Source organism: Streptomyces sp. NPDC002785 (assembly GCF_040295565.1).
Classification (GTDB): domain Bacteria; phylum Actinomycetota; class Actinomycetes; order Streptomycetales; family Streptomycetaceae; genus Streptomyces.
Map to the genome: position 1 here is coordinate 1 of NZ_JBEOVN010000009.1, position 55574 is coordinate 55574.

Annotated in this window: 52 protein-coding genes and 3 pseudogenes (1 of these 55 running past the window's edge); 30 read left to right on the forward strand and 25 right to left on the reverse strand. The window is 70.4% G+C overall.

Features of this window, described 5'->3' with window-relative positions:
• Positions 1-119 precede the first annotated feature (119 nt).
• Positions 120-431: a hypothetical protein gene (locus ABTZ94_RS04265; RefSeq protein WP_351197318.1), complete on the reverse strand. Its 312-nt coding sequence runs from the start codon at positions 429-431 to the stop codon at positions 120-122.
• Positions 428-757, reverse strand: a complete 330-nt coding sequence (locus ABTZ94_RS04270) for a hypothetical protein (RefSeq protein ID WP_351197320.1) — start codon at positions 755-757, stop codon at positions 428-430. The genes ABTZ94_RS04265 and ABTZ94_RS04270 overlap by 4 nt, the downstream gene beginning before the upstream one ends.
• Before the next feature lie 139 nt (positions 758-896).
• On the opposite strand from ABTZ94_RS04270, the gene ABTZ94_RS04275 reads away from it, so the two are divergent.
• Both ABTZ94_RS04275 and ABTZ94_RS04280 read left to right on the forward strand, forming a co-directional pair.
• Complete coding sequence (locus tag ABTZ94_RS04275; protein WP_351197322.1) at positions 897-1721, forward strand: helix-turn-helix domain-containing protein; 825 nt, start codon at positions 897-899, stop codon at positions 1719-1721.
• Complete coding sequence (locus ABTZ94_RS04280) at positions 1708-1932, forward strand: DUF397 domain-containing protein (RefSeq protein WP_351197449.1); 225 nt, start codon at positions 1708-1710, stop codon at positions 1930-1932. The genes ABTZ94_RS04275 and ABTZ94_RS04280 overlap by 14 nt, the downstream gene beginning before the upstream one ends.
• Positions 1933-1985: 53 nt before the next feature.
• Here ABTZ94_RS04280 and ABTZ94_RS04285 read toward each other — a convergent pair whose 3' ends face one another.
• The 6 genes from ABTZ94_RS04285 to ABTZ94_RS04310 all read right to left on the reverse strand — a co-directional run bounded on the left by ABTZ94_RS04285 (position 1986) and on the right by ABTZ94_RS04310 (position 8473).
• The gene (locus tag ABTZ94_RS04285; protein WP_351197324.1) at positions 1986-2684 is read right to left on the reverse strand and encodes an HNH endonuclease; all 699 of its coding nucleotides are present in this window, start codon (positions 2682-2684) and stop codon (positions 1986-1988) included.
• A gap of 44 nt (positions 2685-2728) precedes the next feature.
• Entirely contained in the window at positions 2729-4111 is a 1383-nt protein-coding gene (locus ABTZ94_RS04290; protein ID WP_351197326.1) for an AAA family ATPase, read from the reverse strand.
• Positions 4112-4346: 235 nt separating this feature from the next.
• Entirely contained in the window at positions 4347-4769 is a 423-nt protein-coding gene (locus ABTZ94_RS04295; protein ID WP_351197328.1) for a hypothetical protein, read from the reverse strand.
• Positions 4770-5313: 544 nt separating this feature from the next.
• Positions 5314-6141 carry a sugar phosphate isomerase/epimerase family protein gene (locus ABTZ94_RS04300; protein ID WP_351197330.1) on the reverse strand — a complete coding sequence of 276 codons (828 nt, stop codon included), beginning with the start codon at positions 6139-6141 and terminating at the stop codon, positions 5314-5316.
• Positions 6138-7283: a dihydrodipicolinate synthase family protein gene (locus tag ABTZ94_RS04305; protein ID WP_351197332.1), complete on the reverse strand. Its 1146-nt coding sequence runs from the start codon at positions 7281-7283 to the stop codon at positions 6138-6140. Before ABTZ94_RS04305 ends, ABTZ94_RS04300 begins: the two co-directional genes overlap by 4 nt.
• Positions 7284-7321: 38 nt before the next feature.
• Positions 7322-8473, reverse strand: coding sequence for a Gfo/Idh/MocA family protein (locus ABTZ94_RS04310; protein ID WP_351197334.1), 1152 nt, complete (start codon positions 8471-8473; stop codon positions 7322-7324).
• Positions 8474-8610: 137 nt separating this feature from the next.
• Here ABTZ94_RS04310 and ABTZ94_RS04315 point away from each other — a divergent pair, with 137 nt between their 5' ends.
• From ABTZ94_RS04315 to ABTZ94_RS04340, 6 genes are all read left to right on the forward strand, one after another.
• Positions 8611-9678, forward strand: a complete 1068-nt coding sequence (locus ABTZ94_RS04315; RefSeq protein ID WP_351197336.1) for a LacI family DNA-binding transcriptional regulator — start codon at positions 8611-8613, stop codon at positions 9676-9678.
• A gap of 236 nt (positions 9679-9914) precedes the next feature.
• Positions 9915-12953, forward strand: coding sequence for a type 2 lanthipeptide synthetase LanM family protein (locus ABTZ94_RS04320; protein WP_351197338.1), 3039 nt, complete (start codon positions 9915-9917; stop codon positions 12951-12953).
• A 261-nt stretch (positions 12954-13214) separates the two neighbouring features.
• Complete coding sequence (locus tag ABTZ94_RS04325) at positions 13215-13403, forward strand: hypothetical protein (RefSeq protein ID WP_351197340.1); 189 nt, start codon at positions 13215-13217, stop codon at positions 13401-13403.
• A 70-nt stretch (positions 13404-13473) separates the two neighbouring features.
• Positions 13474-16392, forward strand: coding sequence for an ATP-binding protein (locus tag ABTZ94_RS04330; protein WP_351197342.1), 2919 nt, complete (start codon positions 13474-13476; stop codon positions 16390-16392).
• A gap of 37 nt (positions 16393-16429) precedes the next feature.
• Positions 16430-16648 carry a hypothetical protein gene (locus tag ABTZ94_RS04335; protein WP_351197344.1) on the forward strand — a complete coding sequence of 73 codons (219 nt, stop codon included), beginning with the start codon at positions 16430-16432 and terminating at the stop codon, positions 16646-16648.
• Complete coding sequence (locus ABTZ94_RS04340; RefSeq protein WP_351197346.1) at positions 16645-17433, forward strand: sugar phosphate isomerase/epimerase family protein; 789 nt, start codon at positions 16645-16647, stop codon at positions 17431-17433. The genes ABTZ94_RS04335 and ABTZ94_RS04340 overlap by 4 nt, the downstream gene beginning before the upstream one ends.
• 39 nt (positions 17434-17472) lie before the next feature.
• Here the strand turns inward: ABTZ94_RS04340 and ABTZ94_RS04345 are convergent, their stop codons facing one another.
• Entirely contained in the window at positions 17473-18396 is a 924-nt protein-coding gene (locus tag ABTZ94_RS04345) for an EamA family transporter (protein ID WP_351197348.1), read from the reverse strand.
• Positions 18397-18497: 101 nt separating this feature from the next.
• Between ABTZ94_RS04345 and ABTZ94_RS04350 the strand changes: the two genes are divergently transcribed.
• Both ABTZ94_RS04350 and ABTZ94_RS04355 read left to right on the forward strand, forming a co-directional pair.
• Positions 18498-19406, forward strand: coding sequence for a LysR family transcriptional regulator (locus ABTZ94_RS04350; protein WP_351197350.1), 909 nt, complete (start codon positions 18498-18500; stop codon positions 19404-19406).
• A 157-nt stretch (positions 19407-19563) separates the two neighbouring features.
• Positions 19564-21429, forward strand: a complete 1866-nt coding sequence (locus ABTZ94_RS04355; RefSeq protein WP_351197352.1) for a glycoside hydrolase family 3 protein — start codon at positions 19564-19566, stop codon at positions 21427-21429.
• Positions 21430-21547: 118 nt separating this feature from the next.
• Here ABTZ94_RS04355 and ABTZ94_RS04360 read toward each other — a convergent pair whose 3' ends face one another.
• Positions 21548-23017, reverse strand: coding sequence for a S28 family serine protease (locus tag ABTZ94_RS04360; RefSeq protein WP_351197354.1), 1470 nt, complete (start codon positions 23015-23017; stop codon positions 21548-21550).
• 99 nt (positions 23018-23116) lie between these two features.
• Positions 23117-23584 (reverse strand): hypothetical protein, encoded by a 468-nt coding sequence (locus ABTZ94_RS04365; RefSeq protein ID WP_502967173.1) that lies wholly within the window; start codon positions 23582-23584, stop codon positions 23117-23119.
• Positions 23585-23732: 148 nt separating this feature from the next.
• Here ABTZ94_RS04365 and ABTZ94_RS04370 point away from each other — a divergent pair, with 148 nt between their 5' ends.
• Positions 23733-24230, forward strand: coding sequence for a hypothetical protein (locus ABTZ94_RS04370; RefSeq protein WP_351197356.1), 498 nt, complete (start codon positions 23733-23735; stop codon positions 24228-24230).
• Positions 24231-24251: 21 nt separating this feature from the next.
• Here ABTZ94_RS04370 and ABTZ94_RS04375 read toward each other — a convergent pair whose 3' ends face one another.
• On the reverse strand, positions 24252-28100 hold the full coding sequence (locus ABTZ94_RS04375; RefSeq protein ID WP_351197358.1) for an ABC transporter ATP-binding protein: 3849 nt from the start codon (positions 28098-28100) through the stop codon (positions 24252-24254).
• A 223-nt stretch (positions 28101-28323) separates the two neighbouring features.
• Positions 28324-29286: a serine hydrolase gene (locus ABTZ94_RS04380; RefSeq protein ID WP_351197360.1), complete on the reverse strand. Its 963-nt coding sequence runs from the start codon at positions 29284-29286 to the stop codon at positions 28324-28326.
• 176 nt (positions 29287-29462) lie between these two features.
• Here ABTZ94_RS04380 and ABTZ94_RS04385 point away from each other — a divergent pair, with 176 nt between their 5' ends.
• Positions 29463-29834 (forward strand): hypothetical protein, encoded by a 372-nt coding sequence (locus ABTZ94_RS04385; RefSeq protein ID WP_351197362.1) that lies wholly within the window; start codon positions 29463-29465, stop codon positions 29832-29834.
• On the forward strand, positions 29815-30081 hold the full coding sequence (locus ABTZ94_RS04390) for a hypothetical protein (protein WP_351197364.1): 267 nt from the start codon (positions 29815-29817) through the stop codon (positions 30079-30081). The genes ABTZ94_RS04385 and ABTZ94_RS04390 overlap by 20 nt, the downstream gene beginning before the upstream one ends.
• 50 nt (positions 30082-30131) lie before the next feature.
• On the opposite strand, the gene speB is transcribed toward ABTZ94_RS04390, so the two are convergent.
• Positions 30132-31097 carry an agmatinase gene (gene speB, locus ABTZ94_RS04395; RefSeq protein WP_351197366.1) on the reverse strand — a complete coding sequence of 322 codons (966 nt, stop codon included), beginning with the start codon at positions 31095-31097 and terminating at the stop codon, positions 30132-30134.
• Positions 31098-31357: 260 nt separating this feature from the next.
• Between speB and ABTZ94_RS04400 the strand changes: the two genes are divergently transcribed.
• Positions 31358-32833, forward strand: a complete 1476-nt coding sequence (locus ABTZ94_RS04400; protein WP_502967174.1) for a PucR family transcriptional regulator — start codon at positions 31358-31360, stop codon at positions 32831-32833.
• Here the strand turns inward: ABTZ94_RS04400 and ABTZ94_RS04405 are convergent, their stop codons facing one another.
• On the reverse strand, positions 32834-33229 hold the full coding sequence (locus tag ABTZ94_RS04405) for a YgjP-like metallopeptidase domain-containing protein (RefSeq protein WP_351197370.1): 396 nt from the start codon (positions 33227-33229) through the stop codon (positions 32834-32836).
• Positions 33226-34467: an AAA family ATPase gene (locus ABTZ94_RS04410; protein WP_351197372.1), complete on the reverse strand. Its 1242-nt coding sequence runs from the start codon at positions 34465-34467 to the stop codon at positions 33226-33228. The genes ABTZ94_RS04405 and ABTZ94_RS04410 overlap by 4 nt, the downstream gene beginning before the upstream one ends.
• A 267-nt stretch (positions 34468-34734) precedes the next feature.
• Between ABTZ94_RS04410 and ABTZ94_RS04415 the strand changes: the two are divergent.
• The 4 genes and pseudogenes from ABTZ94_RS04415 to ABTZ94_RS04430 all read left to right on the forward strand — a co-directional run.
• Positions 34735-34887, forward strand: a pseudogene (locus tag ABTZ94_RS04415) (PucR family transcriptional regulator); the annotation flags it as partial.
• Between the two features lie 90 nt (positions 34888-34977).
• Positions 34978-35313, forward strand: coding sequence for an ArsR/SmtB family transcription factor (locus tag ABTZ94_RS04420; protein ID WP_351197374.1), 336 nt, complete (start codon positions 34978-34980; stop codon positions 35311-35313).
• A complete protein-coding gene (locus tag ABTZ94_RS04425; protein WP_351197376.1) occupies positions 35314-36009 on the forward strand; it encodes a cation efflux transmembrane domain-containing protein in 696 nt (231 codons plus the stop codon).
• A gap of 18 nt (positions 36010-36027) precedes the next feature.
• Entirely contained in the window at positions 36028-36186 is a 159-nt protein-coding gene (locus tag ABTZ94_RS04430) for a hypothetical protein (protein ID WP_351197378.1), read from the forward strand.
• Positions 36187-36293: 107 nt separating this feature from the next.
• On the opposite strand, the gene ABTZ94_RS04435 is transcribed toward ABTZ94_RS04430, so the two are convergent.
• The 3 genes from ABTZ94_RS04435 to ABTZ94_RS04450 all read right to left on the reverse strand — a co-directional run bounded on the left by ABTZ94_RS04435 (position 36294) and on the right by ABTZ94_RS04450 (position 40473).
• A complete protein-coding gene (locus tag ABTZ94_RS04435; RefSeq protein WP_351197380.1) occupies positions 36294-37133 on the reverse strand; it encodes a serine hydrolase domain-containing protein in 840 nt (279 codons plus the stop codon).
• A 574-nt stretch (positions 37134-37707) separates the two neighbouring features.
• Positions 37708-38547 carry an SDR family oxidoreductase gene (locus ABTZ94_RS04445; RefSeq protein ID WP_502967175.1) on the reverse strand — a complete coding sequence of 280 codons (840 nt, stop codon included), beginning with the start codon at positions 38545-38547 and terminating at the stop codon, positions 37708-37710.
• 78 nt (positions 38548-38625) lie between these two features.
• Positions 38626-40473 (reverse strand): glycoside hydrolase family 15 protein, encoded by a 1848-nt coding sequence (locus ABTZ94_RS04450; RefSeq protein ID WP_351197382.1) that lies wholly within the window; start codon positions 40471-40473, stop codon positions 38626-38628.
• Between the two features lie 105 nt (positions 40474-40578).
• Here ABTZ94_RS04450 and ABTZ94_RS04455 point away from each other — a divergent pair.
• The 5 genes and pseudogenes from ABTZ94_RS04455 to ABTZ94_RS37745 all read left to right on the forward strand — a co-directional run.
• Positions 40579-40829: pseudogene (locus ABTZ94_RS04455) on the forward strand (glycoside hydrolase family 15 protein); the annotation flags it as partial.
• Between the two features lie 95 nt (positions 40830-40924).
• Positions 40925-41137 (forward strand): ferredoxin, encoded by a 213-nt coding sequence (locus ABTZ94_RS04460; protein WP_073781522.1) that lies wholly within the window; start codon positions 40925-40927, stop codon positions 41135-41137.
• Complete coding sequence (locus ABTZ94_RS04465) at positions 41124-42494, forward strand: NAD(P)/FAD-dependent oxidoreductase (protein ID WP_351197384.1); 1371 nt, start codon at positions 41124-41126, stop codon at positions 42492-42494. Before ABTZ94_RS04460 ends, ABTZ94_RS04465 begins: the two co-directional genes overlap by 14 nt.
• Before the next feature lie 31 nt (positions 42495-42525).
• Positions 42526-43710 (forward strand): cytochrome P450, encoded by a 1185-nt coding sequence (locus ABTZ94_RS04470; protein ID WP_351197386.1) that lies wholly within the window; start codon positions 42526-42528, stop codon positions 43708-43710.
• A gap of 139 nt (positions 43711-43849) precedes the next feature.
• The gene (locus ABTZ94_RS37745; RefSeq protein WP_502967176.1) at positions 43850-43960 is read left to right on the forward strand and encodes a putative DNA-mimic protein; all 111 of its coding nucleotides are present in this window, start codon (positions 43850-43852) and stop codon (positions 43958-43960) included.
• 61 nt (positions 43961-44021) lie between these two features.
• On the opposite strand, the gene ABTZ94_RS04475 is transcribed toward ABTZ94_RS37745, so the two are convergent.
• Positions 44022-44573, reverse strand: a complete 552-nt coding sequence (locus ABTZ94_RS04475) for a GNAT family N-acetyltransferase (RefSeq protein ID WP_351197388.1) — start codon at positions 44571-44573, stop codon at positions 44022-44024.
• Between the two features lie 50 nt (positions 44574-44623).
• On the opposite strand from ABTZ94_RS04475, the gene ABTZ94_RS04480 reads away from it, so the two are divergent.
• The 3 genes and pseudogenes from ABTZ94_RS04480 (at position 44624) to ABTZ94_RS04490 (ending at position 45795) form a co-directional block, all read left to right on the forward strand.
• Entirely contained in the window at positions 44624-45238 is a 615-nt protein-coding gene (locus ABTZ94_RS04480) for a TetR/AcrR family transcriptional regulator (RefSeq protein ID WP_351197390.1), read from the forward strand.
• Between the two features lie 151 nt (positions 45239-45389).
• Positions 45390-45581: pseudogene (locus tag ABTZ94_RS04485) on the forward strand (transcriptional regulator); the annotation flags it as partial.
• On the forward strand, positions 45574-45795 hold the full coding sequence (locus ABTZ94_RS04490) for a DUF397 domain-containing protein (protein ID WP_351197392.1): 222 nt from the start codon (positions 45574-45576) through the stop codon (positions 45793-45795). The pseudogene ABTZ94_RS04485 and the gene ABTZ94_RS04490, both read left to right, overlap by 8 nt.
• Before the next feature lie 416 nt (positions 45796-46211).
• On the opposite strand, the gene ABTZ94_RS04495 is transcribed toward ABTZ94_RS04490, so the two are convergent.
• The 3 genes from ABTZ94_RS04495 to ABTZ94_RS04505 all read right to left on the reverse strand — a co-directional run bounded on the left by ABTZ94_RS04495 (position 46212) and on the right by ABTZ94_RS04505 (position 48980).
• Positions 46212-46694: a hypothetical protein gene (locus ABTZ94_RS04495; protein ID WP_351197394.1), complete on the reverse strand. Its 483-nt coding sequence runs from the start codon at positions 46692-46694 to the stop codon at positions 46212-46214.
• A 523-nt stretch (positions 46695-47217) separates the two neighbouring features.
• A complete protein-coding gene (locus tag ABTZ94_RS04500; protein WP_351197396.1) occupies positions 47218-48312 on the reverse strand; it encodes a CU044_5270 family protein in 1095 nt (364 codons plus the stop codon).
• Positions 48309-48980: an RNA polymerase sigma factor gene (locus ABTZ94_RS04505; RefSeq protein ID WP_351197398.1), complete on the reverse strand. Its 672-nt coding sequence runs from the start codon at positions 48978-48980 to the stop codon at positions 48309-48311. The genes ABTZ94_RS04500 and ABTZ94_RS04505 overlap by 4 nt, the downstream gene beginning before the upstream one ends.
• Before the next feature lie 168 nt (positions 48981-49148).
• Here ABTZ94_RS04505 and ABTZ94_RS04510 point away from each other — a divergent pair, with 168 nt between their 5' ends.
• The 4 genes from ABTZ94_RS04510 to ABTZ94_RS04525 all read left to right on the forward strand — a co-directional run bounded on the left by ABTZ94_RS04510 (position 49149) and on the right by ABTZ94_RS04525 (position 53644).
• Positions 49149-50714: a molybdopterin-binding protein gene (locus ABTZ94_RS04510; protein WP_351197400.1), complete on the forward strand. Its 1566-nt coding sequence runs from the start codon at positions 49149-49151 to the stop codon at positions 50712-50714.
• A 206-nt stretch (positions 50715-50920) separates the two neighbouring features.
• On the forward strand, positions 50921-51340 hold the full coding sequence (locus ABTZ94_RS04515; RefSeq protein WP_351197402.1) for a peptidase inhibitor family I36 protein: 420 nt from the start codon (positions 50921-50923) through the stop codon (positions 51338-51340).
• 212 nt (positions 51341-51552) lie between these two features.
• Positions 51553-52710 (forward strand): acyl-CoA dehydrogenase family protein, encoded by a 1158-nt coding sequence (locus ABTZ94_RS04520; protein WP_351197404.1) that lies wholly within the window; start codon positions 51553-51555, stop codon positions 52708-52710.
• A gap of 19 nt (positions 52711-52729) precedes the next feature.
• Complete coding sequence (locus ABTZ94_RS04525) at positions 52730-53644, forward strand: acyl-CoA thioesterase (protein WP_351197405.1); 915 nt, start codon at positions 52730-52732, stop codon at positions 53642-53644.
• Between the two features lie 98 nt (positions 53645-53742).
• On the opposite strand, the gene ABTZ94_RS04530 is transcribed toward ABTZ94_RS04525, so the two are convergent.
• Complete coding sequence (locus ABTZ94_RS04530) at positions 53743-54522, reverse strand: phosphatase (RefSeq protein WP_351197407.1); 780 nt, start codon at positions 54520-54522, stop codon at positions 53743-53745.
• 85 nt (positions 54523-54607) lie between these two features.
• A protein-coding gene (locus ABTZ94_RS04535; RefSeq protein ID WP_351197409.1) for a DUF6056 family protein crosses the window boundary here: on the reverse strand, positions 54608-55574 show its 3' portion. Its footprint extends 548 nt past the window's final position; the window shows 967 of its 1515 coding nt (coding positions 549-1515); its start codon lies beyond the right edge, outside the window; its stop codon occupies positions 54608-54610.

The window sequence follows — 55574 nt, forward strand, 5'->3', positions numbered from 1 at the left end:
CTGGGCGCGTGCAGCTGCAAGGCGGAGGATTGAGCCAACGCGGAGCGTTGGTGATTGACGACAACGCGGCAGATGCGCGTGCCCAGCCCCGCGACGCTGCCCCCCATTTGCCGGTCGGTCTAAGGGTGCTCTCCACCCCTGTCGCCCAGTCGCATGGCCCGGCTGTCGGCGATCCGTTTCACATCCCGCAGGGACTCGGTCAGCCGACTGGCGAGGGAATGGAGTTCGACGTTCCCGGTCGTGCGGTCCGCCAGGAGTGCGGCGGCGTGGCCGAGCAGGTCCTCCGCCATGCCGAGCTGCACGACCTCGATGGTGTCCGCGACCCGCGACACATGGCCTGACCCGTCCGTCAGGACGTAGCAGGGCTTGCCCTGCTCCCCCGTCCATGGCAGAAGCCGGAAGTGTCCGGGCTCACGCTCCTCCACGCTCATGCCACTGCCCCCACTCGTCGCAGGAGCCGGGGGTCGATGTCCACCCCGTGCACGGCGATCCGCAGCTCGCCCTGCCGAACGCGTCGCCGCCGCACCTCGGTCACCCATCGCTCGTGCGCCTCGATGTACGGGCGGACCAGCGGACTGTCCTCCCCACGCGGCGGGCGCTCCCCGGTGCGGTGAACCGTGGGACCGGCCACGTACGCGCAGGAGTACGGATAGACGTGTACGGGAAGCGAGGTAGGCCGGCCCCGCATCCCAGGCCGGAGCCTAAGCCGTACCAACCGCATCAGCGGCTCGGCGAGTCGGTGGACCAGATGTCTCATGTCGGCGCGCTCTCCCTCTGCTACCCCCACGAACGGATGCGTTCTGTGGCGAACTCATCACAGAGTGGGGTCGCGCGTGGCTACGCTCCAGAGGTTCGGGCTTGACAGCCCGCCGGTCAGACAAGGGAGTTGGGGCTGCATGGCGATGAACCGGAAGCCGCGTACGCCGAGGGAGAAGTACGGGGAGGAGCTGAGGCTACGGCGGACGGCGGCGGGGCTGACCCAGGAGGCACTGGGCGATCAGGTGGTGTGCTCGCCGACGCTGATCAGTCATTACGAGGCGGGGCGGCGGCTGCCGAACCCTGATGACGCACAGCGGGTCGACCGCGCACTCCAGACGGACGGATTCTTCGCCCGGTGGCTGGAGGACCTGGAGACGAAGTATGCCGATCACTTCGCCGTGATGGCGGAGTTGGAGCGGCAGGCCACACTGATCCAGCAGTTCGCGCTCTCTCTGGTGCCCGGCCTGCTCCAGACGGACGGCTACGCGCGTGCGCTCTTCCGCGCGTACCGGCCGAACCACCGGCAGGAGGACCTTGACAGAGACGTCGTCATCCGGACCGAGCGTGCCCACATCCTCGACGGCCCGTTGAACCCTGTCCTGTGGACCATGCTGGACGAGGCCGTGCTCAGGCGTCAGGTCGGTGGGCCGCAGGTCATGGCGGAACAGCTGCGCAAGATCGCGGACATGGCCGAGGCCGGGCGACTGCGGCTGCATGTGCTGCCGTTCGGTGTGGGGGCGCACTCGCTTCAGGAGAGCCTGCTGTCGCTGATGGGCTTCGAGGACGCCGGACCTGTGGCTTATGTCGAGGGCTTCTTGACAGGGCATCTGATGGACGATCCGGCTCTGGTGAAGGCCAGCAGGACGGCCTACGATCTTGCCTTGAGCGATGCGATGTCGCACCAGGAATCAGTGGCCCTTGTGCGGGCAGCAGCGGAGGAACATGAACATGGTCAGCGGTAAGCACAGCGTCTCCGACTCGTCCACACTCACCGGATGGTTCAAGTCCAGCTACAGCGGTGGCGGTCAGGGCGAGTGCCTTGAGGTCGCCGACGGCTACGCCGAGGTCCCCGTCCGCGACAGCAAGACACCGAGCGGCCCCGCGCTCGTCTTCTCCGCCGACGGCTGGTCGTCGTTCGTCACGGCGGTCAAGGGCGACCACATCGCGGTCTGACGCGCTCCGTGCCTCGCAACCGATCGACCTGGGCGAACGGGTGCGAGGCATTGTCACGCTCCCCCGAGAAACCCTTCACGCACGGACGGATCGCATAGCAACTCCAACACATCGTCCTCGCCGTCGAAAAGGCTCTCGGCGACAGGGAGGGCGGACTGGTGGAACATCGCGGCCAGTACATCCGCCAACGGGCGGTCCCAGGCGATGCGGACCACGTCCCGCGCCTTGTTGTACTGCCTCTTGTGCGTGGCATTCCGCCACTGGGTGAGAAAAAGGCCCGCAGTCCGGTATGCATCAAGACGCCCCTTGAGCAGTGAGCCACGGTTGAGCCCGAACACATCGATGCTGGCGGTTCCTTGAGGACTCAGCGCCTCGTACCGCCCCACGCCCAGGATCAAGTGAAGGTGCTCCAGCGGGTCCTCGATCGTCGGATCCAGAAGCAGCGGGCGCCCGCCCTCATCGCGCGGAAAGATGTGCCGCTTGTAATGGCTGTTGCAGAGAGAACAGGCCAGCAGGTGGTTCGGCCACGCGAACGTGCGTAACGGAGCCAGGGTGAGCGGCTCGAAGTGGTCGATGTCCGTGCCCTGGTTGTCGCCGCAGTACATGCAGCGCTCATGTCCGGGCGCCATCTGTACCAGTACGGATATGAGGGCCGGGTGGACGTGTCGGCGCACGGTGGTGTGATTCCAGAGATAGCGGGCCTTGTCAGTCGGCCTCTCGGCCTCCCGGATGTCATCGGTGTGCGCGTCCATGCGAGTGACCGTGTCCGGCGACAGGCCGAGACGCTGAAGACGGATCACTCCTGCCCCTCACCCTCGTCGTCGGCGAGGTCCTTGAGACGGGCGGACATCTCGTCAAGGCGGGCTGTGGGAGAGCTGGTGAGCAGGCGCTTGAGTTCGCGGTGCCGGTCGAGTGCGTCGTCGTCCGCGCGCCCGCGCAGGATGTCCATCTCCAGGGCCACCAGTTCGCCGCGCTTCCGCTCCGCCTGCTCGGAGTACGGGGTGTCCAGCCCGAAGAGGTCGGAGAGGACCGCGTCGTCACCACTGCCGTAGACCACACGCTCATGCAAGTCCTCGGAAACGACCTCAGGCACGGCACACTCGTCCACGCCCGGCAGGCGGATCAGACCACCAGGGTCGGCGGCCTGGCAAATGTAGGGGCTGTGGGTCGTAACGATGAACTGGATGTGAGGAAAGTGCGAGGTCAGCCACGGCCCGATGCGCCGCTGCCAGGAAACGTGGAGGTGGGCGTCGATCTCGTCAATCATCACGACGCCCGGTACGTGGAGGGGACTCGGCCCGTCTCCATTCGCAGCGAACGCCTCGTCGCCGAAGGCGTCGTGGATCTGCTTCAACAGATCCACCACCAGCGCCGCCACGGTACGGAATCCGTCACTCATCTCCCGCAAAGGGAACCGGTGTCCGTCGCGTGTGACCCACAGCCCCTCGGAGTCCACCTCCTCGACGCGGTATCCGTCCGGGAGGAGCCCGTCTCCCAGGATGGAGAGCGCCGCCTCCTTGAGAGCCGCAGCGCCCTCCCGGCCTTCGAGCGCACGCAGATGCTGCTCGATCAGCCAGGCGACCCCTTCGGCCAGTGAGGCGTCCTCGTGGAATAGGCTCGCCTGCCGGGCCACCGGCCCCGAGGCCAGCATCAGCCGCTGCACCTCACCCGAGCCTCCCGCCATCCGTCGGAACGGCCCGTACGCGGCGCAGAACCAGCCCACCGGGTTGTCTGCCCACGGTCCGCGGTGGGCGGGGCTGGCACTCCTGAGCCCCGGAGCGTCCCTGATGTCGGTCAGCGTTGGCTGAGCGCTCCTGCGTCCCCCGACGCCTTCGGCAGGGGCGACCCATGTCAGTCCCATCTGGAATTTGTTCTGGGTGCGCCCGGGGGCCGTGAACTTGTCGAAGGTCGTATCGGCGACAACCTCCGCACTGGCAGTGCCAAAGTCCTCCCCGCGCGTGATCCAGTTCTCGAAGCTCTGGACCAGGCCACGGGTCGGCACCGGCCCGCTCAGCGCCAGAGCCAGCGCCCGCAACAGGGTCGTCTTGCCCGCGCCGTTACGGCCTGCAAGAACCGTCCAGCCGGCGTGCGAGCCGTCCGGGCGAGTCAGTGTCAGGTCGACAATGCGCGGAAAGTGGAACGACTTGATGTTCTCGACGTACACGCGGGAGACGTACATGAATGACGGTTCCGTCCGGTGCGGGAGAGGGGGACTATTCCTGTTCCGCGTCGGCCGGGACCTCGCCGCCCAGCGCCTCGGCGATCGCGGCGAATTCGCTGAGCGCGGCCTGCAGGTCCGGGACGATCTCGGCGGCGATCACCTCGGGCGGAAACGCCGACCATCAATGAAGACGCGCTGGGCGGATCACATCGGGAGCTTGATCCCAGGTCAAGATGACCGAGTTCACAGAACATCACGAGACGTTATGGCCAGGCTCTTCCGCCGCCGGAACCAAGGACATCTTCACCAGTTCTCCGGCCCTGCTGAGCAAGAGATCGGGGACGTCTTCCTCGTAGAAGCGGATCTGCCCGATCACCCCCTCGGTGCCGGAGTTCCAGGCGAGCCGCTCCACCAGCGAGTCAAGCTCCGGAATGAGTTCGGCGTGCACCTCCTGGCGTGCCGTCAGGGACCAGCCGTCAGCCGTCCCGGCCAACTCACCGACCTGAACGCCGCCGATGCGCGCAGCGGGCCCGCGCGCCGCCAGCAGGGGATACGTGCCGGTCGGGGCATCCTCTCCGTCCTCGATACCGAGGTGCCATCGCAGATCGGCGAGCACGGCGCCCGGTGCGGAGGCCCGGATGTCCAAGGCGAAGTCCACGACGTACACGTCACTCATATCGACAGCCTAACCCGGCATGACTGGGAGCCGATGGACCTGCACATGCCCTTGCCGCCCCGACGTCCCGCCCCTCAAGCCGAGCTGGGGCACGCTGTCGGAGTTTTCGGAGAGTGGCATCCGAACGGCGCACTCGCCGCTGAGCAGGTCTTCGCCGCGTACGGGTTCACCATGTTGGTGGTTCGCCGGTAAGCCGAGGCCGACAGGCCCACGCGGAATCGGCGCAAGGCCGAGGAATGAACTCTTCGGTGATCGAGTCACCGGACTCGCTCCGTCCTCGCTCAAGAAGACGTGCCCCTGCGCCGCCCCAAAGCGCCATGCTTTGGGGCGGCCGAGAAGCGGGGCGGGACTTCGCGAGACGGTCCCGACAGCACGAAACGGGGCCCGGTCAAAAGACCGGACCCCCCTCGCTTTCCCCCCGTCAGGGCTTCCCGATTCCCCCCGGATCCCTCCCCGGAAGCGCCCGACGAGAGATACGACTCGACAGAGTGCCGAACGGTTGCACGCCTTGACGATCTCTTTACCCTGGTGGCAAAAAGCCTTCTCAGCAGGCGTGTCCGGCGTACCGGGACGCGACCTCCGCCAGGACTTCCGCGCCGTCGCGGGCCCAGAGGTCCTCGTTGAAGATCTCCACCTCGATGGGGCCGTCGAAGCCGGTGGCCTCGACCATCGAACGGAACGCGCGGAAGTCCACAGCCCCGTCGCCGAGTTGGCCCCGGCCGACCAGGACGCCCGCCGGAAGCGGGGTGATCCAGTCCGCCAGCTGGAAGGAGTGGATACGGCCGCCCACCCCGGCCCTCGCGATCTGGGCGGGCGCCTGGTCGTCCCACCAGATGTGGTACGTGTCGACGACCACCCCGACCTGGTCGGCGGGGAAGTGTTCCGCGATGTCCAGGGCCTGGGACAGGGTGGAGACGACGCAGCGGTCCGAGGCGAACATCGGGTGCAGCGGTTCGATCGCGAGACGTACGCCGCGCTCGGCCGCGTACGGGGCCAACTCGGCCAGGGCGTCCGCGATGCGTTCCCTGGCGCCGTGCAGGTCCTTGCTGCCCGCCGGGAGCCCGCCGGAGACAAGGACCAGGGTGTCGGTGGACAGGGCCGCCGCCTCGTCGAGTGCGGCACGGTTGTCGTCCAGGGCGCGGGCCCGTTCCGCCGGGTCGAGGGCGGTGAAGAAGCCACCACGGCAGAGGCTGGTGACGGTCAGTCCGGAGTCGGCGAGCAGTCGGGCGGTGCGCTCGATGCCGTACTCCTGGACGGGGGCCCGCCACAGGCCGACCTTGTCGACGCCCGCCTTGACGCAGCCCTCCGCCAGCTCGGGCAGCGACCACTGCTTGATGGTCTCCTGGTTGATGGAGAGACGGCCGTCGCTCATCGGGTGCCTCCGTTGACCGTGAGCAGGGCGCGCATCCGGGACTCGGCCAGCTCCGGGTCGGGGAACAGGCCCAGTCGGTCCGCGAGTTCGTACGCCTTTGCCAGATGCGGCAGCGAGCGTGCGGACTGGAGGCCGCCGACCATGGTGAAGTGGTCCTGGTGGCCGGCCAGCCAGGCGAGGAGGACCACGCCCGTCTTGTAGAAGCGGGTGGGCGTCTGGAAGAGGTGACGGGACAACTCGACCGTGGGGTCGAGGAGGTCGCGGAAGCCCTGGACGTCACCGGTGTCCAGGACGCGTACCGCGTGCGCGGCCAGCGGGCCCAGCGGGTCGAAGATGCCGAGCAGGGCGTGGCTGAAGCCCCGGTCGTCGCCCGCGATCAGCTCGGGGTAGTTGAAGTCGTCGCCGGTGTAGCAGCGGACCCCGCCGGGGAGGCGGCGGCGGACGTCGATCTCGCGTTCGGCGTCCAGGAGCGAGATCTTGATGCCGTCGACCTTGTCCGGGTGCTCGGCGATGACCTTCAGGAAGGTGTCGGTGGCGGCGTCGAGATCCGAGGAGCCCCAGTAGCCCTCCAGCGCCGGGTCGAACATCGGGCCGAGCCAGTGCAGGACGACCGGCTCCGAGGCCTGGCGCAGGAGGTGCGCGTAGGTCTCCAGGTAGTCCTCGGGGCCCTTTGCCGCGGCGGCCAGCGCGCGGGAGGCCATCAGGATGGCCTGGGCGCCGCTCTCCTCGACGAGGGTGAGCTGTTCCTCGTACGCGGCCCGCACCTCCGCGAGCGAGGCGGGTTTGGCGGGGAGCTGGTCGGTGCCCACGCCGCAGGCGATGCTGCCGTCGACGGCCTTCGCCTCGGCGGCGGAGCGGCGGATCAGTTCGGCCGCGCCCGCCCAGTCCAGGCCCATGCCGCGCTGGGCGGTGTCCATGGCTTCGGCGACGCCGAGGCCGTGCGACCAGAGGTGGCGGCGGAAGGCCAGGGTGGCGTCCCAGTCGACGGCCGCGGGGTCGTCGGGGCTGATGTCGGCGTACGGGTCGGCGACGACATGGGCGGCGGAGAAGACCGTACGGGAAGCGAGCGGGGTACCGGCCGGCGCGAGGTCGAGCGGGGTGGTGCGGGGTTCGTACGGGCCCTGCGGGAGGTGGATGGTCACTCAGATCAGCTCCGATGCGCCGTACGCGAGGTGGACCGTCACAGCGTCAGCTCCGGTACGTCGAAGCGGCGGCCCTCGGCGGAGGACTTCAGGCCCAGCTCGGCGAGCTGCACGCCACGGGCACCGGCCATCAGGTCCCAGGTGTACGGCTCGTCGAGCACGATGTGGCGCAGGAAGAGCTCCCACTGGGCCTTGAAGCCGTTGTCGAAGACGGCATTGTCGGGGACTTCCTGCCACTGGTCGCGGAACGACTCGGTGACCGGGAGGTCGGGGTTCCAGACCGGCTTGGGGGTGGCCGAGCGGTGCTGGACACGGCAGTTACGGAGTCCGGCGACGGCGGAGCCGTGGGTTCCGTCGACCTGGAACTCGACGAGCTCGTCGCGGTTGACACGTACCGTCCAGGAGGAGTTGATCTGCGCGACGGCGCCGCCCTCCAGCTGGAAGATGCCGTACGCGGCGTCGTCGGCGGTGGCGGCGTACGGCTTGCCTCGCTCGTCCCAGCGCTGCGGGATGTGCGTCTGGACGTGCGCCTGGACGGTGGAGACCCGGCCGAACAGCTCGTGGAGCACGTACTCCCAGTGCGGGAACATGTCGACGACGATGCCGCCGCCGTCCTCGGCGCGGTAGTTCCAGGACGGGCGCTGGGCCTCCTGCCAGTCGCCCTCGAAGACCCAGTAGCCGAACTCGCCGCGTACGGAGAGGATCTCGCCGAAGAAGCCGCCGTCGATGAGGCGCTTCAGCTTCAGCAGACCCGGCAGGAAGATCTTGTCCTGGACGACGCCGTGCTTGATCCCGGCGTCGCGGGCCAGTCGGGCCAGCTCCAGGGCGCCCTCGACGTCCGTGGCGGTGGGCTTCTCGGTGTAGATGTGCTTGCCCGCGGCGATCGCCTTCTTGATCGCCTCGACGCGGGCAGAGGTGACCTGGGCGTCGAAGTAGATGTCGATGGTGTCGTCCGCGAGGACCGCGTCGAGGTCGGTCGACCACTCGGTCAGACCGTGCCGCGCGGCGAGCTCCTCCAGGGCGTGGGCGCGGCGGCCGACCAGAACGGGCTCGGGCCACAGCATGTCGCCGTCGCCGAGATCGAGGCCGCCCTGCTCGCGGATCGCGAGGATCGAGCGCACCAGGTGCTGCCGGTATCCCATGCGACCCGTGACGCCGTTCATGGCGATGCGCACTGTCCTGCGTGTCACGAAAGTTCCTCCGTACATCCGTAGCAAGCGCTTTCTATCGGTGATGACGCTAGCCTGCCGACAGCGGCCCGGACAAGAGGGGGCACGCGGTCGGTCATACTCCTCTCCCACTCCTCGTCACTCCTCGGAGGAAAGCGATGACAGTCACCCTGGCGGATGTGGCGGCCCGCGCCCGGGTGTCCTCGGCCACCGTCTCCCGCGTGCTGAACGGCAACTACCCGGTGGCCGCATCCACCCGGGAACGGGTCCTGCGCGCGGTGGACGACCTGGACTATGTGCTCAACGGGCCCGCGAGTTCACTCGCGGCGGCCACGTCCGACCTGATCGGCATCCTGGTCAACGACATCGCCGACCCGTTCTTCGGGATCATGGCGGGGGCGGCGCAGACCGAGATCGGCGGGCCCGGGGACGGTTCGGGCCGGGCGGGCGGCGAGAAGCTCGCCGTCGTCTGCAACACCGGCGGCTCCCCCGAGCGCGAACTCACCTATCTCACCCTGCTCCAGCGCCAGCGCGCCGCGGCCGTCGTGCTGACCGGTGGCGCCGTGGAGGACCCGGCGCACCAGGCGGCGACGTCCGCCAAGCTGGCGAAGCTCGCGGACGCGGGCACCCGGGTGGTGCTGTGCGGCCGGCCCCCGCTGCCGGACAGCGAGGCGATCGTGGCGGCGCTGGCCTTCGACAACCGGGGCGGGGGGCGTCGCCTCACCGAGCATCTGCTCTCGCTCGGCCACCGGCGGATCGGCTACGTCGCGGGCCCGCTGGAGCGGACGACGACCCGCCACCGCCTCGAGGGCCACCGCGACGCGATGAATGCGGCGGGCCTCGTCGGCGACGAGGAGCGCCTCACGGTCCACGGCCCCTACGACCGCCGTTCCGGCTACGACGCCACCCTCGAACTCCTGTGCCGCGAACCGGAGATGACGGCCGTCGTCGCCGCCAACGACACGGTGGCACTGGGCGCGAGTGCGGCGATCCGGGACCGTGGTCTTCGCATCCCCGAGGACATCTCGGTGGCGGGCTTCGACGATCTGCCGTTCTCGGTGGACGCGGTTCCGGCGCTGACGACCGTACGTCTGCCGCTCTTCGAGGCGGGCGCGCGGGCGGGCCGGCTGGCGATGGGCAAGGAGACACCGCCGCCGGGAGGCATCGCGACGATCGCGGCTGAGCTGATGGTGCGGGGGTCGACGGCGCCGCCGCGGGGGCAGTAGGCCGTGTCCGCAGGGCGCCCGGGTGGGTCCGGCGCGCTCCGCTCGCGGGTACGTCCGGGTGTGGCCGCTTCGGGCCCTGGCTCCGGCCTCCGACCGGGGGCGTGCGGGCCCGTGCCGGTTCCCGTTCGGGCCACGGGCAGAAAGATGGGGGCGTTGCCCCCATGTCCTCGGAAGGCGTCGCCGGAAGTATGGGGCGTGGCGGACCGGTGGTGCCGGCGCCGGACCGAGGAGGTGCGATGGCGGAGATTCATGCGGGCGGCGGCGAACGGCTGGGCGCCCCTTCCGCGTCACGTCCGGCCGCGGCAGCGGGTTCCTCCGCCGATGCGGTCGGCCTGCTGGAAGCCGAGCGGCCGGCGGCGGACGGGGCCTTTTGGGCCGACGGTCCCTGGTGGCGGCCGGCGCTGACCGGTGACGCGCTGCCCGAACGTGCTCCGGACTGGGCGGTGTTCGTCCAGGACGCGATTTCCGCCGCGCCCGAGCAGACGGTGATCGGCGACCGGGAGGGCCTGCCGGGGCTGAGCGGATTCGAAGGTGTCCTCGCCCCGTTCACCGCCTGCGCGACGCGGCGGATGCAGGACGGTCTGCCGCGGCGGCTGAGCCGGTTCGTCGACCTGGACGCCGTACACGACGACTTCGAGCGCCACCTGTCCCGGCGGCTCGCGCGGCTCGCCGCCCGGACCCTGGTCCTGGAGCTGCACATGGCGCGACGGGACGGGCGGCTGGCCGGGGACGGTCCCCAGGACCGGTTCACCGACTTCCTGCGGCTGACCGGCGCCCGATCCGGACTGACCGCGCTCTGCACCACGTACCCCGTACTGGCCCGGATCCTGGCACGTACCGCGCTCGACGCCGCCGCCGCGCTGACCGAGATGCTGGTCCGGTTCGCCGCGGACCGGCCGGTGCTGCCGGGCGTCCACGCGTCCCGGGGTGAAGAGGCCTGGGACGGCCGGCTGGTGGGGGTCGAGCCCGGTGCCGGGGACGGCCACCGGGGCGGGCGGACCGTGATGCTGCTCCGGTTCGAGGACGGCGCCCGGCTGGTCTACAAGCCGCGCCCGCTCGCCGCCCACGGGCACTTCAACGAACTGGTCCAGTGGTTCAACGCGCTGCCCGGCACTCCCGGACTCCGTACGCTCGCCCTGCTGGACCGGGGCCCGTACGGCTGGGTGGAGTTCGTCGCGGAACGGCCCTGCCGCTCGGCCCGTCAGGTCGAGACCTTCTACCGGCGCCAGGGCGCACTACTGGCCCTACTGCATGCGCTGGACGGCACCGACCTGCACCACGAGAACCTGATCGCGGACGGGGAGTACCCGGTACTCGTCGACGTCGAGACGCTGTTCCACCCGCCGCTGCCCACCGCGGGTTCGGACGATCCGGCGGCCCGCGCCCTGCACGACTCGGTGCACCGGGTGGGACTGCTGCCGCAGCTGCTCGTCGGGGACGAGACGGCGCTCGACATGTCCGGGATCGGCGGTGGACAGGCGGCCGACTCCCCGGTGCGCAGCGTCGACTGGGCCGACGCGGGGACCGACCGGATGCGGCTGGTGCGCCGGACGGCCCGGTTCGGCGGGTCGGCGAACCGGCCCCGGCTGACCAAAACGCCCGCCGACCCGTCCGCCTTCACCCGCGCACTGTGCGCCGGATTCCGCGCCGGATACACCGCGATCAAGGAGGCCCGCGCCGAACTCATCCGCACCGGCGGGCTGTTGGACCGGTTCGCGCACGACGAGGTGCGGGTGGTGGCGCGGCCCACCTGGATCTACGCATCGCTCCTGGACGAGTCCACGCACCCGGACCTGATGAAGGACGCCGCCGAACGGCACGAGGTGCTCGCGCTGCTGGGCACCGACACCCTGGGAGCCGCCGCGCTGCCCGGCCTCCTGGACGAGGAGATCGCCCAGCTCTGGTCGGGCGACGTGCCCCTGTTCACCGCCCTGCCCGAACGCACCGACCTGTGGAGCGGGACCGGCCGGCTGCTGCCCGGCACGCTCACTCGGACGGGGCTGTCCCTGGCCCGGGCGAAGCTGGCGGCCATGGACACGGTGGACCGCCAGGACCAGGAACGGATCATCCGCGCCGCGATGGTGACCACCTCGCGCGAGCCCGCCCACGAGTCCCGTCCCGGCCCGCGCCGGGTCCGTACGGCCGCGACCGCACCGGAGCCGGAGCAACTGCTCGCGGCGGCCCGGTCGGTCGGGGACGAGCTGGTGTCCCAGGCCTACTCCGGGCCCACCCGGCTGAACTGGATCGGCCTGGAGCTGCTCGACGAGCACTACTGGCGGCTGGGACCGATGGCCGCCGACCTGGCGGGCGGCTACACCGGCACAGCGTTCTTCCTCGCCCAGCTCGCCGCGCTCACCGGGGCGGACCGGTACGCCACGACTGCCCGGGACGCGCTGGCGCCCCTCGCCGGGCTGCTGGACGTGCTGCACTCACGCCCGGACGATCTGGGCCCGGTGGGCTCGGGTGCGTTCGCCGGGCTCGGCGGGATCGCGTACGCACTGGCCCAGGTCGCGGACACGCTGGACGACCCGCGCCTCGGTGAACTGGTGCTGCCCGCACTGCGGTTGACCGGTGCGGCAGCCGTCGCCGAGAGCGAGTACGGAGTGCGCGGGGGTACGGCCGGCGGGCTGGCGGGTCTGCTCGCCGGGTACCGGACCACCGGACGGGCCGACGTGTGGCGTGCGGCGGAACGCTGCGCCGGGCTGCTGCGCGCGGCACCGCTGCCGGACACACCGGGATTCGCCGACGGGTCCGCCGGGATCGGCTGGGCGCTGCTGCGCTTCGCCGAGGCGGGCGGCGGCGAGCCGTACCGTGCCTCGGGGCTCGCCGCACTGCGGGCCGCGACCGGCGCCGTGGACCGCGACATCTCCTGGTGCCGGGGCCGGACGGGCGTGGCGCTGGCCGTGCTGGACAGCCCGGCGGCGCAGGCCGACCCACTGCTGGCCGCCTGGGCGCGCGAGGTGGCGGCGGACATCGCACGGGCCGAACCGCCGCGGGACGACAGCCTGTGCCACGGCGAACTCGGCGTCCTCGAACTGCTGCGCCGCGGCGAACCGTCGAGTGCCCGCACCCGCTGGGTGGAGCGGGCCGGGGCGCTGCTCGCGGCGTCCGACCGGGCGAAGCCGCGCTGCGGAACACCCGGCCAGGTGCCGCATCCGGGGCTGCTGACCGGGCTCGCGGGGATCGGGCACGGGCTGCTGCGGGCCGGATTCCCCGACCGGGTGCCGTCGGTGCTGCTGCTCGCCGGACCCACCGTGCCGGTCGCGCCCGGCTGAGCGGTCGCGGGACGGGGAGAGGGCGGGAACGGGAACGGGAACGAGGGCAAAAGCGGGAGCCGGCGCCCACACGCCGCTCACCCATCACCGCCCGCCCCTACGCCTGCGCGCCTCGCACGCACCACCCGCGCCTCACCCCGTACGCCCGCACCGCTCACGCACCACCCGCACCTCACCCCGTACCGCTCAGGCACCACCGCGTCGTACACGTCCCATCGCACCGCTCACGCAATGACAACCTCCCACGAGAAGAGGCAGACCATGCAGACCACCGAAGCTTCCTCCTTCTGCGCCAACGAGTTCGACAACGCAGCCGACGAGCACCCCGTCGGCGGGATCGCCCTGGGTGCGGGCGGCAGACTCGGATTGCGCAGCAGAATCCTCGGCGCCACGGACAGCAACACCGACCCCACCTCGGACCTGCCGTGGACCACCATGACCTGGGTCTGAGTCAATTCCTTTTCAATTCAAGCGATTTGTTGCGCTGACCGGTGGGTAGTGGTTCGGGTAGCCTGCGTCCATGCGTGCCACTTCGTCGGTAATTGTCGGGCGTGTCACTGAGACCGGCCTGTTGAGCAACGCCCTGGACACCGCGGCGCGGCGTTCAGGGCGTGCGGTCTTCTTCGTCGGGGACGCGGGCATCGGCAAATCCCGGCTGGCCGGTGAGTGCGCCTACCGGGCGTACGAGCGGGGCATGCCGGTGCTGCGCGGCAGAGCCACGTCGACCGGGCTCGTGGTGCCGTTCCGCCCGCTGATCGAGGCGCTGTCCTCGCGGTTCCGGGCGGCCGGGACGCCGACCGACCCGGAGCTGGACCCGTACCGTCCGGCGCTGGCCCGGCTGGTGCCGGAGTGGCGCCGGGGTTCCTCCCCCGGCTATCCGGAGACGGTGGTCGAGCTGGCCGAGGCACTGCTGCGGCTGCTGTCGGTGCTCGGCCAGGAGCACGGCTGCGTGATCCTGCTGGAGGACCTGCACGACTCCGACACCGAGACGATCGCGGTGGTGGAGTATGTCATCGACAACGTGGCGGACCTGCCGGTACTGCTGCTGGGGACGTTGCGTCCGGAGCCCGGCGCCGCACTCGACCTGGTGCGCTCGGCGGAACAGCGGCAGGTCGCCACCGTGCGCGAGCTGGCACCGCTCGGTGACGCGGACGTGCGGGAGATGACCGCCTCATGTCTGGAGGCCGCCCCGGACGAGGTGCCGCAGGCCACCCACGACCGGCTGGTCGGCCGGGCGGGCGGCAATCCGTACCTGGTCGAGGTGCTGCTCGCCGATCTGCTCGACTCCGGCCAGCTGCGCCGGGCCGGCGACCGGTGGGAGGAGCACGCCAACCCGGACGCGTCGGTGCCGACCGGGGTGGTGCGCAGTTGGTCGCGGCGGCTGGACCGGTTCGACGAACCGGTGCGCGAGCTGCTCCTGTGCGCGGCCACGATGGGCAGCCGGTTCTCGGTCACCGTGCTCCAGACCGTCACCGGGTTCGACGACCGTACGCTCTTCAGCCATCTGCGCTCCGCCGTGGAGGCGAACATCATCGCCCCCGACGGGGCGGACCCCGACCGCTACACCTTCCGGCACGCGCTGACCGCCGAGGCCCTGGTGGCCTCGCTGGCACCGGCGGAGCGGGCCGCGACGGCCCGCCGCGCGGCCCTGTCCTTGGCTGCAACTGAGCGTGAACTCGGTGACGAGCAGCGGCAGTTGATGGCCACGTTGCAACTGGCCGGGGGCGACCGGCACGGCGCCGCCCGCCAGTTCGCCGACGTCGGCCGCCGGATACTGGCCGCGGGAGCGTCCGGTTCCGCCGTCATCCTGCTGGAACGGGCCCGCTCGCTCGCCCACGAGAGCGATCTGCGGAGCATCACGGAGTCGCTCGCCATCTCCCATGCCGAGGCCGGTGAGCTCGACACGGCCCTGGCGCTGACCGCGGAGCTTCCCCCGGTGCCGCCACGCTCCGACGCCTCGGATCAGCGCGGCGAGACCCACATCCGGATCGCCTGGGCGGCCGTGATGGCGGAGCGTGTGGACGAGGCGGCCGGGCAGATCCGGACCGCGCGGAGCATGCTCGGTACGGCCATCCGCCCCGAGCTGGAGGCGGCGCTCGACTTGGTGGACGGTCATCTGGCCCTGCTGCCCGGTCACGCGGGCCACGGGCAGCAGGAGTGCGCGCAGGACGCCGCTCGCCGGGCCGCCGCCGTCGCGGAGGAGCGGAACCTTCCCGTGGTCGCCTGCCAGGCCTGGCAGTTGTTGGCGCTGCTCTCCCGGGAGCGCGGCTTCGACGAGGCCGACGCGTGCCTGGAGCGGATGCTCGCGGTCTCCGAGCAGCACGCCCTGCCGGTGTGGCGGGTGGAGGCGCTGGTCCGGCTCGGCGCCAACACGTTCATGCGCACCGGTGACCCGGCCCGGCTGGAGACGGCCCGGACCGCCGCCCAGTCGCTGGGCGCGCTGGTGCCGACGCAGACCGTGGACGGGCTGCTCGCCATGAACGCGGTGATGCGGGGCGAGTGGGACAGGGCGCACGAGATCATCGAGCGGTCGGTGGCCGCCAGCGCGCGGGTCCGCAATCTGGGGGCGCACCGCTATCTGCTGCTGGCCTCGGCGACGCTCGCCGCGCACCGGGGCCGAAGACGGGACCTGGACCGGGCGATGGTCCGGTTCCGCCGGGCGGGCGGCGAGGAGTCCTTGCTCGTCCCGCTGCAACTGGGGCTCTGCCGTGCCTTCGCGGCGCTGCTGGAGGAGGACCGCGAGGGCGCGCTGGCCGACCTGGACGCCTCGCTGGCCTGGGAGCGCGAGCACCCCAGTTTCTTCTATCTGAGCGGGCGTTACGGTCTGCGTCCGCTGTTGCGGATACTCGACGGCCGGGGCGGCCGGGCGGAGCTCGACGCGATACTGGGGAGCCCCGGCGCGGACCTGGCCTGGAACCAGCTGTTCCTGCGACTGGCCGAGGGCGTCCTGCACGGCCGTGCGGGCGATGCGGACCGGGCCGTACGGTCGGTCCGGGCAGCCGTCACCGACGCCGCCGCCTTTCCGCTCGCCCGCCATCTGGGGCTGCGGCTGGTCGCCGGCGCGGCACTCACCGAGAAGTGGGGCGAGCCGGTGAGCTGGCTGCGGGCGTCGGAGGAGTACTTCTACGGGGCGGGCATCCAGCCGGTCGCCGCCGCGTGCCGGGCGGCGCTGAGGCAGGCGGGGGCCAGCGTCGGGCAGCACCGGGGCGGCTGGGACCGTATCCCGGCCCTGCTGCGGACGAGCGGGGTGACGCCGCGCGAGTACGAGGTCTTCGTGCTGCTGGCGGAGCGGCCGGGCAACCAGCAGATCGCCCGGCAGCTGTCCATATCGCCGCGCACGGTGGAGAAGCACATGGCGAGTCTGCTGAACAAGACGGGGCGGGCGGATCGCGCGGCACTCTGCGAGTTCTCCGCCGAGTGCGCGGCCGAACGGGACTGACGCGGGGCCGGGTGCGGCGGTTCGGGGCCGGCCCGCGGTGTTCCCGTCGGTCGCCCGGCAGGCCGCCGCGGCGTTGCGGGTGGTGGCGTACGCCCCGGCCGACGCCGGTGCGCCGGTGTCGGGCGAGCGGCTGGGGCCCCGGCAGCGGGCGGATGCGCTGAGGCTGCTGGATAGTCTGGAACAGGTGCTTCCGGGAGCCCTGCTGAGGCCGGGCCGGAAGGGCGGCCGGACGACGACGGAAGGACCACGCACGTGAAGCTCGCTTTCTCGACCCTCGGAGTCCCGGGGATGCCGGTCGCCGATGTCGTCCGGCTCGCCGCCGGGCACGGCTATCAGGGGGTGGAGCTGCGCGCCCACCCCGAGGAGCCGGTGCACCCGGGCCTCTCGGCGCCCGAACGGGCCGCCGTCGTCGAGGAGTTCCAGAAGAGCGGCGTCGAGATCCTGACTGTCGCCGGGTATGTCCGGGCCGCCGCCGAGGGCGACGACGCGCCCATGCTGGAGGAGCTGGCCGAACTGGTGGACCTGGCGCACGACCTGGGCGCGCGGAACGTCCGGGTCTTCCCGGGCGGCGGCGGCCAGGACCCCGCCGCGGCCGACGCGACCGCCGCCCGGCGGCTGGCCGCCGCCGCCCCGCACGCCGCCGACAAGGGCGTACGCATCCTGCTGGAAACCCATGACTCGCACCGGGCCGGCGTCGATGTGGCCCGGATCGTCGGGACGGTCGGGCACGAGCAGGTCGGCGCGCTGTGGGACATCATGCACACCTGGCTGGCGGGCGAGGAGCCGGCCGCGAGCCATGCGGTGCTGGCCCCGCACCTGGGATACGTACAGGTGAAGGACATCGCGTCGGCCAAGGACACCGAGCCGTTGGCACTGGGGGCCGGGGTGCTGCCGCTGGGGGCCTGTCTGGACACGCTGGACCCGGACAGCTGGGTCTGCTGGGAGTACGAGAAGCGCTGGCACCCGGGGGCGGCGGAGCTGCCGGAAATGCTGGCCGCCGGGCGGGACCGCCTACTACGCCTGGGCTCGCCCAAGGAGTAGGCGGCACAAAGTGTCCGAGCCGTGCGCGGCACGGCTCGATCAGGCGGCCCGCGCCACCTCCGGCTCCGCCCCCGGCTGCGGGGCGTCCGGTGCCGGGGTGCGCGGCCGCCGCGCCCCCGCCAGCGAGGTGAGGGCCACCCCGCCGACCAGCAGCGCCGCCGCGCACCACCGCAGCGGGCTCACCGACTCGCCCAGCAGCAGCGCGGCCGACGACATCCCGAAGACCGGGACGAGCAGGGTGAACGGAGCCACCGACGAGGCCGGGTGGTGGCGCAGCAGGAAGCCCCAGGCGCCGAAGCCGAAGACGGTGGTGATCCAGGCGACGTAGACGATGATCCCGACGCCGCTCCAGTCGAGCGCGGCCAGCGCGTCGGCGTCGCGGTCCCAGCCCTCGAAGAGGAGGGAGAGACCGAGCAGCGGGAGCACGGGCACGGTCGAGACCCAGACCATGAAGTTGAGCGAGTCGGGCGGGGCGGCCTTGCGGGTCAGTACGTTGGACACGCCCCAGCAGGCCGCCGCCGCGATCACCAGGACGAAGGCGAGTACGGGACCGCTCGCGCCCTCGTCGACCGCGGCCACCCCGATGCCCGCGAGGGCCACTCCCATCCCCAACACCCTTGTTCGGCCCGGCCGTTCACCAAGCGCCAGCGCCGCGAAGAGGGCCGTGAAGACCGCCTGGACCTGGAGCACGAGGGAGGAGAGACCGGCTGGCATTCCGCGGTCCATGCCGATGAAGAGCAGCCCGAACTTCGCCACTCCGAGGACGAGCCCGACACCCACGATCCACTTCCACGCGACCGTGGGCCGGCCGACGAAGAAGACCGCGGGCAGCGCGGCGACCAGGAAGCGCAGGGCGGAGAAGAGCAGCGGCGGGAAGTGCCCGAGGCCGACCTCGATGACGACGAAATTGACACCCCAGACGGCGGCAACCAGGGCGGCCAGGGCGATGTGGAGGGGACGCATGCACCGAGGATCGCCCGCATCGACCATGTAGCACCAGCGCGGATTTCTTCATGGTGAAATTGAGCGTTGCTAACGAATCGCCCTACAACCAGGAGGTTTTGGTGCTCGATCTGTCCCGGCTGCGCGCACTGCACGCCATCTCCGTCCATGGCTCCGTCGCGGGCGCCGCCGGCGCGCTCGGTTACACCCCGTCGGCGGTCTCGCAGCAGATCACCAAGCTGGAGCGGGAGACCCGTACAACCCTCCTCGAACGTCGCGGGCGCGGTGTCGCACTGACCGAGGAGGCGCTTCATCTGGCCGAGACGGCCCAGCAGTTGCTGGCGATCGTGGAGCGCGCGGAGACGTCACTGGAGGAGCGCAGGGGGCTGCCCACGGGGCGGCTGTCGATCGGCGCGTTCGCGTCCGCGGCGCGCGGGCTGCTGCCCGGCGTGCTGGCCGAGCTGGACCGGGACCATCCCGCCCTGGACGTCCGGTTGACCGAGGTCGATCCGCACCTCTCGGTCGACCTGGTGGCCAAGGGCGTGATCGATCTGGCGGTCGCGCACGACTGGGACATAGCCCCGTTGCCCGCCCCGGAGGGGGTGGCGCAGGCGGTGATCGGTGACGACCTGTGCGATCTGCTGGTGCCCGAAGGCCATCGGCTCGCCGGGCGGGACGGGGTGCGGCGCGAGGAGCTGGCGAAGGAGCGGTGGATCTGCCAGCCGCCGGGGATGGTCTGCCACGACTGGCTCGTACGAACGCTGCGCGCGGCGGGTCACGAGCCCGACATCCGGCACCAGGCGGTGGAGAACCACACCCAACTGGCCCTGCTCGCCGCCGGTCTCGGAGTCGCGATGATCCCGCGACTGGGACGAGGGCCGCTGCCGGCGGGGGTCGTGGCGGTGCCGCTCGATCCCGTACCGGTGCGCCGGCTGTACGCGCTGTGGCGCACGGAGGCGGCCCGGCGGCCCGCGATCACGGCGGCGGTGTCGGCACTCCAGGCACACGGGGCCGCGGTGGGGCTGAGGTAGGGGCCTGGCGCCGCGACCTCACGCGCCGCGTCCTCGACCACCGGACAGGCTCAAAACGGTCCGGACCCTTGACCGGAAGTTATTTTCTGGATATCCGTGCTCCTTGGCAGTTTCTTTCACCACCCCCTCGTCCCCGAGTACGGCCGAAGGAGCTCACGTGCACCACCGCACCTCCAGACGCACCCTCCTCACTGCTACCGCCGCGACCGCCGCAGTCGCCGTCACGGGCGGAGTCGTCGCCCCCGGCGCCGTCGCCGCCCAGAGGTCCGCGAGCAGCGGGCACAGCAGCGGGCACCACACCTCAGCCGCCACCACCGAGCGCCTCCAGCGGCTCATCTCCCGGATGACCCTGGAGGAGAAGGTCGGGCAGCTCTTCGTGATGCGGGTGTACGGGCACTCCGCCACCGAGCCCGACCAGGCCGACATCGACGCCAACATGGCGGAGATCGGGGTCCGTAGCGCCGCCGAGATGATCGCCAAGTACCACGTCGGCGGGATCATCTACTTCGCCTGGGCGCACAACACCCGCGACCCGCACCAGATCGCCGGCCTCTCCAACGGCATCCAGCGCGCCGGTCTCGCCGGCCCCACCCCCCTGCCGCTCCTCGTCTCCACCGACCAGGAGCACGGCATCGTCTGCCGCGTCGGCGAACCCGCCACCCTGATGCCGGGCGCGATGGCGCTGGGCGCCGGCGGTTCGCGCTCCGACGCCCGCCGGGCCGGGCAGATCGCGGGCGCCGAACTGGCCGCACTCGGCATCAACCAGAACTACGCCCCGGACGCCGACGTCAACGTCAACCCGGCCAACCCGGTGATCGGCGTACGCTCCTTCGGCTCCGACCCGCAGTCCGTGGCCGGGATGGTCGCCGCCCAGGTGAAGGGGTATCAGAGCAGCGGTATCGCCTCGACGGCCAAGCACTTCCCGGGCCACGGCGACACCAACACCGACAGCCACACCGGTCTGCCCGTCATCCTCCACACCCGGGAGCAGTGGGCAAAGCTCGACGAGCCGCCGTTCCGGGCCGCGATCGCCGCGGGCATCGACTCGATCATGACCGCGCACATCGTGGTCCCGGCGCTGGACCCGGCCGGGGACCCGGCGACGCTGTCCCACCCGATCCTCACCGGCATCCTGCGCGAGGAGCTCGGCTACGACGGTGTCGTGGTCACCGACTCGCTCGGCATGGAGGGCGTACGGACGAAGTACGGCGACGACCGCGTGCCGGTCCTCGCGCTTCAGGCGGGCGTCGACCAGCTGCTCAACCCGCCGAGCCTCGACGTCTCCTGGAACGCCGTCCTGGAGGCCGTGAAGAACGGTGAGATCAGCGAGGCCAGGATCGACGAATCGATCCTGCGCATCCTGCGGCTGAAGACGAAACTCGGGCTGTTCGACGACCCGTTCGTCAGCCGGGCGGGGGTGGACCGTACCGTCGGGACGCGGGCCCATCTCGCCGCCGCCGACCGGATCGCCGAGCGCACGACAACACTGCTCGCCAACGACGGCGCGGTGCTGCCGCTCTCCCGCCGCTCCCACAAGAACCTGCTCGTGGTCGGCGCCGACCCGGCCTCCCCGTCCGGCACCACCGGACCGCCGACCACCACCCTGGCCACCGCCTTCGGCGAACTGGGGTACGCGGCGACCGCGCTGTCCACCGGCACCGCCCCCACCAAGGCGAAGATCGACGAGGCGGTGGCAGCCGCGCGGGGCAAGGACGCGGTGATCGTGGGGACGTACAACGTCTCGGCGACCAGCTCGCAGCGCACCCTGGTGAGCGCGCTGGCGGCGACCGGCATCCCGGTGATCACGGTCGCGATCCGCAATCCGTACGACATCGCCCGGCTGTCCGGGACCGGGTTCGCGGCGAACCTGGCCACGTACTCCTGGACCGATGTCGAACTGCGGGCCGCCGCCCGGGTGATCGCGGGCCGCGCCGAACCGCAGGGCACCCTGCCGGTGCCGGTGCAGCGCGCGGACGATCCGACGCAAGTGCTGCACCCGGTCGGTTACGGGCTGACGTATTAGACCTACCGGCACATGGGGGGTGTGCGACGCCGCCTCCCATCTGCCGGTCGGTCTCCGCCCCCGGAAAGCGGGAAGGGGCTGCGCAGGCGCACAGCCCCTTCCCCGGCCCGAGGACCGCTTACGGCCGCAGCCCGTGCCCGTTCGTCACGTCCCGCTTGTCGAGCCGCTCGTCGAACTTCGCGAGCGGCTTCGCCTTCGCCGGGTCGTCCTGCACGGCGGCCGGGGCAACGCCCGCCCAGCGCAGGATGGCCGCGGTGGCCTTCGCCTTGTCGTCGTCGGCGAGCCCGGCCACGTTGGAGCCGTGATTGCCGCCCGCCACGGTCATGACATAGCTGTCACGGGCGCCCGCACCGAGCCTGAAGCGCTCCGCGCCCCACGGGTCGTTCTGCCCGTACACGTACAGCATGTGGTTGGCGTGGCGCTTCACCCAGCTGTCGACATCGCGCATCACCGACGGCTGGAACTTCATCGGGATGGAGCGCGGCACGAAGGTGCGCGGCGGCTGGTATCCGTACCGGCTCAGATTGCCGAGCCACGGCTGCTCTATGTCGGGCGAACCGAGCTGGGTGCCCGCCTGGTAGTAGTACGGCGTGTACTTTTCCAGGCCCTGGTCCGCGTAGGCGGAGAAGCCCGAGATCGAGTCGATGGAGTCCCAGATCGCCTGGTCGGGTGCGGTCTTGGCGTCGGCCGGGATGGAGTCGCAGTCGGACAGCAGGCTGTACTGCCAGAATGTCCAGACGTAGTCCATGACGACGGCTTCGTACGCCTTGTCGAGCGAGCCGACGGTGTTGAAGGTGTAGCCCTTCCCGACGGCGTACTCCTGGTACTTCTTCTCCAGCGGCTCGCGGCGGATCAGCGCCTCGCGCTGCACGCCCTCCAGCCGGTCGCGGCACTCCTTGGTGCCGACGTTCTCGAAGAACCGGTCGTACGCCGAGTCCTCCTTGTTGACCACGTCGTTGGGCGCGACATACGCGACGACGCCGTCCATGTCCTTGGGGTAGAAGCGCTCGAAGTACGTGGCGGTCATGCCGCCCTTGGAGCCGCCGGTGGTCAGCCAGTTCTTGGTGTAGATCTGCTTCAGCGCGGTGAAGACACGGTGCTGGTCGCTGGCGGCCTGCCAGATGTCGAGCTTGGACCAGTCGGCGGGCGCCGGACGGGACGGGGTGAAGAACCGGTACTCCAGGGAGACCTGGTTGCCGTCGACTATTCGGGTCGGCTCGGAGCGGCCGGGGTTCGTGGAGACGTTGTAGCCACTGGTGTAGAAGACCGTCGGGCGGGACGCGTCTTTGTGCAGCAGGGTGATGCGCTGCTGGAACGTGCCCTTGGACGGGTCCCGGTGATCGATCGGCTGGGTGTAGTTGAGGACGAAGTAGCGGTAGCCCTCGACCGGCTTCTCCTCGATGAGACTCATTCCCGGGATGGCCAGGATGCGGTCCTTGATGTCCGTGCTCGTGCCGCTGTCACTGCCGGCCGTGCTCCGGAACGCGGTCGGTTCCGCGGCGGTGGCCGCCCCGGCCGAAGCACCCGTCGCACTCACTGTGCCGATGAGCACCGCGAGCGACAGGAACCCTCTGAGCGCCTTGCGCATGCACCCTCCCCTTGATTCACAACAGACGTCGTGAACCTAGCGGGGCAACACCGCTGCCGCCAGACCCTGGTGGCACGGAGCGAAGACGAGCCGCCGCCGTCAGCAGAGAGTCCAGCCCGTGGTGCCGGACTTTCCCGAGATCGTGGCCGTGGCCCGGACGCACCGGTTCAGCGCGTGGACCGTCACCGGGCCGGCCTGTTTGGCGTATGTGCCGCTGTCGACGACGGGGCTGCCGCCGCGCGCCTGGATGAGCACGGACATCTTGCGGCGCGGGCCCGGCTTCTTCGCGACCGCGACCGCGCAGGCGTAGGAGCGGCTCTTGTAGACGCGCAGCTCGCCGGTCTTGAACTTGACCGTCTCCGCGGGGCGCCCGGCGCACACCGTTGCGGCGTCGGCGCTGTTCACCGCACCGCCGCTGAGCACCAGACCGACGGCGGCCACCAGCGGCAGGACGAAAAGACGCACAAGCATCCGGCGCCCCCGGCCGCTTCCGCCCGCGCCGACCGCGGTCTTTCCAACCTCTCCGGTCCCTCTGATCACCAGCAGCCCCATCATCCGATCGAACACTTACGCCTTTGTTCGGCACATGCGCGTACGTGCGTACGACGCAAAAGGCCATCCGAAGGTTGCGTCCGGCGCACTCCGCCTCCGGGGCAACCGAATCGCCACAGCATGGCTCCAACAGGACAAAGCCACACGAAAGGCAGGAACTGCCATGCTCCAACTCCGCAACTCACAGGGCCCCCGAGGCCGGCACGCCATCGGCCGGACACTGCTCGCCACCGCTCTCCTCACCGCCGTCGCCGCGGTACCGGCCGCTGCGACGGCCCCGCAGGCCCCGGCGGCCCCGGCGCCGGTACGCAGCGACGCCGTCACCCCGGCGTACCAGCAGGTTGCCCACTTCTACGGCGCCTACATCGATGCCGTCACGGCGCAGGGCGGCGGCAGGCTCGCCACCGCCCTGAGGACGTTCTACCTGACGCCCCACCTGCGCACCCAGCTGAAGGCCTGGGAGAAGCACCACCACGCCGACGGTGTGCTCCGCGCCCAGAGCACCCCGCTCGCCTTCCGGGTCACCTCCGGCGACAGCGGCGCGGGCCACACCTGGTCGAAGGTGCGGCTCACCTGGAGCAACGGCAAGCACCCCACATACTCGTATCTGACCGTGCGGTCGGACCTCCGGACCGGCAAGATCTCCGGCATCGGCGAGTGAACCGGTGGACGGGCCCGGCTCTCACACCCCCGCGGGCTCGTCCTCCCCTATGAAGGTGCGCCACAGCACGGCGTAGTGCCCTTCCCGGGCGAGGAGTTCGTCGTGCGTGCCGTCCTCGACGACCCGGCCGTGGTCCATCACCACGACCCGGTCGGCGCGGGCGGCGGTGGTCAGCCGGTGGGCGACGATGAGGGTGGTGCGGCGGCCGGAAATGGGGCCTCCCCTGCTCGAACGGAGTTGAGAGCTTGGGGAACGGTCGGTGGCCTGGTTGACCAGGGCCTCGCTGGCCAGGTCGAGGGAGGCGGTCGCCTCGTCGAGCAGCAGGACGTCCGGGTCGACGAGCTCGGCGCGGGCGAGTGCGATCAGCTGGCGCTGGCCGGCCGAGAGGTTACGGCCCCGCTCGGCGACCCCGTGCAGATAGCCGCCGTCCAGAGTGGCGATCATGTCGTGGGCGCCGACCGCCCGCGCCGCCGCTTCCACCTCGGCGTCGGTGGCCTCGGGCCGCCCGTACGCGATGGCGTCGCGGACCGTACCGGCGAAGAGGTATGCCTCCTGGGGTACGACTCCGAGCCGGTGCCGGTACGCGGTGAGGTCGAAGCGGCGCAGATCGGTGCCGTCCGCCGTGACCCGGCCGCCCGTCGGGTCGTAGTACCGGGCGACGAGCTTGACGAGTGTGGACTTCCCGGCGCCGGTCTCGCCGACGAACGCGACCGTCTGGCCGGCCGGGATCCGCAGGTCGACACCGATGAGGGCTTCCTCGGCGTCGTCGCCCGAGCCGTAGGCGAAGGTCACGTCCTCGAAGGCGATCTCGCCGCGCAGTGACAGCACGTCCAGCGGTTCGTCCGGGGCGTCGGTGGAGGTCGGCTCCCGCAGGAGTTCCTGGATGCGGCCGAGGGAGACGGTGGCCTGCTGGTAGCCGTCGAACACCTGGGAGAGCTGCTGCACCGGGGCGAAGAACAGGTCGATGTAGAGGAGGTAGGCGACCAGCGCACCGGTGGTGAGTGTGCCGTTGTCGACCCGGCCCGCGCCGACGATCAGTACGGCCGCCGCGGCCACCGACGACAATAGCTGCACGAACGGGAAGTAGACCGAGATCAGCCACTGGCCGCGGACCCTGGCCTCGCGGTAGTGGTCGCTGCGCTCCGCGAACCGGTCCGCGCCGTCGCGCTCGCGGCGAAACGCCTGCACGATCCGCAGCCCGGAGACGGACTCCTGGAGGTCGGCGTTGACGACGCTGATGCGTTCCCGGGCCAGCTCGTACGCCTTGACGCTCTTGCGGCGGAAGAAGAACGTACCGATGACCAGCACCGGCAGCGTCGCGAAGACGACGAGGGCCAGCTGTACGTCCAGGACGAGCAGCGCGACCATGATGCCGAAGAAGGTGACGACGGAGACGAAGGCCGTGACCAGACCGGTCTGCAGGAACGTCGACAGCGCGTCCACGTCCGTCGTCATCCGGGTCATGATGCGGCCGGTCAGCTCGCGTTCGTAGTAGTCCAGGCCGAGCCGCTGGAGCTGCGCGAAGATCTTCAGCCGCAGTGAGTACAGCACCCGTTCGCCGGTGCGGCCCGTCATCCGGGTCTCGCCGATCTGGGCCGCCCACTGCACGAGCACGACCACCAGGCCCAGCGCGGACGCCGCCCAGACGGCGCCGAGTGCGAGCTGCGAGACACCCTGGTCGATGCCGTGCCGGATCAGTACGGGCAGCAGGAGTCCGGCGCCCGCGTCCACCGCCACCAGCGCCAGGCTCACCAGGAGCGGCAGTCCGAAGCCGCGCAGCAGCCTGCGCAGCCCGTACGACTCCTCGGCGCTGACGGCCCGCGCCTCGTCGATGTCGGGTGTGTCGGTGGCGGGCCGCAGCGCCTCGACCTGGGCGAGCAGCTCGGGCGTCGCGGGCATGCCGGCCGCACCGGTGTCGCGCGGCTCCTCCTTGCGGATCCACAGGTGGGGGCTGATGCCGCGCTCGGCGTCGAACTCGGCGTCCAGCTCTTCCTGGAGCGCGCGGTCGTCCTCGGGGGTCGGGTCGGCGGCGGCGGTGGTGGTCAGCGGCTGGTGTCCGGGCGAGGTGCCGCCCAGCTCGTCCGGGTCGGTGAGCAGCCGCCGGTAGAGCGCGGAGCGGCGCTCCAGCTCCTCGTGCGTACCGATGTCGGCGAGCCTGCCGTGTTCCAGGACGGCGATCCGGTCGGCGAGGCCGAGGGTGGAACGGCGGTGGGCGATCAGGAGGGTCGTCCGCCCGGCCATCACCTGCCGCAGCGCCTCGTGGATCTCGTGCTCGACACGGGCGTCGACAGCGGAGGTGGCGTCGTCGAGGAGGAGCAGCCGGGGGTCGGTGAGGATGGCGCGGGCGAGCGCGACGCGCTGGCGCTGGCCGCCGGAGAGGGTGAGTCCGTGCTCGCCGACCTTGGTGTCGTAGCCCTCGGGCAGGTCCGCGATGAACCGGTCGGCCTGGGCGGCCCTGGCCGCTTCCTCGATCTGTTCCTGGGTGGCGTCGGGGACGCCGTACGCGATGTTGGCGCGGACGGTGTCGGAGAACAGGAAGCTGTCCTCCGGTACGAGGCCGATGGCGGCGCGCAGGGACTGCTGGGTCAGCTCGCGGACGTCGTGGCCGCCGACCAGGACCGCGCCGTGCGTCACGTCATAGAAGCGGGGCAGCAGCAGCGAGACCGTGGACTTCCCACTGCCGGACGCGCCGACGAGGGCGACGGTCTCACCGGGCTCGATGGTCAGCGAGAACCCGTCGAGGACGGGGCGGTCGAAGGCTCCGCTTGCGAGGTCGTCGTCAGTGGCGGAGGCGGAGCGGAGCGGGGCGTACCCGAACCGTACGTCGTCGAACTCGACGCTCGCGGGCGCGTCGGCCGGGAGTTCCTTGGTGCCGTCCTTCATGGTCGGCTCGGTGTCGATCAGTTCCAGTACGCGCTCGACGCCGGCCCGGGCCTGCTGCCCGACGGTCAGGACCATGGCGAGCATCCGGACCGGGCCGACGAGCTGGGCCAGGTAGGTGGAGAACGCGACGAACGTGCCGAGGGTGATCTCGCCCCGGGTGGCGAGCCAGCCGCCGAGGGCCAGCATCGCGACCTGGCCGAGCGCGGGGACGGCCTGGAGGGCGGGGGTGTAGCGGGAGTTCAGCCGGATCGTCCGCAGGCGTCCGGCGAAGAGCCTGCGCCCGACCTCGCGCAGCTTGCCGATCTCCTGCTCCTCCTGCCCGAATCCCTTGACGACCCGGACCCCGGAGACGGCCCCGTCGACGACTCCGGCGACGGCGGCGGCCTGCCCCTGGGCGTACCAGGTGGCGGGGAAGAGACGGGAGCGGGAGCGGCGGGCGATGAACCAGAGGACGGGAGCGACGGCGATCGCGACCAGGGTGAGCAGCGGTGAGAGCCACGCCATGATCACCAGGGAGAGGATGAAGAGCAGCACGTTCCCGATGGTCATCGGGAGCATGAACAGAAGGCCTTGGATCAGCTGCAGGTCACTGGTGGCGCGCCCGACGACCTGCCCGGTGGACAGCTCGTCCTGGCGCTTCCCGTCGAGGCGGGTGATCGTCCCGTACATCTCGGTACGGAGATCGTGCTGTACGTCGAGGGCGAGCCGGCCGCCGTAGTAGCGGCGGATGTACGTAGCTATGTACACCAGCACGGCGGCGCATATGAGGAGTCCGGTCCAGACGGTGAGGGACCTGGTGTGGTTGCCGACGACATCGTCGATGATCACTTTGGTGATCAGCGGGACGAGGGCCATCACCGCCATACCGGCCAGCGACGAGCCGAGCGCCAGCAGCACATTGCGCCGGTAGCGCCATGCGTAACCGCTCAGCCGCCGAACCCACCCCGGGGCCTGCGCCGCGCCCTCTGCGTCCCCTGCGTCCGTCACCGGTGCCTCCCGATCGACCTGCTCTACCGGAAGGCACCAACACGGTGGGCGGCGGATTTCATCCCGCCGTTACAAAAGACGGGTCTTTGGTCGTAGGCCGGTGCGACGTCCTGCCTACGACCGGCATACGACCGGCATACGACCGGCTGCCCAGCCAGTCGGCGGCCGACCGATGCAGGGGGCGGGACCGGCCGGTGTCCGCGGCCCGCTGCCCGCTGCTCGGCTACGACCGCGGCGTCGCGGTGAGCATCCGTATCGCCGGTGCCTCCGGTACCGCGGGCACCGCTTCCTGCGGGGCGGCGGGCGGGGCGACGGTCGTCGACGCGGCGGCGGCCGGGTTGAGGTCCTTGTGCACGGCGCGGGCGACGGCCTGAATGGTGTTGATGCCGTCGTTCATCGTCTTGTTGTCCTGGGTGAGGACGGTGATCGCGTAGTCGTGCCCCTTGCCCGTGAAGGCGCCGATGCTGTGCACCCGCCAGCCGTGGGTGGCGCGCGGCAGCCAGCCGTTCTTGACCTGGACGGTCACTCCGGACGGCGCTCCGGCGGGCGTGCCCCAGCGCTGGGAGGAGACGACCTTGCGCATCAGTCCCAGTTCGTACGCCCGCGAGCTGTCGCTCAGCACGGAGTTCTTGGCGGTCAGCAGGGTCAGCAGCCGCTGCTCGTCCTGGGCGGTGATCTGGGTCAGCCCCCAGTAGCCACGGGAGCCGGGCACGGTGTGCGTCATCCCGGCAGCCTTCAGGAACGCCTTGACCTTGGTCACCCCGAGCTGCTTCCACAGGCTGGTGGTCGCGTTGTTGTCGGACTTGGTGATCATGGCGGTGGTGAGGTTGATCTCACGCTGGGTGAGATAGCGGTTGTGCTTCTTGTTGTCCCAGAGCAGCGTCGCCAGCACGGTCGCCTTCACGACGCTGGCGGAGTCGTACTTCGTCGTCGCCCGCAAGGAGCAGGTCGTCTTGGTGGTCCGGTCGTAGAGCGCCACGGCCGTCGTCGACTTCCGCGCCTTGAGCGCGGCGGTGATGTCCTTCGACAGCTTGGCGGCCAGCCCCGCCTTGCCGGACGTGCAACTCACCGTCGGCGTCGCGGCGGCGGCGGGCGTGGCCGCGAGTGCCACGGGTGCGAGCACACCGGCGACGAGCGCGACGGACAGCACGCCCCGCGCACGGCGGAATATGGAGAGCTGATTCATACGGCGTTTCCCCCTGGGCGAATTCATACGGTGTGCCCCCCGGCACACCCGACACTGATGACTTCTGACGGACGGAAAGGTTGTACACCGCGAGCCGGCGTTCCTCGGCCGGGCGGGCCGGGTAGGGATGAAATTCGCCGGCAAAACGGCTTCCGTCGGCGCAACGAGGAGACACCATGCCGGAAGAGCGGCCGACCGACGCCCATCTGTGCGGACAGCTGTACGCCACCCTGGAGGTGCTGCAGCGGCTGGCCGACATCGGCTTCCGCGCGCTGGGGCGCGAGGAGTCGAGGCAGCGGGCCGCAAAGAAGCCTCGTACGGAGATGACCGTCCCCCTGCACACGGTCGGCAAGTCCTTGTACTGGGCACGGCTACGGGGCCACGGCCCCGCAGCAGGCGCCGTCTTCCGGTCGATCCCGGACCTGATGCCCTCGGCCAGGGATCTGCCGGCCACTCTGAATCCGGATCAGCAGAAGGAGTTCCTGCAGGGGTGGCAGGCGCAGCTGGATGCCATCGAGAAAATCAGGAATGAGACCGCCGGACGCTGAACCGCCCGGGACCCCGGCTGCCGGGGTCCCGGGCTGGCAGGCGTCCTGCAGATGCGTCGGCTCCAGCTTCGCCGCGTGGCTCGCCTGGGACATGGCGGACTACGGCTTGGCACGTCGCTGGTACGGCTCCTCGATCAAAGCCGCCCACGCCTCCGGTGACAAGCTCCTCGCCGCCTACCAGACCGGCAGCCTGGCCGGCTTCGATCGGACGTCGTCGGCTACGCGCGCCAAGTCGGCGTGCCCGTGACCGTCCTCTGGCCGGATGGGGCCTCGCGGTAGAGACCCCGCGGCGAACACCTAGGAGCGGGCCTCCGCGATCTGGCGGGACATGATCGTCGTCAGTTCGTACGCCGTGTGGGAGGCGGCGACGGAGGTGATCTCGGCGTGGTCGTACGCGGGGGCGACCTCGACCAGGTCGGCGGAGACCAGGTTGCAGGAGGACAGCCCGCGGACGATCTCCAGGAGTTCACGGGAAGTCAGGCCGCCGGCCTCGGGGGTGCCGGTGCCGGGGGCGTGCGCCGGGTCCAGGACGTCGATGTCGATGGAGATGTAGAGCGGCCGGTCGCCGATGCGCTGGCGCAGCTGGTCGGCGACCTCGTCGACACCGCGGCGCATGACGTCGGCGGAGGTGACGATGCCGAAGCCCATCTTGGCGTCGTCGTCGAGGTCCTGCTTGCCGTAGAGCGGGCCGCGGGTGCCGACGTGGGAGAGGGCGGAGGTGTCGAGGATGCCCTCCTCGACGGCCCGGCGGAACGGGGTTCCGTGGGTGTACTCGGCGCCGAAGTAGGTGTCCCAGGTGTCGAGGTGGGCGTCGAAGTGGAGCAGGGCGACCGGGCCGTGCTTCTTCGCGACGGAACGCAGCAGCGGCAGCGCGATGGTGTGGTCGCCGCCGAGCGTCATCAGGCGGGCGCCGGTCGAGAGGAGGTCGTCGGCAGCGGCCTCGATCGTCTCGACGGCCTCATTGATGTTGAACGGGTTCGCGGCGATGTCACCGGCGTCGGCGACCTGCGCGAGAGCGAACGGCGAGGCGTCCTGCGCCGGGTTGTACGGGCGCAGCAGGCGCGACGCCTCACGGATCGCGTTGCCGCCGAAGCGGGCGCCGGGACGGTAGGAGACACCCGTATCGAAGGGCACGCCGACGACGGCGACATCGGCAGTGCCGACCTCGTCGAGGCGGGGCAGCCGGGCGAACGTCGCGGGTCCGGCGTACCGCGGGACGCGGGAGGAGTCGATCGGACCGCGCGGCGTTTCGTTGCTGCTCATGGGGGTGCCTTTCTTGTTGCGATGCGGGGTGACGCTGAGGTGGTGCGCGCTTTGTGAGCGTTCGTACGTTAAGCGTTGGTACGTCATTCGAATGAGCGGGGCGAGATCAAGCCCGCCAAGGGGCCTCTCCCATGCCGCTTGGGACCTTGGGACCTTGGGACCTTGGGGGGAGAGAGATCGAGGGCGGGGCGGCACTACAGACGGTAGGTGGCTCGCAAGCGGCGCTGAAGTGTACGTTTCATCCATAATTGAAGCCTTCGATGGATGGACCGTCCATGCCGGAAGTCTTGTCCGGGCTCACCCCGCCCCCCACTCCCCCGATCCCGCTCACCGAGCTGCTCGCGCGCGAGGGACTCGGGCTGCACCGGATCGCGGGTCCGGCCGAGGCGGATCTGCTGTGGGTGCACACCTCGGAGATGGCAGACCCGTACCCGTATCTGCTCGGCGGTGAGCTGCTGCTGAGCGCCGGGCTGACGCTCAAGGACCCGGACGCCTTTGTGGCGCGGCTGGTGGAGGCGGGGGCGGCGGCGCTCGGTTTCGGGGTGACGCCGGTGTTCGACACGGTGCCGCAGGCGCTGATCGAGGCGTGCGACCGGCACGGTCTGCCGCTGGTGGAGGTGCCGCCCGAGACCCCGTTCACAGCGATCGCCCGGGCGGTGTGGCGGCTGATGGCCGAGGCCCGGCACCGCGAGCTGCGCCGGGTGACCCGCGCCCAGCAGGCCCTGGCCACGGCGGCGGCCCGGCCCGACCCGATCCCTGCGGTGCTGCACCAGCTGGCGGCCCAGCTGGAGGGCCGGGCGGTGCTGCTCTCCGCGGACGGCGAGGAGCTGCACACGGCGGGCCGCCGCCCGGCCCCCGAGGCCGGGGCAGCACTGACCCGGCTCACCCGGGTGGTCTCCGGCGTGAAGCGCCCCGCCCCGGCGTCCGCCACCGACACACTGCGGGACGCGCACCTGTCCGCGTACGCACTGGGCGGCGGCCAGGGCCTCGTCCTGGCGCTGGCGACGGACCGGCGCGAGGCGGGCGACCACACGATCGCCGGAGTGGCCGTCGTCCTGCTCTCCCTGCTGGCCGCCCCGCATCAGGGCGCCGACGCGGCGGGCCGGTCGGCGGCCCTCGTACGGATGCTGCTGGGCGCGGACCCGCAGCACGTCGCCCCGCTGCTGGGTGGTGCCGAGCAGTGGACGGTGGTGCACGCGCGCCGCAGCGGCGACGGCCCGGTCGACCCGCTCACCGCCGGCGCGCTGGGCGCCGCTCTCGGCTCGGCCCTGGTCGACGCGGGCCGGGGCGGCGACGCCGTCAGGGTCCTCATCCCCGGCGGCGACCGGATCACCCCGCAGCCCGGCTGGACCCTCGGCGCCTCCGCCCCCGCACCCATCACGGCCCTCGACCTCGCCGACGGCCAGGCGGCCCGATCCCTGGGCCGCGCCATGGCCACCCGCACCCCACTGGCCCACCACGACACCGGTACCGGCGCAGGCCTGGCCGCCCTGATCCCTCCCGACCAGGCCGAGGCCCACGCCCGCGCCCTCCTCGCCCCGCTCACCGAGCCCCTGACCGAGACCCTGCGCTGCTGGCTGAGCCTGCACGGCAGTTGGGACCGCACGGCGACAGCCCTACAGGTCCACCGCAACACGGTCCGACAACGCATCGCCCGCTGCGCGACGCTGCTGGACGCGGACCTGGACGACATGGACGTACGCACGGAACTGTGGTTCGCCTTGCGGCGGGGGTGATCAGCGCCCCAGGAGGGCCCTGGATGGATCCTCCTGGGCGATCTCTCCCATCCACATGCGCCGGCCGAGTTCGTCGAGCTCGGCCCGGCGCTCCTCGTACTCGGGCAGCGCCTGCGACAGCAGTCGCCAGAAGCCCGCCCGATGACCAGAGATTCGCACGTGGGCCAGCTCATGGGCGACGACGTAGTCCACAAGATGCATCGGAAGCTGGAAGAGCGGCCACCCGAGGCTCATACGGCCGGGGCCCCGCTCATCGTCACCTGGGCGGTATCTGCCCCACCGCCCGCCGAGATCACACACATCGAGATCCGGTTCGTCGACCGCCATTCTGGCTGCCCACGGTTGGAGCCGCCCGGACGTCCAGCCAAGCCCGGCACGGCAGTACCAACCGATCAACGCCGCCCTGCCCTGTTCCGGATTGCCAGCAGCCGCCGCGCGATCTGGCCCTCCAGGAGCGAGGGGACCGCGCCGAAGGCACCGGCCAGATAGGACTTCGTCAGGTCCTCTTCCTCGCCCGGCGACGCGGCGGTCAGCGGATACAGCTCCGTGGCCCCGTCCCTGTCCTTCTCCGTCAACCACACCTGGCCCGGTTCCAGCAGGCGACCGCCGCTCGGCGTACTGAGCACCGACGGGTCGTGCGACGTGAAGACGAGCTGCGCACCCTTCGGGTTGGCCTCGGGATCGTGGAAGAGGCGGACGACCTCGGCGGCGAACCGCGGGTGGAGGCTCGAATCCAGCTCGTCGATGAGCAGCACGGCACCCTCGTCCAGCGCAAGGAGCAGTGGGCCGAGCAGCGCGAACCACGAGCGGGTGCCGAAGGACTCATGCCGCCAGTCGAAGGCCACGTCGCCGGTTGCCGACCGGTGGGCGAGTCTCACCGTGGCGCGGCCCTGGCCCTCCTCGACGACCTCGGCTCCGGTGATCCCCAGGTCGGCGACCCTCAGCAGCTCGTTGATACGGCGTGCGCGGCTGCCTGAAAGCTCTTTCGTGGTGAACGCCTCGCGCTGCGTCCGCTCGTCCTCCGGGTTGATGAGCCAGAGATTGCGGCGGAACCAGTGGAAGAGCGGCGAGAGCTGGGGATGGTTGTCCGTACCGGCCGTGGACAGGAGCAGCGCGTTCGGCCGGGTGCGCCGCTCAAGCTGGGACCGGTCCTTCACCCGGCTGCCGGGCCAGTCGTACACCTTGGCGCGTGAGGCGTCGCGGTCGAGCCATACCTGGCGGTGCCCGCGGGGGTAGCTGTGCAGCCATTCCGCCTCGACTCGTTCCGAGCCGAGCTCGAAGCCGTACGTCCAGCGCACGTCGTCGATCACGAGATCGGCCTCGAAGAAGCTCGGCTCGTCGCCCTCCTTGGCGTCCAGTGCGAAGGGGGTCCGTGCGGTGCCGTCGAAGGACGCCCAGCGCGCGTAGGAGTTCAGGACAGCCGTGCGCATATCGGTCAGGGCGGCCAGCACGTTCGACTTGCCCGAGGCATTGGCTCCAAAGATGCCGATCAGGGGAAGAACGCCTGAGGATCGGCCACCCGCCAGATCGAGGGGGCGCGCGACTCCGCTCGGTTCACCTTCGGGGACGACGAAGGACAGCTCCTGCTCCTCGCGCAGGGAGCGTACGTTCGCCACACGGAATCTCAGCAGCACACTGCCCTCCTCTCGCATCCTCGCGGTCAGACTAATCGTCGGTACGGACATCAGCGTGCCGGTTGAGGCCACGGCCTCCCGGAACATACCGTTCCCGACCGGTCTAAGAGGACTGAAAAGCTGATCATTTCGATGCAGCACGCACGCGCCACCCAGGTACTGGAGGCAGGCGGCCGACCGGCTCACACCGCGCGCCGGGGTGCGGGGAAGCGCCGCCGCCCGGCCCCCGACATCGGGGCGGCGCTGACCCGGCTCACCCGGGAGTTCCTGCTTTCCCTGCTGGCCGCCCCGCATCAGGGCGCAGACGCGGCGGGCCGGTCGGCGGCCCTCGTACGGATGCTGCTGGGCGCAAACCTGCAGCACGTCGCCCCGCTGCTGGGCGGTGCCGAGCAGTGGACGGTGGTGCACGCACCTCGGACGCAGTTGGCCGATTGCAGGCCTGCGACTGAGACCGACCGGCAAAAACGATCCATGCATTGCTGAATTCAGGAATGCGTGTACTGTCGTAATGTGCTGACACTCGCCGCTGACATCGAGGTGCTGGCGCGGTTCGGTCGCGCCCTCGCCGACCCCATCCGCTGCCGCATCCTGCTCGCCCTGGGGCAGGCTCCGGCCTACCCGGCCGACCTCGCCGACTCTCTGCAGATCTCCCGGACCCGGCTGTCGAATCACCTCGCGTGCTTGCGCGACTGCGGCCTGGTCGTGACCGTCCCCGACGGCCGGCGCACCCGCTACGAGCTCGCCGACGAACGTCTCGGGCACGCCTTGGACGACTTGCGCAACGCCGTCGTCGCCGTCGACGCCGACCGCACCTGTGCCGAGGCGGACGAGAAGGGGTGCTGCTGAATGACCGCGGTATCACTCGGACCGAGCCCGGCCCGCCGTGATGCGCTGACCCGACGCATACGCCTGCTGGTCGCCGCGACCATCACCTACAACGTCATCGAGGCAATCGTCGCGATCAACGCCGGCACCATCGCCTCCTCCACGGCGCTGATCGGCTTCGGGCTCGACTCCGTCATCGAGGTGTCCTCCGCCGCAGCCGTCGCCTGGCAGTTCTCCGCGGCCGACCACGCCGTCCGCGAAGCCCGCGAGCAGCGCACGCTGCGGATCATCGCCGTCTCCTTCCTCGCCCTCGCGCTGTACGTGAGCGTCGACTCCGTGCGCGCGCTGACCGGAACCGGCGATGCCGACCACTCCGTCCCCGGCATCGTCCTCGCCGCGCTCTCGCTGGCGATCATGCCGTTCTTGTCCGCGGCCCAACGCAAGGCCGGCCGGGAACTCGGCTCCGCCTCCGCCGTCGCCGACTCCAAGCAGACCCTCCTCTGCACCTACCTCTCCGCCGTACTCCTGGTCGGCCTGCTGGCCAACCTGCTCCTCGGCTGGTCCTGGGCCGACCCGATCGCCGCCCTTCTCATCGCCGCCATCGCCGTCAGGGAAGGCCGTGATGCCTGGCAGGGCAAGGGCTGCTGCGCCCCCAGCTCCGCCGCCACGACGCCGGCCGCCGCCTCGGAGGCCGCCCCCTGCGACTGCTGCACCTGAGCCACACGGGAGCCCGACATGCGCAACGACACCATGAAGATCGAACTGCTGGTCGTGCCCGGCGGTGAGCGCAGCGACGAGCCCCGCCACGCCGTGCCCCATGCCGGTGTTCACCCGGCCCCGCATCCAGCCCTGGTGCGTGTGGGCGGAGTACTGGCCGACGCGCAGCCGACGTAGGTCACCGCTGTCGCACAACTCCGTCAAGTGGGCTGCGAATGACAGGAGTTGACTCCGCCTCGGCTGGGGTGTGCCGACGCAGAGTGCCAGCAGTGTGCCGGTCGGTCTTAGTCGGGCGGTTTGGCAATCGCGTCCTTCAGGATCTGGACGGCTGTGTTCTCGGTCGGTGTTGGCCGGCTGGAGAGGCGGTGGACCATGACCCAGGTCCCGTCCTCCAACGCGCCCGCGAAGACGGAGGCATCCCGGGTAGCGCCATTGTGCCAGCGCAGGCGCCCTGACGTCTGCCAGGTCAGCGCGGGTTCACCCAGCTTTCGTTCGACGAGCAGCTTGGTCACCAGACGTGCGGCCTCGCGCGGGGTGGCCCACATCCCTCCGGCGGGCAGGATCGCGCCACTCATGGTCCAGGGGCGAAGGGGCCGGCCCAGGAACCCGCGTCCACTGAGTCGTCTGGCCGACGGCGGATTCGAGGTCACCTCGGTGATGTCCAAAGGAGTGAGCACGTACCGGTTCAGGAGCTCCTCGTACGATGCGTCCGCCGCAGCGGAGAGTGCCGCACCGAGGATGGCGTAGCCGAGGTTGGAGTACTCCGCTTCTCCGCCCGGAGGTCCGGTGGTGAAGGTGTCGAGGCGTTCCAGGACGGCGTTCAGGGCTTCGGAGTCGAAATCAGCGTACGGGTCGAGCCGTCGTAGATGCGGCGGAACCCGAGGCAGCGCGGCGGTGTGCCCCGCGAGGTGCCGCAGGGTGATGCCGGTCCCGGCAGGTATGCGGAGGAATTGGTCGAGTGGGTCGTCGAGTTGGAGCAGTCCTGCTTCAGCCAGCTGGGCGAGCAGGGTTCCGGTGAGTGGCTTGGTCAGCGAGCCGATCTGGACGAAGCGGTCGAGGTCATGGCCGTGGCTGACCTGGGGGGCCTGGGTGCTACTGAGAATGCAGGTGGGTACCGGGGGCATGGTGCGCCTTCAGTCGGTGATGGGGGGCAGTGCGCAGGCCGCTGTACCGCCCGGCATGCGGTGTCGGTTCCTGGCCACCGTTCGGTAGACGACGTGCGCTGCCAGGCTGATAGGGGGAAGCCGCAGGCAGCGACCCATGAGCCGGTACCTGCGGGTGAGGGAGGAGCCGAAAAGACGGCCAGGGCAGGGCGCCGCCGTAGCGCACCTGGCCCCCGTCGAACAGTAGAACTTCTCTGTCCAGGCGTCCCAGGTGGGGCTGAGTCAGTTCCGGCGGGAGGGTCTGCCAGGCGACAGCCTCCGCCCGAGGTCTGGGAGCAGGCCGAGCGAGAGGTCGACTTCCCGCTGCGTGTACGCGGTGGCCGCAGCAGAAAAGATGGGTGCCTTGACGCGCTGGGCATGCAGGGGGCGTCGGTGCCGGTTCTGACTCCGAATGAGGCAGATGCTCTGTCCCGTGCCACTCCCCCGTGCCACGGGGTTCTGCGCAACGCTCCTCACAGCCTCTCCGTGACCGGCGTCACCGCTCGCCGCCATGGACTCTGCTCGGCCGCAGAGCACGCCAGCACCGCAACCGTGCTCACCCGCCCGTGGCGAAGCCGGGAAAAAGCGTCATGCCGCCATCGACGTAGAGCGTCGCACCCACAACGTAGTCGAAGAGGTCGGATGCCAACGCCGCCACAGCTGTGCCAATGTCCTCCGGGTCGCCGACGCGGTTGTAGGGGATGAAACGAAGCAGGCCGGCTTCGGACTCAGGAGAATCCCAGGCGCTGCGATTGATCGGGGTGCGGATCGCCCCAGGAGCTATGGCGTTGACCCTGATCTTGTGGGGTGCGAGTTCCTGAGCCAGGGTTTCCATCATCATCATGACACCGCCCTTGGATGCCGCGTAGTTGACGTGCCCGGCCCAGGGAATCACCTGATGGACCGAGCTCATGCAGATGATCTTCCCTGCGGACTTGGACACCTCTGGTACGACGCCACGGCGCAGGAACTCCTTTGCCGCCTCGCGGGCGCACAGGAACTGGCCGGTCAGGTTGACGTCGAGAACCTTCTGCCACTGCGACATGGTCATGTCGATCGCGGCGGCATCGCGTTGCAAGCCGGCGTTGGCCACGAGGATGTCGATCGTGCCGAGTTCGTCGACCATCTTGGAGACCATCTCGACCACTTGGTCCTCTTGGGAGACGTCCGCCTCGTGCGCGTAGGACCGCACGCCGAGATCCTCGATCTGCCGCACTACGTCCTGGGCTGCTTCGCCCCCGGAGACGTAGTTGACCACGACATCGGCGCCCATTCTTCCCAGGCCGATGGCGGTGGCCCTGCCAATGCCGGAGTTCGCTCCGGTGACCAGCGCCTTCTGCCCCTTGAGCAGCGGTTGCGAGCTGCTCCGGCCCCCCTCGCCGACACTGCTGCCCACCGGCTTCTCCCTCTCTGTACTGACCTCTTGGCGGCTTTGAGGACTGGGTCGTCGAACACGAAGATGCGGCACTGTGGCTCACCGTTCTTCCCAGGGGGCATCGAAGGTTTCCATGCGCTGCCGGTCGAGGGCATCGTCCAAAGTGGTGGCGGCCATGATCAACGAAAGATGAGTGAACGCCTGTGGGAAATTGCCCAGTTGCTCACCGCTGGGGCCTATCTCCTCGGCAAACAGACCGACATGGTTGGCGTAGGTCTGCATCTTCTCGAAGGCGTAACGCGCCGGGCGCAAGCGCCCAGCGCGGGCGAGGGCGTCCACATAGAAGAAGGTGCACAGGCTGAAGGTGCCTTCGGAGCCGCGCAGTCCGTCGGGGGAGGCCTCGGGGTCGTAGCGGTAGACAAGGCTGTCCGACACGAGGGTGCGTTCCATGGCATCGAGCGTGGACAGCCAGCTCTCCGTCTTCGGAGCCAGGAAGCCGACCCGGGGGATGAGCAGCAGCGCGGCATCGAGGACTTCGCCTCCGTAGTGCTGCACGAGAGCCTGGTCCTTCTCGTTCCAGCCACGTTGCATCACCTGTTCGAGGATCGCGTCACGAGAGGCGGTCCACCGCACGGTGTCGGCGGGACGGCTGTACGTGGCCGCCAAGCGCAGCCCCCGGTCGAAGGCCACCCAGGACATCACTCGGCTGAAGGTGAAGTCCTTGCGCCCGCCGCGGGTTTCCCATATGCCCTCGTCGGGCCGGTCCCAGGAGTCAGCAAGCCAGTCCAACGTCCGGGCGACGTTCTTCCAGCCGTGATAGCCGGCCCGCATGGTGATCTCGCCGCCCTCGGCCAAGGCGTAAAGCGCCTCGCCGTAGATATCCAGCTGCAGCTGACCGGCGGCGCCGTTCCCGGCTCTCACCGGATACGAGCCGCGATAGCCCTCGAAGTGCGTGAGCTCCTCCTCCGGCAGCTGAGGGTCTCCGTCGACGCGGTACATGATCTGCAGCGGCTCACCTCCGATGCCCTCACGAGCTCGGAAGCGGTCTCCCAGCCAATGGGTGAAGTGCGCCGCTTCTTCGACGTACCCGAGGTCGAGCAGGGCACGCACCGACAAAGAGCCGTCGCGGATCCAGGTGTACCGGTAGTCCCAGTTGCGTTCCCCGCCGATCTGCTCCGGCAGACCCATGGTGGCTGCGGCGATCGGAGCGCCCGTCGGAGCGTAGGTGAGCAGTTTGAGAGTGATGGCCGATCGGTGCACCACTCCCGGCCAGCGCCCACGGTACCGGGAGGCACGAATCCAGCGCTGCCAGAATCCCACCACGTCCCAGAACTGCCTGATCACGCCGTCCGGTGTCGGGGGATCCGGGGGCTGACTGTCCACGGTGTCGACGGTGAACACCGCGGCGGCCACCTCCCCCGCATTCAAAGTGACGGCGCCCCGCACGTCCCTGCCGTCCGGCTGCAGGGGGAACGTGCTCTGCACATACGCGGTGACACCCGGGGTCCGGAAGGTGGCGGTGCCGTCGCGGAGGTCGAGCTCATGGCCGGCCCGGCCGTAGTCGAACCGCGGCCGGCACTCCAACACGAAGCGCATACTGCCGCGTACTGCCCGCACTCCGCGGATCAGTGTGTGCCGGTCGGTGGCCCTGCCGGTTCGGTCCGGCGGCATGCAGTCGAATATCTCCCCGACCCCGTCGGGCGACAGGAAACGCGTCACCAGGACCGCGGTGTCGGGATAGTAAAGCTGCTTGCACGTGGCGCCCCTGGCCTCCGGAGCGAACAGGAAATGGCCGCCGCGGTCATGATCGAGCAGGGCGGCGAATATGCTGGGCGAGTCGAACCGGGGGGCCGCGAACCAGTCGATGACCCCCTGCGAAGAAACCAGGGCAGCAGTCTGCAGGTCGCCGACGATGCCGTGGTCGGCGATGGGCGGGTAACGATCCATCGTCCTGTCGCCTTTCCGAAGCCCCTCTTCCACTGTCGTCTTGGTCTGCCAGGGACGCCAAGGGAGCACCGCACGGGCCGGGTACGCGAGCAGCGCTCAGGATGTGGGGTCGCCGGTGCCCTGGGCGCCTTCTCCATCTGCTCCTTCTGGTACGTCCAAGCCCTCACCCGCGCCGGGCGCCTGGACGAAGCCCGCCCAACCTTCGAGAAGATGCTCACCTACGCCAACCATCTCGGCCTGTACGCCGAAGAGACCGGCCACACCACAGAGCAACTGAGCATTTTCCCGAGGCGTTCACATACCCGAGCCTCACTGGCGCCGGGTTCGACCTCGACGGGGCCAGGACTGACAACTGACCGGCAGCGCCCCGCGAGCAGTCGCCGCGCGAGTCGGCGGTGCTCGGCTCATGCTGGAAGAAAAGGGGGGTGCGGCGACAAAGGAAGTGGTGGGGATGCGAACCGTTGTGGACCTCACGCGCTGCCAGGGCTATGCACAGTGCGTTTTCCTCGCACCAAAGATGTTCGAACTGCACGGCGAGGAAGGATTGCTGTATGCCACGGCCGTCCCCGACGACCAGGCCGAACACGTGCGCCAGGCTGCGGCGGCCTGTCCGGTCCAGGCCATCCTCGTCGGTGAAGAGGTGAACCCCGATGGCCGCCGGTGATCTTCGGGCGGGCCGGATCGTGATCGTCGGTGCGTCCCTGGCGGGGCTGAGGGCTGCGGAGACGCTGCGCGAGGAGGGCTTCACCGGCTCCCTCACGGTGGTCGGGGACGAGCCCCATCCGCCCTACGACCGGCCGCCGCTGTCCAAGCAGGTACTGCTCGGCCGGGCGACGGCGGACACCACCGAACTGCCGATGCGCCGGGACCCGGATGCCGACTGGCGGCTGGGAACGGCCGCCACCGGGCTGGACCCTTTGGAGAAGCGGGTGCTGCTGGCGGACGGAGAGTCGCTGCCGTACGACAGGCTGCTGATCGCCACAGGGACCCGGGCGCGGCCCTGGCCCAACCCGGCAGAGGGCGCCCTGGACGGGGTGTTCACCCTGCGCACGTGTGAGGATGCCGCAGGACTGGCCGAGCGACTGGACGCCGGGCCGAGGCGGGTGCTGGTGATCGGTGCCGGTTTCACCGGCTCGGAGATCGCCTCGGCCTGCCGGGAGCGCGGACTGGATGTCACGGTTGCCGAACGCGGCCCCGCGCCCCTGGTGGGCGCACTCGGCGGCACCCTGTCGAAACTCGCGGCCGCCATGCAGCGCAACCACGGCGTAGACCTGCGCTGCGGGGTCACCGTCACCGCCCTGCGCGGGAACGGCAGCTTCACCGGCGCGGACCTGTCCGACGGCACGCGTGTCGACGCGGACGTGTGCGTCGTGGCGCTGGGGGCGGTCCGCAACGTCGAATGGCTGGCCGACTCCGGACTGGCGGCGGGCCCGCGCGGGATCGCCTGCGACGCCGGGTGCCGCGCCTTCAACATGTACGGCATCGTCACCGACGACGTCTTCGTGGCCGGCGACGTCTCCCGCTTCCCCCACCCGCTCTTCGGCTACCAGATGCTCTCCCTGGAGCACTGGGGCAACGCGGTCGAGCAGGCCGAAGTGGCAGCCCACAACATGATCAACCCGGGGCCCAGGCAGCGCCCGCACCTCGCCATTCCGACATTCTGGTCGACCCAGTTCGGGCTCAACATCAAGTCTGTGGGCGTACCGACCTTCTCCGACCACGTGGTCATCGCCCAGGGCTCTCTGGAGGCGCGCCGTCTGGCGCTGGTCTACGGCTACCAGGGGCGGGTCACCGCCGCGGTCACCGTCGACATGGCCAAGTCGCTCGACTACTACCGGCACCTGATCGAGACCGCGGCCCCGTTCCCGCCCCCGCCCGGCGCGCTGGACCGTGCGCTCGCGGCCGACGTCACGATTCCGTCCGACGTACCGGATCCGAAGGGGCTGTCCCACGGCCCCACCGTGGCGCTCACCGGTTACCTGCCCGACCGCCGACTGACCGTGGTGCAGCCCCCGCGCTGACCCACGTCCCGTCCCACGACGAGGAGCCACCATGGACTCCGAGACTCTGCTGGCACGGATAACCGACTACGCCAGTCGCCCCAACCCCTACCCGCTGTATGCGGAACTCCGCGCGGCCGGTCCCGTGGTACGGCAGGCGGACGGCAGCTACCTGATCGGCACATACCACGAGACCGCCGCACTGCTTCACGACCCACGCATGAGTGTCGACCCCCGTACCCGTGGCGAAGTGACACACAAGCCGCCGTTCCTGCTGCTCGACGACCCGGAACACCACAGGCTGCGCACGCTGGCCATGCGGCCCTTCGGGCCACCACACAACCCGGGCCGGGTCGACGCCATGCGCGGCGAGATCGACCGGATCACCAAGGAACTGCTGGCATCCTTCGAGGCAGGGCGGCAGATCGACCTCGTCGACGACTTCGCCTACCCGCTGCCCGTCACAGTGATCTGCCGCCTGCTCGGCGTCCCCCGCGAGGACGAGCCGCGGTTCCGGGCCTGGTCCGACGCTCTGGTCGCAGCCGCCGACTTCCGGCCCGGCCAGGACACCACCGAGGCGAACAAGGCCGGCGAACAGGCACGGATCGAGATGGGCGGATACCTGGTCGACCTCGCCGAACAGCGCCGCGGCAGTCCGGACGACGACATGCTCTCCGCCTTCGTCAACGAGCCGGATCCGACCCTGCGGCTCACCCGGGAAGAACTCGCAGAAACGGCCATACTGCTCCTCATCGCCGGACACGAGACCACCGTCAACCTGATCACCAACGGGGCGCTCACCCTGCTGCGCCAGCCCGAGCACCTGGACCACCTGCGCCGCGACCCCGGCCTGCTGCCGCGAGCCGTGGAGGAACTGCTGCGCTACGAACCCCCCGTCCACATGCGCGAACGCGTCCCCCACGGCGACATCGATGTCGCCGGCACCACGATCCCCGCAGGCGCATCCGTGGTCCTTGCGCTGGCCTCGGGCAGCCGCGACCCCATGAGGTTCCACGAGCCCGACCGGTTCGACCCCACCCGCCCGGACAACCAGCACCTCGGCTTCGGCAGCGGTATTCACCTGTGCTACGGGGGTCCCCTGGCCCGTATCGAGGCCCAGGCCGCACTCGGCGCGCTGCTTCCCTACCTGGGCACGGCGCGCCTGCTCCAGGACCCGCCTCCCTACCGGCAGAACGCCATGCTTCGCGGTCCCCGCCACCTGCCCATTCAGCTCTGAGTTCCGGCCCATGCCCATGTGATTACGGCGAGCACAGCGCCTGGCGCCTCTTCGCGGTTTCCGCGGCAGGCGTTCTCGTGGCCGGTGGTGCCGGGACCGCCGATCGCGGCACCACCGCGCGGAGACTGGACTGGCCGTCGTGGATCTTGCGAATGAGGGGCCGTTCGAGACAGAGCGTTTCGCCTGGCGTCAGCTCTACCAGGCATGCCTGGCGAGCATCACCGGCGGCCACGCCATCGTGTTCCACTAACGTTTCCTCAACGGTAGTCATTTCCAGATGCTGTTGAGGACGAGCGCGGCGCGGGAGATGTTCACTGACGACGGGTTCGCCATTCGGGGGCGAGGATCCCCCACATCTGCTTGTCGTGACGGGTGCCGCCGTAGGGCCAGTACTCGCGCCGTACGCCTTCGAGCGTCATGCCGAGCCGTTCGGCCACTGCGGAGCTGCGCTCGTTGTCGGCTCGGCAGTGCCACTCGGCGCGGTGCAGCCCCCGGGAGGTGAAGGCCCAATCCAGCAAAGCGCGGCACGCCTCTGTGATCAGGCCGTGGCCCTCGGCGGCCGGCTCCAGCCAGCAACCGATCTCGCACGAACCAAAGTCGGCGTCGAAGTCCACGAACATCACACCGCCGACCAGCGTGCCGTCGAGCCAGATACCGAAGACCCGGGCGCCGTCCCCGGCCTGACGCTCGGCGTAGCGGCGCAGTGTGGCCCGCGCCCCGTCGAGGTCGTCGGTGACGAACCCCGCCCCGACCCACGGCCGGATGTGCTCGCGGGCCCGGTCCAGGTGGGCGGCGAACTCCTCGGCATGCCATATCTCAAGCGGACCGAGGCGGGCGTTGTCCCGTAGTGGGAGGGAGTACATGATGACCTCGCATTCACATAACAAGCGTTATGATTATGTACCGTAGCAGCATGCCACCACGAATCAAGGGGGACCACGAGGCCCGTCGGCACGACGTCTCCGAGGCGGTCTGGCGGGTGTTGGCCGCACGCGGCTTCGGCGGACTGACCATGCGCGCCGTCGCCGCCGAACTCGGCGCCACCACCGGCCTGCTCACCCACTACTTCCCCACCAAACGCGACTTGGTCGCGTACGCCCTCGACCTGCTCGACCTGCGAAGCGCCTCCCGCCCCCGGCGCGCCGGGGGGAAGGGCCTGTCCGCCTTGAGAGCCGTGCTGCTGGACGTCCTGCCGCTGACCGACGAGGCCACCAACAGCAGCCGGATCTGGGTGTCCTCCTGGGACACCGCACTCGCCGACCCCGGGTTGAGCGACGACTACGCCCGCAAGTACGGGCGGAGCCGCGACAAGCTGTGCGATCTGGTCGTCGCAGCCCAACAGCTCGGCGAACTGCCCGCCGGAGACCCGGCCCGCATCGCGGCCGGCGCCCAGTCCTTCGTGCTCGGCCTGGTGGTACAGGCCCTGCTCGATCCCCAGGCGTTCCCACCCCACCGCCAGGCCGAACTCCTTGACGACTACCTGGCCACGCTGGCCTCCCGGCCCTCATCCGGCAGCGATCACGAGTGACTCCGGAGAGGTTCCGCCGCTCCGGACGTCCGAGGCGTCGCGTTCGCGGCCGGGGCCCGCAGTCGAAGGCCGCGGCTTTCGGCGATCCTGTGCACATCGCGCAGCGCCTCGGCCATGCGGGCCACGACATAGCGGAGCTGCGCCGAGGTGACTGATGTGGTTCGAGGACCAACCGCCGCTGGCTTACGGCGAGGCCTTAAGCATGGGGAAGGTACACGATTCCCCGTCCGTAGTACGGCAGTTGCAGAGCCGCTACGATCTTGCCTTGAGCGACGCTATGCCACTGAAGGAGTCACAAGCCCTGCTGAGGGCGACAGCGAAGGAATACGGACACCATGACTGACCGCATCATCCTGGACGCCTCCACGTTGAGCGGCTGGCGCAAGTCGTCGTACAGCGGCAGCGAATCCGGCAGCTGCGTCGAGGTGCTGGACGGCCACCCCTCCGGCGTCCCCGTCCGCGACTCCAAGACCCCGCACGGCCCCGCCCTGGTCTTTCCGGCAGCCGGCTGGTCAGCCTTCGTCGCCGCGGTCAAGGACGACAGCCTCCCCGCCTGATACTCCAGTGCGAGGCCGTCGTAGCGCGAGTCCCGGCCGTATGACTCGTCGACGGTCACCCAGTGGGCGGTGACCCCGGTGTCAGCACGGCGGCGATCATCTTGCAGGAGCCGCCCCGGGACCGCAGAGTCGGACTGGGGCACGGCAGCCAGCAGGTCCGAGGATGCGTGTGGAACGGCGGGTGCGCATACACAGGGTCCGGCTGGGCAACGACGAGGTCCGGGTGGTTCGGCCGGACCCGGGTCCGGCGCGGTTGGCGCTGCGCGACGGCCCCGGCATACCGGCACCGCCACCCGGACGCCGGGCACTTCCGCGTCGAGCTCAGGTCGCATGCGGCGCCGGCCGACATGCCGAGGGCCCGCCGGTGCACCGGCGGGCCCTCAGTATCTGAGCCCAGCAGGCGGCTCGGGGGGCGATCAGTAGATGCGGAACGACGTCCCGGTCACGAGGCTGCCGTTGAACGTCGCCTTGGTGTTCGGGGGCAGCGCCACCTCGCTGCAGGCCCCCGCCCAGCACGCACGCGCGGTGTAGTTACCGGTGTACCAGCCACTGCGGGACGGCCAGTTCCCGGTGAACGTCCCCGCGCTGCCGTAGAAGCCCTGGTGCGCGTAGGGGACCTGGCCGCTGTAGTAGCAGCCCTCACCGGAGTTGCAGATGTTGTGGTTGCCGATCGTCGGCCCGATCGCGTCGTCCTTTTCGACCGAGAGGATCTGCCCGGTGGCGGGGTCGAGCTCGACCGCCTTCGGGGCGTCCGAGTTCAGGAGTTGCCGTTCCTGACTGCTCAGACCCGGTGTGGGGTTGGTGCCGGCCGCGGCGGGCCCGACCATGGTCATTCCGAGTGCGGCGGACATAGCAAGGACCGCGGTCGCCGGGGCCAGGCGGCGCGTCAGCGTACGCATACGATGGTTCCCCTTCGTTGATACTTAGTCATGGCCTGTCATAACGCGTCGGAAACGTACCAAGGACAAGGGCATTACTCACCGCAACCACATGCTTGCCCAGAGAGATTGGCTTGATCCGATACCGGCCTTAGTGCCGGTGGGCTGGCATATTCGGGTCAGCTCGCTCTGCGATGCGGATGGCCGGATCGACTGGAAAGTGACGCGCGTGGACCGGCCTCCTGCCGCTTCGGACAGAAGCTGAGAGATCCCCGCCCGCCGCATGCCCGCCCCGGACGCCGCGAGCGCCCTCCGCACCGGACTCCTGCGACTCCTTGCACCGGACACCGGGAAGCCCTGACGTCTCGGGCCGGTTCGGGGACGGGGAGCGGGCTTTGTTCCCCGGGGCCGTGAGCCGTCCGCACCGGCGCGAACGACCGTCCCCGTCAGGAGAGACGGCGTCGAAACGTCCGTCCCCGGCCCACAGCGGATGTGGACCGGGGACGGGGCTGTTCATGCCGCGCGGGTGTGCAGGGGTGCCGCGTTACGCCTTCGTCGGCGCGGGAGTCTCGCCGGTACGGTCGACCGCGGCCTTGGTGAGGACCGCGGAGGTGCCGACAACGGTTCCGGCCGGGCCGGCGTCGCCGGATTCGGTGAGGACCGTGCGCTCTCCGAGGAACGCGTACGTGCTCCGGTCGAAGACCCACTGCGTCTGCTGCCCGCGTGCCGTACGGGCGACGGCGATGCCCTTGCGTCCTGCGGCGTCGGTGGCCGCATCGATCACCGTGACTCCGGGGATCTTCGCGGCGGCCTTGTAGAGCGCGGCGCCGACCTGCGGGGGTGCCCAGGTCTCGGCCAGCAGGTCGCCGATTGCGGTGAATGCTCGCTGGTCCGGGTCCTGGCCCTGTCCGTGGGTCTCGTCCCGGATCAGCTTCAGCAGGGCGTCCGGGTCGGTGGGCAGCGACGCGACGTACTCGTGCGTGGGGTCGCTGACCGACGCCGCCTTCTTGTGCGAGGTGCGCTGCTTGGGTGTTGCCCCTCGGCTGTCGAGTTCGTAGACCGGTGCGTCGTCGCCGATCGAGGAGTCGGGCTCGCCCTCCTCGCGCAGCAGGCCGGGGCGACTGCCGTCGGCGGACAGCCACACCTGCCGCGTGTGCACGGAAGGCATGGTCACCTTGCCGCCCCCGGCGCTCTGCCCGGCGTAGGCGACCTTGCTCTCGATGTACACGAACTGGTCGGCGCCGACCGTCGGTTGCTTCTTCCCGGCGGCGGCGAGTGCGATGCGGTCGAGGAGCTGTGCCGCTTCGGACGTGCCGGGGGTGCGGCCACCCGCGACCGCGGTGGTGCCGTGACCCGGCGAGTCCGTGAGGTTGACCACGGCGATGCCGCCGACCGCCAGGGCGCAGGCGATGGCGGGCACCATGACCTGGACCAGACGTCGGCGCGGGCGCGAGGCCCGGGGGGTGAGGCCGCCACGCGGCTCGGTGACGGTGGCCTTGTTCATCAGCGCTTCCTTCAGCAGTAGTTCACGGTCGGGTTCCATGCCGGGGACCGGCGGCGGGGGCAGCAGTGCGTTGAGGCCGGGGCGTTCGGTCTCCTCGGACCGGTGGTGCGTACGGCGCCGCGAGGTGAAGTTCATCCGTGGTTCTCCTGGGTCAGCAACGGGGCCACCGTGCGGCCCGGCAGTGGCTTGTCGGGGGTGGTGGTGACGGGGGCTCTGTTTCCCGTCACGGGTGACCGTTCGGTTCCGGCCCGCGTGTCCCGCGCGCGGGTGGCTCGGGCTTCGGCCTCGGTGAGCTCGCGCAGTCGGGTACGGGCGCGGGACAGGCGCGACCGGACGGTGCCGACCGGCACGCCGAGTGCCTCGGCCGCTGCCGCGTAGTCCAGGCCGGCCCACACCACGAGGGTGAAGACCTCCCGGTCCCGGCGGCGCAGGCGGGCGAGAGCGGCGTGCGCGGCACGCAGTTGCTCGCTGTCCGCGAGGTGCGTGACGAGATCGTCGGCGAAGTCCGGGATCGAGCCGCGTTCCGGGACGCGGGCGAGCGCGATCTCGCGGCATCGGCGTGCACGTGCGTTGCGGCGCATGATGTTGGTGGCGATGCCCAGCAGCCACGGGCGCAGGCCGTCTCCGTCGGGGCGCAGCTTCTCCCTGCTGCGCCACGCCTCCAGGAAGGTCGACGAAACGACGTCCTCGGCTTCCGCCCAGTTGCCCGTCACCCGCAGGGCATAGCGGTACAGCACTTGGGCATGCTCGTCGTACAGCTCTCCCAGAGCGTCGCGGTCTCCGCGGCGGAAACGATTCCTCATGATTGATTCCACACTCTGCTCTGCCGCGCCCGTTGCGCCGGTTCCGGTGACGTGCGCCACACACACGCCACCTCGGGGCCACGTCCCCTTGTGTCTCGAAGTCACATCTCCGTGTCCCGTGTGACCTAGCTCACGGGAACGCCGACGCCCGGCAGCGCAGTGCAAGTCATGAACAGTTCTTCCGTACCCCGCCGGAGCGCGCTCCGGACGCTTGCTCTCGCCGTCGCCCTGGTTGGCAGCACGACGCCCGCGTGGAACGCAGCCGCCTTCGCCGCCGAACCGGCGACGTACACCCTCACGATCCATCACCTCGACCGCACCGGTCACAAGACGGCGGACTACAAGACCCACGTCACCGGAATCTCCGGGCCGGGTGCCGACGAGGCCGTCCAGCCGTACGACGCCTCCGGCACGACCACCGTGCGTCTGCCCAAGGGCCGGTACATCCTGGACAGTGCCCTGCCCGCCGGCACGGCCGCGGACGGCACGGACTGGGTCGTCCAGCCGCGCCTCGACCTCGACCGCGACACCACCATCACCGTCGACGCGCGGACCACCGCCCCCGTCGACGTACGGCCGCCCGACCGCTCCGCAGGCTTCAAGCACAGCGCGATGTTCGTCGAGGCCAAGCACGACGGCGCGGTCGAGAGCGTCAACCTGGTCAACGGTTCACCGAACCTGCGCGTCGCGCACCTGGGCCCCGACAGCGAACCCGGATCGGTGAAGCAGTGGTTCGACTCCTACTGGACGACCGACACCGCCGGCTACGCGCTCGGCCACACCGGCACCGGCAGCCGCGCCCTCACCGGGCTCGTCCGGCACCCCACCGCGAAGGACCTGGCCACTGTGCAGATCCGCGGCGCGGCCCGGCCGGGCACCGAGGGAAGGGCGACGGTCGCCCTGCAACCCACTGCCGGACCGACCCTCGGCGTCACCCACACCCTGTTGACCCCCGCGACCGCCACCTACTTCGTGACGCCTGAACGCGGCACCTGGGACATCGATTACTGGGCCCCCGCTGCGCCCGGCGCGACAGCGAACCGCTACAGCGCCAACGGCTTCGCCGTGCGCGCCGGCAGTACGACCACGCACACCTTCGACAACGCCGTCTTCGGCCCCGATCTCACCGGCCGCCCCGGCGTCGTGCGCGACGGCGACCGCCTCGCCGTCGATGTCCCGATGCTCGCCGACGGCGATGGCCACGTGCCGTCGTCACCGTCGTACGACATGGCCACGACCACTCTGCACCGCAACGGTGTGCGTGTCGGAGCGAAGACCGGCACCCCTGGAAAGGCCGAGTTCACCGTGGAGCCGGGGCGCGCGGAGTACCGGCTCACCAGCACGGTGAGGCGCGGCGGTGCACCCGGCGTCGCCACGCGGGTGAGCACGTCGTGGACCTTCACCTCGGACACGACGACAGGTCCCGTCCCGGTGCCGGTGAGTGCCGTGCGGTTCTCGCCCGAACTCAGCCCGACCGGCACCGCAGTGGCCAACGAGACGCTCCGTGTCCCGGTCACCGTGCTGGGCGCCGCCGCGAACGGACGCGCGCGCTCGGTGGCGGTCTCGGTATCCGTGGACGGCGGCGCTTCGTGGACCCTGGCCCCGGTCGAGCGCGGCGCCGTCACAGTCCACAACCCGCGCGCGGGCACCGGCGTCTCCCTGCGCGCCGCGCTGACCGACACCGACGGGAACACCCTCACCCAGACCGTCATCGACGCCTACCGCACCCAGTGACCCCGTGACACCTGCCCCCATGACCCCGTAGTCCGGGCAGGTGAACGGCGACCGTGTGCGCGCCGGTGTACACAGGGGCGCCCCGAGTGTGAGGCACGCTTCGGGCGCCCCTCCCTCCGCCCTGGCTTCTGCGGTAACAGCCGTGCCACGCTGACGATCACCAAGAGTGCCCAATCCGTCACGTATGGGAATGAAGGGGCTTCGCCATGAACCGCATCACCGCGCTCGCCGTCACCTCGATCGCCCTGGCCCTGGGACTCGGCGCCGGACCCGCCGCAGCCACAGCAGCCGAGAACGCCGCCACCGAAACCGACGCCGTCCAGAACGCCGCCACCGGGAGCGCCAGGGCCTCCTTCAGCTGCAGCCCCGGCTACTTCTGTATCTACAGCGACTGGAACGGAGGCGGCACCCGCTGCCAGTGGTCGGACAAGAAACGGGCGAATACCGCCGACGACTGCTCGTTCATCCAGCGGGGCCAGAACGTCCGCTCCGTCTGGAACGCGACCGGGCATCGCGTTCAGTACTACACCCAGACCAACTACAACGCCCGGGTCGGATCCACCCCTGCCGGAAGCGGCGGCAACCTCCAGGGGAACTACCAGATCCGCTCCTTCAAGCCCCAGTAGGCCAGTGGGCCGGCAGGAAAGAGAGCGATGTGCCCTTCACGGCCGGTGGCCGCGAGGGGCACATCGGCGTCTGCGGCCGGACGCTCCGCGCGGCGTGCCGAGCATCACCCTGGACAGCCTCGGTGACCGCCGGGTAACTTTTGACCAGAACTGAGCAAGCGCTTAGCCAGTTCGGCCGAAACCCGCCCGAAGCTGACCAAGGAGGCACCCCCGTGCGCCGTACGGTATTCAACGAGGACCACGAGGCGTTCCGGGAGACCATCCGCGCCTTCATCGAGGCCGAGGTCGTCCCTGTCTACGACGAGTGGTTCACGGCCGGCCAGGTGCCTCGCGACTTCTACTACAAGCTCGCCGAGCTGGGCATATTCGGCATCGAGGTGCCGGAGGAGTACGGCGGCGCCGGCGTGGAGTCCTTCAAGTTCGAGGCGATCATCTCCGAGGAGTGCGCCCGCGCGGCCGTCAACTTCGGCGGCTCCGGTGTGCACGTCCTGCTCTGCCTGCCGTACATCAAGGCGTACGCCACCGAGGAGCAGAAGAAGCGCTGGCTGCCGGACTTCGTCAGCGGCAAGACGATGTACGCCATCGCCATGACCGAGCCGGGCACCGGTTCCGACCTGGCCGGTATGAAGACCACCGCCAAGCTCTCCGAGGACGGCACGCACTACATCCTCAACGGCGCCAAGACGTTCATCACCGGTGGCGTCCACGCCGACCGTGTGATCGTCTGTGCCCGTACGGACGCGCCCAAGGCGGACGACCGCCGGCACGGCATCTCCCTCCTCGTCGTCGACACCAAGGCCGAGGGCTACTCGGTCGGCCGCAAGCTCGACAAGCTGGGCCTGCGTACCTCCGACACCGCCGAGCTGGCGTTCGTCGACGTCAAGGTGCCGGTCGAGGACCTCCTCGGCGAGGAGAACAAGGGCTTCTCCTACCTCGGCCAGAACCTGCCGCAGGAGCGCCTCGGCATCGCCGTCGGCGCGTACGCCCAGGCCAAGGCCGCTGTCCGGTTCGCCCAGAGTTACGTCTCGGAGCGCACCGTCTTCGGTAAGACCGTCGCGTCCTTCCAGAACACCAAGTTCGAACTGGCCGCCTGCCAGGCCGAGGTGGACGCCGCCGAGGCCGTCTGCGACCGCGCCATCGAGGCCCACGACGCCGGTGAGCTGACCGCCGCCGAGGCCGCCTCCGCGAAGCTGTTCTGCACCGAGGTCGCACACCGCGTCATCGACCGCTGCCTCCAGCTGCACGGCGGCTACGGCTACATGAACGAGTACCCGATCGCCCGCCTGTACGCGGACAACCGGGTCAACCGCATCTACGGCGGAACCAGCGAGGTCATGAAGTCGATCATCGCCAAGTCCATGGGCCTTTAAGAGCGGTTACATCCTCTCCATGAGCTCAGCACTCGACTCCCTGCTCGATCTGCTCGACCTGGAGCAGATCGAGCGGGACATCTTCCGGGGTACGAGCCGTTCGGCGGTCATTCCCCGTGTCTTCGGCGGCCAGGTCGCGGCCCAGGCCCTGGTCGCCGCAGGCCGTACCGTCCCGGCCGGCCCTCCCCGGGCTCTCGGCCCCGCTCGAGCGGGGGAGACCCCGTCCGCCCACTCCCTGCACTCGTACTTCCTGCGGATGGGCGACCCGGGCGCGCCGATCGTCTACAGCGTCGACCGCATCCGCGACGGCCGGTCCTTCACCACCCGCCGGGTCGTCGCCGTGCAGCACGGCCAGCCGATCTTCCATCTCTCGGCGTCCTTCCAGACGTACGAGGAGGGCCTGGAGCACCAGACGGACATGCCGCCCGCCCCGGACCCGGAGACGCTGCCCACGGCCGAGCAGATGCTGCCCAGGTACGCGGACCGCTTCAGCGATCCGGGCGTCGTGGACCGGCTGATCGAGGCGCGGGCCGCGGTCGACCTGCGGTACGTGGACGAGCCGCCCTTCGGCACTGTCGGCGAACCTCGCGAGCCCCGCTCCCAGGTGTGGTTCCGCACCAACGGCAAGCTCACGGACGACCCACTGCTGCATGTCTGCATGGCGACCTACGTCTCCGACATGACGCTGCTCGACTCGGTGCTCCTCGCCCATGGGCGAGGAGGCTGGGCGGTCGGCGACGTGGTCGGGGCGAGCCTGGACCACGCGATGTGGTTCCACCGGCCGTTCCGGGCGGACGAATGGCTGCTGTACGACCAGGAGTCGCCGACCGCGTCCGGCGGGCGCGGGCTCGGTCAGGCGCGCATCTACACGCAGGACGGCCGACTGGCGATCACCGTCATCCAGGAGGGCGTGGTCCGAGTCCCCCGGGACTGACCATTACCCGGCCGTACGGACCGGACAGGCCACGGCCCACCACATTTCGGATCACCCTTGCCGCGTCCGGCCTCGGATCAGCCCCTCCTCGTCCGGCCTCAGATCAGCCCTGCCGCGTCCAGCAGATAGTCCGTCAGCGGGTCGTAGAAACGCGGGTCCACGACATGGTCGTCCAGCGGTACGGCCACCTGGAGCGTCCCCTCCGCCTCGGCGAGGAACAGCGCCGGGTCGTTGCAGTCCGCGTACCCCACCGCGTCCAGCCCGCGCTGCGCCGCGCACCCCGCCCACCCGTGGTCGGCGACCACCAGGTCCGGCAGCGGCCGGCCCTCCCGCTCCAGACCGTCCAGGATGGCGGCCATCGGGGCGGGCGAGTGCGTGTGCCAGAGCGTCGCGCCGCGCTCCTGCACCGCGACGTCCGCGAACTGGAACACCATGCCCTCGTCGGCCACCAGCCCCGAAGGAATCCGTACGATCTCGCATCCGGCCACCCGCAGCGCCTGCGCGGTCTGCCGGTGCACATCGAGGAGCCCGCCCGGGTGCCCGGTCGCGAACAGCACCCGCTCCGCCCCCGCCGCCGCCTTGCGCAGCCGGGCCGCCATCCGCTCCAGGGCGTCGATCGTCAGCTCCGGGTCGATGGTGTCCTGCCCGAACCGGTGCTCCGGGTCGTCGCTGACCCCGCAGCGCTCGGCCATCACGGCCAGCACGTCCTGCTCGTCGCGCCACCGGTCCCCGAGCTCCAGGCCGAACCAGTAGTGGCGGTCGCCGTTGGCGAGCTTGCGGTAGTGGGAGAGGTTGTTGTCACGCGGTGTGGCGACATTTCCGGCGATACGCGTACGGACGAGGTGTTCGACGAGGGCAGCACGGCTGGGTATCGGCATGAACCCATTGTGCCGTCAGGTGTGCACAGTGTGCTGGGCGTCTTGGACGACGGACGGACCGGCCGCTCGGGGAAGCCGGGGCGAGTCAGGGCATCCGGGTCGAATACGTGATCTTCTTGAGGTGGTAGTACTGGGCGACGCACTGCCCCGGCCACAGTTTCTTGCCGTTGTTGCCGAACGGCTCCCCCATTCCGCTGACCGACACCGGCGTGTACGGGAGCACCTGGGCGCCGCGCGCCGCCTGGGTCCTCAGCGAGCGGTCCTGGCGGTCCCAGCGCTGGGCGCGCACTTCCATCTCCTGCTCCAGCTGGATCAGCGGGACGGCGAGGCCGACGCAGACCAGGGCGCATACGGCGCCGGCAGCCGTCGCCGTCGCCACACGGATCCCCCGCCTGCGGCCGCGCAGCGCCCGTCCCAGCAGGGCGCCGGCACCGACCAGGAGCATCACGAACAGCAGAAGGAAGTCGCCCCAGATGCGCGGCGCGTACTTCACGCTCACCCCGAAGGCAGGGTAGGCGACGACGGTGCAGAGGTAGCCGGAGACCAGGAAGGCGAGGAACCCGACGAGGGCCAGGCGGAGGGGCCTGCGGCGCAAGGACCCGTCCGGCCCGTCCGCTCCCTGCTCGCCACCGCGCACCAGCAGGCCCAGCACGACGCCGACGGCGACCGCTCCCAAGTACTGCCAGGTCGTGAAAATCGTCCCCAGGATGTGTCCGAACGCCCGCAGCGTCGCGGTGAGTGCCTCCGGGCCGAACATGGAGGCGCCGTCGGCGCCGAACCGCTCACGCCGGGCGCGTGCGCCGGGCGACAAGTACAGGATGGCCGTCCCGACCGCGACTCCCGCGAAGGCGAACGCGCACCAGATGCGCGTATGGGTCCGGCCGGCCCCGGGAAGGGCCCAGCAGCTGATCAGCAGGGTGGCGGCGAGCACGACGAACGCGACGACCGCCGTCTCCTCCGACAGCGTGCCGATGAAGACTCCGGCCACGCATGCGACGCCCACCGCGAAGTCGCGTCCCCAGCCGGTCCGTGCGCGCAGCAGGGGGATCACG

Bases quoted from the DNA above. Each gene is read 5' to 3' on its own strand.
- ABTZ94_RS04265 (WP_351197318.1), bottom strand. From the start codon at position 431: ATGAGCGTGGAGGAGCGTGAGCCCGGACACTTCCGGCTTCTGCCATGG.
- ABTZ94_RS04270 (WP_351197320.1), bottom strand. From the start codon at position 757: ATGAGACATCTGGTCCACCGACTCGCCGAGCCGCTGATGCGGTTGGTA.
- ABTZ94_RS04275 (WP_351197322.1), top strand. From the start codon at position 897: ATGGCGATGAACCGGAAGCCGCGTACGCCGAGGGAGAAGTACGGGGAG.
- ABTZ94_RS04280 (WP_351197449.1), top strand. From the start codon at position 1,708: ATGGTCAGCGGTAAGCACAGCGTCTCCGACTCGTCCACACTCACCGGA.
- ABTZ94_RS04285 (WP_351197324.1), bottom strand. From the start codon at position 2,684: ATGGACGCGCACACCGATGACATCCGGGAGGCCGAGAGGCCGACTGAC.
- ABTZ94_RS04290 (WP_351197326.1), bottom strand. From the start codon at position 4,111: ATGTACGTCTCCCGCGTGTACGTCGAGAACATCAAGTCGTTCCACTTT.
- ABTZ94_RS04295 (WP_351197328.1), bottom strand. From the start codon at position 4,769: ATGAGTGACGTGTACGTCGTGGACTTCGCCTTGGACATCCGGGCCTCC.
- ABTZ94_RS04300 (WP_351197330.1), bottom strand. From the start codon at position 6,141: ATGAGCGACGGCCGTCTCTCCATCAACCAGGAGACCATCAAGCAGTGG.
- ABTZ94_RS04315 (WP_351197336.1), top strand. From the start codon at position 8,611: ATGACAGTCACCCTGGCGGATGTGGCGGCCCGCGCCCGGGTGTCCTCG.
- ABTZ94_RS04320 (WP_351197338.1), top strand. From the start codon at position 9,915: ATGGCGGAGATTCATGCGGGCGGCGGCGAACGGCTGGGCGCCCCTTCC.
- ABTZ94_RS04325 (WP_351197340.1), top strand. From the start codon at position 13,215: ATGCAGACCACCGAAGCTTCCTCCTTCTGCGCCAACGAGTTCGACAAC.
- ABTZ94_RS04330 (WP_351197342.1), top strand. From the start codon at position 13,474: ATGCGTGCCACTTCGTCGGTAATTGTCGGGCGTGTCACTGAGACCGGC.
- ABTZ94_RS04345 (WP_351197348.1), bottom strand. From the start codon at position 18,396: ATGCGTCCCCTCCACATCGCCCTGGCCGCCCTGGTTGCCGCCGTCTGG.
- ABTZ94_RS04360 (WP_351197354.1), bottom strand. From the start codon at position 23,017: ATGCGCAAGGCGCTCAGAGGGTTCCTGTCGCTCGCGGTGCTCATCGGC.
- ABTZ94_RS04370 (WP_351197356.1), top strand. From the start codon at position 23,733: ATGCTCCAACTCCGCAACTCACAGGGCCCCCGAGGCCGGCACGCCATC.
- ABTZ94_RS04380 (WP_351197360.1), bottom strand. From the start codon at position 29,286: ATGAATCAGCTCTCCATATTCCGCCGTGCGCGGGGCGTGCTGTCCGTC.
- ABTZ94_RS04385 (WP_351197362.1), top strand. From the start codon at position 29,463: ATGCCGGAAGAGCGGCCGACCGACGCCCATCTGTGCGGACAGCTGTAC.
- ABTZ94_RS04390 (WP_351197364.1), top strand. From the start codon at position 29,815: ATGAGACCGCCGGACGCTGAACCGCCCGGGACCCCGGCTGCCGGGGTC.
- speB (WP_351197366.1), bottom strand. From the start codon at position 31,097: ATGAGCAGCAACGAAACGCCGCGCGGTCCGATCGACTCCTCCCGCGTC.
- ABTZ94_RS04400 (WP_502967174.1), top strand. From the start codon at position 31,358: ATGGATGGACCGTCCATGCCGGAAGTCTTGTCCGGGCTCACCCCGCCC.
- ABTZ94_RS04425 (WP_351197376.1), top strand. From the start codon at position 35,314: ATGACCGCGGTATCACTCGGACCGAGCCCGGCCCGCCGTGATGCGCTG.
- ABTZ94_RS04430 (WP_351197378.1), top strand. From the start codon at position 36,028: ATGCGCAACGACACCATGAAGATCGAACTGCTGGTCGTGCCCGGCGGT.
- ABTZ94_RS04435 (WP_351197380.1), bottom strand. From the start codon at position 37,133: ATGCCCCCGGTACCCACCTGCATTCTCAGTAGCACCCAGGCCCCCCAG.
- ABTZ94_RS04450 (WP_351197382.1), bottom strand. From the start codon at position 40,473: ATGGATCGTTACCCGCCCATCGCCGACCACGGCATCGTCGGCGACCTG.
- ABTZ94_RS04460 (WP_073781522.1), top strand. From the start codon at position 40,925: ATGCGAACCGTTGTGGACCTCACGCGCTGCCAGGGCTATGCACAGTGC.
- ABTZ94_RS04465 (WP_351197384.1), top strand. From the start codon at position 41,124: ATGGCCGCCGGTGATCTTCGGGCGGGCCGGATCGTGATCGTCGGTGCG.
- ABTZ94_RS04470 (WP_351197386.1), top strand. From the start codon at position 42,526: ATGGACTCCGAGACTCTGCTGGCACGGATAACCGACTACGCCAGTCGC.
- ABTZ94_RS04475 (WP_351197388.1), bottom strand. From the start codon at position 44,573: ATGTACTCCCTCCCACTACGGGACAACGCCCGCCTCGGTCCGCTTGAG.
- ABTZ94_RS04480 (WP_351197390.1), top strand. From the start codon at position 44,624: ATGCCACCACGAATCAAGGGGGACCACGAGGCCCGTCGGCACGACGTC.
- ABTZ94_RS04490 (WP_351197392.1), top strand. From the start codon at position 45,574: ATGACTGACCGCATCATCCTGGACGCCTCCACGTTGAGCGGCTGGCGC.
- ABTZ94_RS04495 (WP_351197394.1), bottom strand. From the start codon at position 46,694: ATGCGTACGCTGACGCGCCGCCTGGCCCCGGCGACCGCGGTCCTTGCT.
- ABTZ94_RS04500 (WP_351197396.1), bottom strand. From the start codon at position 48,312: ATGAACTTCACCTCGCGGCGCCGTACGCACCACCGGTCCGAGGAGACC.
- ABTZ94_RS04505 (WP_351197398.1), bottom strand. From the start codon at position 48,980: ATGAGGAATCGTTTCCGCCGCGGAGACCGCGACGCTCTGGGAGAGCTG.
- ABTZ94_RS04510 (WP_351197400.1), top strand. From the start codon at position 49,149: ATGAACAGTTCTTCCGTACCCCGCCGGAGCGCGCTCCGGACGCTTGCT.
- ABTZ94_RS04515 (WP_351197402.1), top strand. From the start codon at position 50,921: ATGAACCGCATCACCGCGCTCGCCGTCACCTCGATCGCCCTGGCCCTG.
- ABTZ94_RS04525 (WP_351197405.1), top strand. From the start codon at position 52,730: ATGAGCTCAGCACTCGACTCCCTGCTCGATCTGCTCGACCTGGAGCAG.
- ABTZ94_RS04530 (WP_351197407.1), bottom strand. From the start codon at position 54,522: ATGCCGATACCCAGCCGTGCTGCCCTCGTCGAACACCTCGTCCGTACG.